Origin of the sequence: Herbaspirillum camelliae (assembly GCF_001929405.1) — a bacterium.
GTDB lineage: Bacteria > Pseudomonadota > Gammaproteobacteria > Burkholderiales > Burkholderiaceae_D > Herbaspirillum > Herbaspirillum seropedicae.
Genome location: NZ_KV880769.1, coordinates 2,209,603 through 2,267,273, shown reverse-complemented (window position 1 = coordinate 2,267,273; position 57,671 = coordinate 2,209,603). Strand labels below are relative to the sequence as shown.

The window sequence follows — 57,671 nt, the reverse complement described above, 5'->3', positions numbered from 1 at the left end:
TATCGGCCATGGCCGTCTCCTCGGGTTCAAAGTGGGTTCAACGGAGATTGAATGTGATGGGAAAGGCGACCCGCCGCTCAGACATAGGACATGGCCAGCGCGTTGAGCAGCTTGGCCCATCCGCCCACCAGCGTGAAGAGCAACAGCTTGAGCGGAATGGTGATGGTCTGCGGGCTCACCTGTTGCATGCCCAGCGCCATGAGCAGGTTCGAGATCAGCAGATCGATCACGACGAAAGGGATATAGATCAGAAAGCCGATCTCATACCCGGTCTGCAATTCGGAAACCACAAAGGCCGGGATCAGGATCAGCGCATCGGTGGGCTGGGCATCCCTGGCGGCCTCCTTGGGCCAGAGCTTCTTGGCCGAAGCCAGGAACATCTCGCGCTGCTCGGCATGACTCATCTTGAGCATGAACTTGCGCAGCGGATCGAAGGCATCCTGGGCGCGCTCCAGGATGGGCACGGTGCGCGAAGACGCCGGATGGGACACATCCACCGCCATGGCGCGCTTGCCCACCTCCTGCACAGTGGGCGCCATGATGAATACCGACAAGGCCAGGGCGATGCCGTAGATGGCCAGCGTCGGCGGCACCTGTTGCACGCCGATGGCGTTGCGCAGCACCAGCAGCACCAGCGATATCTTGAGAAAGGAAGTGGTGGTCACTACCATCAGCGGCACCAGCGCCATGAGCGCCAGCAGCACCGAAAATGAAACGACATCGAACTGCCCGCTCAGCATGCTCCGCTCCAGCGGACGATGCGCACACCCAGCCGGCCATCCACCGACACCACCTCGCCCCGACCCAGTTCCACGCCTGCGCTGGTAATGCGCAGCGCCTGGGCGGAAGCGCCGTGCAGCTCCAACACCACCTGTTCGCCCAGCGCCCGCAACTGGGATAGCGACAGGTTCAAGCGGCCAAGCTCGACGTGTAGCGTCAAAGGAAGCTCAGTCGCTCCATCCAGCCCATCGTTGCCATCGTCAGCGCTGGCACCGGTCGCGTCAGCTTCCAGGCCTTCCTCGGCGGCATCCTGGAAGGCGTCGTCATCGAGGTCGGCGTCCAGGTCTACGGGCGATTGCGCCAGGTCGGTCTCATGGTTCAAGGCATTCTCCTGTGAAATGATCTGCAAGCGCTGGTGAGCGATATGGCGCACCCGCCACTGGCGTGCGCCCAGCCTCATGCGGCCGTAGCCGTGGATGTCGAACAAGGGCCGCTCAGGCAGCAGCAGGTCGCCCACCCGCAGCGCATCCATCGCCCTGCTGGGCAGGCGATGTGTGGCCAGCAGCACCGTGCTCGACAAGGGCAGGCCTGACCAGGCCGATAGGGGCATCTGCATCGGTTCGGCGGCTTCCAGCCAGCCGCGCCATAGCGAGGGCGCTGCCCAGGCCAGGGTCTCGATGGCATGGGTCGGATCGCGCAGACGCAGACGCAGCGCGACCAGGCCGGCTTGGGTAGCCTCGCCCGCCGCGCACGGCTGGAGGGCGCGCAGGCTGGCCAGCGCCGTCTGCTGCAGACGTCCCGCCAGCGCCGCCGCCAGCCAGGGTGCGAAGCTACCATCGGCACGTCGGCTGGCGGCGGGATCGATGCCGGTCAGTCCCGCCAGCAAGCGCTCTCCCTGCGCCAGCAGCAATGCACCGTCCGCGGTCTGCAGTCGCAGGTCCGGCGCCATCGCCGCTGCTACCGATGTTGCCGTGGCCGAGGCCGGTAGCGCCAGCAACTCCATGTCATCCCGGCCCAGCGCGATACGCATGCCGCGTCCGAGCAACCGGCTCAATTGCGCCTGTTCGGCGACGATGACCGGCGCACCGCTGCGCAAATCCAGCGGCAAGGCCAGCGGCGACGAGGAGAGGGCATTGGAAGATTCGGACATGGCAGCCTGTTGGGTCGCAAAGGAAAGCACCAGGCTGCGACAGAGCGATCAGCCAGCCAGGCCGCATCACGCCGCCGCTCCTGCCCGCCCCTTACAACACCGTCAGCCTGACGGAGGTCTCCATACGTTGCGCCAGCGTGTTTTCCAGTTCCATCCTTTTCTTTTTTATTTGCGCCCGCAGGCGTTCGGTGGAAGGCATCAGCAGCAAGGAGGTGTAGCGCGGGCCGATGTCGATCGCCACGCCCAGCCGCGCACCACATGGCAGCAGCACCTCGAAGAGGCCGCTGGCCCCGACCGGCGGCAGGGCCTCGGCCAGCAGCGCGCAGTCCAGCTCGCCCGCATCGTCCGGCACGCCACGCACACCCGCTGCGCCCGTGCCGCCACTCTGCTCATCGCCCTCGCTGCCGCCTCCCTGCCCGCGCTGTCCGCCCTGCCCGTCCACCGTCAACAGCAAGGGCAGCCCGCCAGGGGAGCGCTCCTGCTCGGCGCTGGCGGTGCGCGTCTCACGTTCGCCAGGCCCACGCTGCGCGGCGCGCGGCGTGGACTGGGCGTGCGCTGCATTGCGCTGCGCCCGTTGCGGCTGGACTTGCCTGGGCGCGGCTCTGGCCTCCTCTGCGGCGGTGGAGGCCGCAACGGGCGGCCTGGGCGGCAACTTCAACCTGGCCGGCTTGGGCGCCGGCGGTGCAGGCAGGGGGCTTGCTTCGGCGACCAGTGACAAGGACAGGGGAAAGAGGGGAGCCGACATATCAGGCCTGTTCATTCTGCGCCATGGCAAGCGCCTTCATCTCGTCGCGCAGGACGGTCAGTTTTTCCTGCTGCTTGTTGGCGTCCTTGACGCGCTGGCGGGCGATGAAATAGTCATCCCCGGCCTGGCGGCAAGCGCGCGCCAGCGACACGCAGGCCAGGCGCATCTGGCCGGCCTCCATCTTCATGCGTTCATAGGCTGTCTTGGCGCGCTTGAAATCGGCGTTGGTGATCGTCATGCCGAAGAATGCCGCCCGCGCAGCCATCCATTCGGATTGCGCGCGCTCCCTGGCCTGGCGCCACTGGTCGGTCTTCTCGCCCAGGTCGGCGCGCAGCACGCGCCACGACGAGCGCGCTTCGTTGCGCTCTCGCTCCAGCCGGCCAAGGCGTTGCTTGCGCACATTGAGCAACTGGTCCAGGCGGCGGTCCGGTCTTTTCGGTTCAGCCACATCGACCACTTCGCGCTTGCCCGCAGGCTTTCCGAATGCGGCTTCCATGGACGCACCTGCCCTCATTGGGCCATCTCCATCAGGGTGTCCAGCGTTTCCTGGAAATCGGCGCTGCCGCTGGTATCCTGGCGCAGGAAGCTCAGTTGGTCCGGGCGCAGCTCCATGGCGCGGTCGGCCACCGGGTCGGCCCCGGACTTGTATTCGCCCAGCCGGATCAGCAATTCCATCTCCTGGTAGCGCGCCAGCAGCTCACGAAAGCGCGAGGCGGCGCGGCGATGCTCGCGCGAGGTGACGTTGCTCATCACGCGGCTGATGCTGGCCAGCACGTCGATGGCCGGGTAATGTCCTTGTTCGGCCAGCTTGCGGGTGAGCAGGATATGGCCGTCCAGCAGTGACTTGGCCTCATCGCCGATCGGGTCGGAGCTCGATTCGCCGTCCACCAGCACCGTATACATGGCCGTGATGGACCCTTGGGGGGTGCCGCCGGCACGTTCGATCAGACGCGGCAGCATGGTGTAGACCGAGGGCGTGAAGCCGCCGCGTGCCGGCGGTTCGCCGGCGGCCAGGCCGATCTCCCGCTGCGCGCGTGCGAAGCGGGTGAGCGAATCGACCAGCAGCAATACCTTCATTCCCCGGTCGCGGAAACCTTCGGCGATGGCCGTGGCCGTGAACGCTGCGCGGGAGCGTTCCATCGAGGTTCGGTCGGAGGTGGCGCAGACCACCACGGTCTTGCGGATCAGTTCGGCGTCCAGCTCGTGGTCGAGGAATTCGTTGAGTTCGCGCCCGCGCTCGCCGATCAGGCCGAAGACGATAGCCTCGGCCTGGCAGCCGCGCGCGATGGCTGCCATCAGCGTGGTCTTGCCGCAGCCCGGCCCGGCAAAGACGCCGATACGCTGGCCCATGCCCATGGTCAGCAGTCCATCGATGGCGCGCACGCCGGTAGGCAGCGGCGTGGCGATGCGCGGGCGGCTGGTGGCGGGCGGCGCATCGCGGATCACCGGCGACATGGCGCGCCAGGTGGCGACATTCTCCTGCGCAGCCGGCGCCCGGAACATCCAGCGGCCAAAGCCGTCGAGCACGCAGCCGAACAAGTGGTCGCCGACCTCGATCGAATGGGAACGCCGCAAGGGTTCGATCACCGTGCGGGTGGAAACGCCTTCCAGCGGACTCAGCGCCGAGAGGATAGAGGCCTTGTCGGTGAACCCGACCACCTCCGCCAGCATGGTCTTGCCGGGCTGCTCGGGATTGAACAGGTTGCACAGCTCGCCGATCTGCACTGGTGGCATATGCGCCTCGATCAAGGTGCCCAGCACCTGCGCGACCCGGCCCTGGCTGAAGAAGCCCGGACGCAGCGGCAGTGCGGCCTGCCAGGCCGGCAGACGCTCGCGCAGCGCGGCCAGCCGCCCCTCCAGCGCGGCCTGGAAGACATCGTCGCGCTTCACCATGACACGTTCAAGGCGTGCTTGCCGGTAAATCTGATCTGGTTGCCGGCCACTGCGGCCAGGCGCACGCCGCGATACTCGTCGCCGACGTAGAGGCGGCGGCCATCATCGGTGACGATGCTAGGATCGCTGCCGTTGAGCACCTGAACGATGCGGAAGGGCAACATCGATTCCGGGCTGCCGATCTTGACGTCGATGGGAAAATCAATGACGTAGGCCTTGGAGAAATCACGCAGCATGCGTTGCAGCCGCTCGGCGTCGTCATCGCCCATGGCGCCGCGCAGGGTCCATGCACCCTCGCGCAGGTCCAGCGTCACCCGGGAGAGCAGATCGACCTCGGCCAGGCGCTTGCGTAGCGCAGCTTCCAGCTCGGCTGCGGGCAGCTTGCGCGGCAGCGCCGCCAGACGCTTGAGCTCTTCGGCGCGCGCCTGGGCCTGCTTATCGGCGGGCGCCGGATGGCTGCTCAGCGCGTAGGCGGCCGCACCGGTCAGCGCGGTAGCCATGAAGAACGGCAGCAAGACCATGCGATAAGCCCGTGCGCGCCGCGCCGGGGCTGGCTCTGCGGCGGTGGCCTCGTCCGGCGTCGGGGCAGGCGCGTGCGGGTCATCCTCATCCGTGGCTGGCAGCGGCAGTGCGTCGCTGGACGCAGTCTCGTGGTCCGCTGGGGCGGCCTCCTGCCCGCCAGACGAGTGCGGCGTATCGACCGGTTCCGGCGGCGGGTCGGTCCATGGCGCATCCTGATCGACCACGGTCAACCAGATGCGGTCGGCGCGCGCCAGCTCGCCAAAGGCCAGTTGCAATGCCGACTCCGGCTGGTTGCTGTCGGCCCGGCGCAGGCAGCCGTCCATCGCGGTCAGGGTCCAGCCCGCAGGCGTCAACGCCAGCCTGGCGTGCTGCCCGACGATGCCGGGATCGGCCAGCACCACGTCGGCGTCTTCCTGTGCGCCCAGAATACGTTCGCCGCTATCGGCCAGCGGCAATGTCGCGCCACGGTGATAGCCGTTGAGAATGCGCAGTTCTTGCATGATCTTGCTCCATCGGACAGTAGGATGCCGGGCGCGGCAAGGCTTGCCGCGCACCATGCTGCGCTATCTGTGTGCGCGGCGGGACGGTGGTTCCATCGCCTACCGGAAGGCGCTCTTGAGCAAGGCGATGAAGAAATTGTCGCTGCTGCGATGGGTGGCCGGATTGCGCGGGTCCCAGTCGGGATTGTCCATGTTCAGCAGCGCACCCAGCACCATGGCCTCGGCCAGTTCGCGGCGCTTGCGGGCGGTCTCTTCGCGTTTCTGCGCGGTCGCGCGCAAGGAGATCGCCGTCACCGCCTGCTCTGGCCGGCTCTTGAGCAGGGCCGGCGTGTGCTTTTCCTTTTCGGCCAGTGCCTTGGTCACTTCATCCATCATGTCGCTGACGAATGCGTAGCATTTGTCGCGCATCAGATCGAGATCGCGCGCGAGGTACTTGTCCTTGCTGGCGCGCTCGATGATCTCCATGGCTTGGTCATGGGTCATCGGCTGCGTCGATGGGGCCGCCGCATCCGGCGAGCGCAACTGTTTGGCTGAGAGGCTCATCATTTCATGCTCCGGTTTCACCACGATTGTTTCTGCTTGCCGCCGGATGCCTGAGCTCCGGCGGACCATGCCACGCTTCTTGTCAGAGCTCAGATCTTGGGCGGACGTGCTGGCGGGCGCTCGCCTTCGCTGTCGGACTGCACCGTGGGCGGGCGATAGGTGACCGTCGGCGAGGAGGGTGGCGGGGCTGCCGGCGGCTGCGGGTACACCGGCGCGCCAGCATCGCTCTCCGGTTCCTGCGGCTGCGGTTGACCGTCAGGGGCCAGATCGGGCTCCCATGGACCACCGCTTTGCCCATGCTCGTGCCCCGGCCGCGGACGCGGCACCTGGCCCACGCCCTGCATGGTGGCCTGATTGGCGCGCTGCTGGAGCTCGCCATCGGCCTGGACGATCTCCAGCAGGTCTTCTGCGTATTGCCGCGCATCGCGCGGATCGAGCTGGGCTACCGCTGCATGCAGATGGCGTGGCAGCGATCTCGGCGGCGCCGGAGGCGGGCCGCCGTGTTCGCGGTGGTGCAGTAGCTCGGTCCGGAATTGTTCCAGTTCGCGCGTGATCTGCTGGGGCCGCTGTTCCAGGAACGCGGCCAGATTGGGAGGCATGACATCGTCGAAGAGACCGCGAAAGCGTTCTCGCAGACGGTCGCCGAAATAGTCCGCCGGCCTGGCCTGGTCCTGTGGCGCAGGCGCGGCAGCATGCTGACCCGACACCGGCGCAGACTGTCCGATATCCCAGCCGGCGCCGCGGAAGATGGCGTTCAGGGCGCGCTCGGTGTCCCTGGCAGGCGAGTGGGCCTCAAGCAGGCTGGCCAGGATGTTCTCCCCCCTCTTCAAGAAGAATTCCTCGAATCTGCTGGCGATGCGGGCAAACCCTTGCCCGCCCGGTCGAGACGCGCCCTCATGCGGGGTGCGCGACGACTGGCTGGAGCGATCCTCTGGCGGCGCTACGCCGTGCAGACTGGAAAACAGGTTGTGTATATCGAATGAAGGCATGATGCTTCCTTATCGACCATCGACGGCAGGCGCAGACGCCGGGCCGCCGGTGGCGCAATGAGACGGTGGTGGGCAATGCGCCACGCTAGAGGCGGGCGCGGGCGAAGGCGACGATGCCGTCGCGCTGCGCTTGGGTTCCTTCATGAATGTCGGCGCAGCCGGTGCGGTTCCACCGCCGCCACCGCCATCGCCATCGCCATCGCTGGGCTCACACCTCGATCATCCCCACCGGCTTGACCTTGGCGTGCTGAGTCAGCTCGGAAAATGCAAACACCGGGACCGGGAAGAATTCCTCTTCGATCAGCTTGCGCACGGAACGGCGGATATCGGCCGCCGTGACCAGCACCGGCGGCACGATGGGCGTGCTGACATTGGTCGAGAGTTCGTTGAGACGGTCCAGGATCATCTGTTCCAGTTCGGAATCGATGTCCAGGTAGCTGCCCTGGCTGGTCTGCCGCATGGCGTTGCGCAGCTGGTCTTCCAGCTCCGGCGACAGCAAGATCACCTCGATGAGTCCCTCGCGCGAGGCCTCGAAGCAGAGCTGGCGCTTGAACGCCAGCCGCACATAGTCGGCGATGACGTCCGGATCACGCTCCTTGGGCGCCCAGTCCAGCGTGGTTTCCAGCAGCAGCCGCGCATTGCGCAACGACACCCCTTCGCGGGTGAGCCGCTGCACCACCTCGGTCAGGCGCGGCAGGGTGACGGTCTTGACCACTTCCTTGCCCAGCTCGGGATAACGGCGCTCGGCCCAGCGGGTGAAGCGGATCACTTCGTTGACGCCCACGAACATCTGGCAGTTGCGCAGCATCTCCACTTCGATGTCGGAGGCGAATACCTTTTCCCAGGGCTCGGCCAGCAGGCCCGCCTCACTCAGTTTGTCCGGGTCTTCGGTCTTGACCCAGACGCGGCGGCGACGCGAACCGGGAATATTGCGTTCGAATCCCTGGAAACCCAGTTCCTGCACCCGCTCCAGCGATTCCCTGGTGGCGCTCCAGCCCAGCATGATCTCGGCGTCCACCAGCGGCACCTCGGACATCATGAAGAACACCCGCCCTTCCGGCACCGTGCTGCTGAACTCGAAATCGATGGGCTTGAGGTCGGGAATCCCGCGCCGTTCCAGCATGGCGTTGCGCATAATGCGCACCGCCGTGCGGATCACCTCGGCTTCGGCTTTGCCGCGCATGGACTCGTTCATGCGCAGGATGAAGGGCGTGGTCGCGGCAAAGCTGGTGAGATCGACGATGCCGGCGTTCTTGCGTTCGAGTTCCTCCGATTCGCGCGCCATCTCGGCGTCGGCCAGCGGCTTGAGCAGGCCCACCACGCCGGCCACGCACAAGCCCACGGCCAGCGCCACGAAGATGACCGTCGGCATGCCCGGGATCAGGCCGAACAGCAGCATGATCCCGGCTGCCGTGAGCAGCGCCTTGGGTTCGCCGAAGAGCTCGCCGACGATGTCGCGGCCGATGTTGGTTTCACCCTCTTCGTTATCATCGCTGACGCGGGTGGTGATGATGCCGGCCCCCAGCGAGATCAGCAGCGCCGGAATCTGCGCAATCAGCGCATCGCCGATGGAGAGGATGGAGTAGACCTGCATGGCCTGGCCGGCATCCATGCCGCGCTGGATGATGCCGATGGAGATGCCGCCGATCAGGTTGATGGCGACGATGCAGATGCCAGCAATGGCGTCGCCCTTGACGAACTTCATGGCGCCGTCCATGGCGCCGTGCAGCTGGCTTTCCTGGCCCAGGTGGGCGCGCTTGGCCTTGGCTTCCTCGGGCGTGAGGATGCCGGCGCGCAAGTCGCTGTCGATGGACATCTGCTTGCCCGGCATGGCGTCCAGGGAAAAGCGCGCCGACACTTCCGACACCCGTTCCGAGCCCTTGGTGATGACGATGAACTGCACCACCGTCAGGATCAGGAAGATCACCAGCCCCACCACCAGATTGCCGCCGACGACGAAGTTGCCGAAGGTCTCGACGATGTGGCCGGCGTCGGCTTCCAGCAGGATCAGCCGCGTGGTCGATACCGAGATCGCCAGGCGGAACAAGGTGGTCAGCAGCAGCACCGCCGGGAAGGTCGAGAAGGCGGTCGGCCCGGCCATGTACATGGCCACCACCACGATCAGCCCGGACGCGCACAGGCTCATCGCGATGAGGATGTCGAGCAGCCAGATCGGCATGGGCAGCACCAGCATGAAGACGATGCCGATGACCAGCGCCGCCGCCAGCAATTCGGCGCGCTTGCCGAGCTGGATGGCGAATTTGTTGAGCAGCATCACGATGCCCATGGCTTTCATGGCGATTCCCTTGTGATCGGTTGGAGGCGGTAGCGAATCGGGCCGTCTAGGCCGGCGCCCGATTGTCCTGGGCGTATTGCAGCCGGCGCAGCACCAGGTCCACCCAGGCGGCGTTGTGCGGCGTGCGCATGCTGCGCAGGCGCTGCTGATCGACCGGCTCCAGCACTTCGGCGGCGGCGAAGTCGTGCATCAACCGGAGCTTTTCATCGTCCGGCCATAGCAGCAGGCAGCCGCGGCTCAAGGCATAGGCTTCTTCGTACTGGTAGGCGTTGAGCAGTCCCCACACCAGGCCCAGCGCGGCGACCAGCTCGGCCTGCATGCCCTCATGCTGTCTCTTCTTGCGCATGCGCGGCCTCCGTGTCAGCTGCGCCAGTAAGCGCTTCGGCGTGCTTCATCTGCAACCAGCGCAGGCGCATGCGCACCGCCAGTTCGACCTGGCGCAGGGCGTCCATGAGCGGCGCCCGCGCCGTCCCTTCAGGCAGGGTCAGGGAATGCGCGACCAGCAGGCGCTGCAAGCCGCGCAGCGAGGGCACCGGATCACCGCGCCAGACCGGATTGTCGGAGGTCAGCGTCGGTCCCAGCAACTCGGTGAGCACCCGCTGCAGTGGATCGACCGGCAATTCCAGCGCGGGCAGCGAGGCGGCTTCTTCCTCGTTGGACAGCAGCGGACGCGACTTCTGCAGCGCCGTCAGCGCCTCGGCGCTGTGGATTTCGGCCAGTTCGCCCGGATCGACCGGCAACTGCCGGCCAATGCCGGGGGAGGCAATGCGGGCGTTCAATTGAGCAGCTCCAGCGCGGCCTCGAGCTGGCTGTCGAGCTCGTCGCCGCCCTCTTCCTCTTCCGAGCTCAGACGCCGCACCACATAGATGCCGCCATCATTGAACAAGGCCGGCAGCCAGCCGCCGAAGAGGTGCAGTTCAGCGCCGCGCCGGCGCAGGATATCCTCCGGCCGCATCGGCGCCTCGGCGCTCACGCCCAGGGCGATCAACATGCCCACCTCCAACGGATAGGCGAACACATGCATGCCGTTGTCCACATGGCTCATGGCCACAGCCTGCTGGATGCGGGCCTCGCCGATCAGTCTCATGATCAATTCCTTCATCGTCTACTCACCTTTTTCTCGAGGGCGTGCGGGCCGGCGTGTCGCCGGCGGCGCGATAGAGGGCGTCCAGTTCCAGCCGCCACGCGTCTTCGCGCAATTCTTCCGGGGTCGGGAAGTTCGACATGCCGGCCTGCAAGGCGGTCACCTGCCGGTTCAGTTCGTCCAGCAATTCGCGTCGCGCATTGAGCTTGTCCTGCGCCCAGATCGTCAGCGGCAACTCCACGATGGCGTCGCGCACCAGCCGATAGGCGCGCGCGCGGGCATTCTTGTCGATGCCGCCGATATCGACGATCTGCGCCATCAGCTGCGGCACCTTGCCCTTGCCCCAGCCAGCTTCGGCGGCGGTCAGCAGGATCACGGTCAGGCCGACGTCATCTACCTTGACATGCATGGTTCCCCCTCATCGATATGAGCGCGGCACATTCGCCGCGGTTCAGGGCTTGATCTCGGACAGGTTCACCAGCAGCTGCCTGGCCACACTGAGGGTCGAGCGCAGCTGCATGAAACACTTGCTATCGGAAATGGCCAGGGCGTACGCGCCCCGGTTGCGTACCGGGTTCTTGCGCAGGTTGTCCTGGTTCAGCGTGGCGCCGACCATCTGGCTGCAGATCACGTCGGCCATTTCGCTGAAGCAGTCAGGCGCGTGCCGTTGCAGGGCGCGCGCCATGACGGCCACCGACAATTCGGTTTCGACCTCGCTGTCGCGCGGCGCGCCGATGATGATGCGCAGTTCGCGACGCAGGCCGCGCTGCGGCTCCAGGCTGGGATCGCCGACCTCGGCCGCCTCTTGCACGTGGGTGAACTCACCCCGGATCTCGCCCATGCGATTGCGGATCAGTGAACCCAGGATCTGGGTCACGGAATTCTTGAGCTTGTTGGACTTGAACAGATCGGTGGACGGCAGGCCGCCCTGCTGGCGCGCCTCGACCTCGCGCCGCGCCCGCAGCATGGTGCTCACGGCGTCCAGCACGGCATGTTCCTTGAGTTTCTTTTCCACCTCTTCGCGGGCTTCGCGATCCTTTTCGCGCGATTGCCCCAGCTTGCGCTCTAGCACGTCTCTCGGATCGAAGGCGGCCTCGGCATGCGTGGCCAGATCGACGGGCGCGTCCAGCAACGAGGCCGCCGACTCGCCATTCTTCTTTTCGCCCTTCTCGGATCGTCCACGTCGCCCTGGCGTCTGGTCGCGCTGCTGCCGTGGCTGCACCGGCACGACAAAATGCTTCAGCGTTTTTCTTGAGAACGGCAGCGATCGCACGCCAGCCGGCATGTTGATCGCATCGAAGGGGACGACTTCGGTATTGCCCAGTCCACCTGGCGCCTGCCGTCCCGTGTGGGGCTTGTGGATAGGGCCGCGTGTGGGCGTGAGACCGGGAGGAAATCCCTGTCCGGCCTGGCCAGGTTGCGGCTGGCCGATGGATGGATTGAATGGTTTGAAGGAAGCCATGATGCCATTGGGTGGCGGCGGCATGGCGGCAGGTTCCATCGCCGCGCCTGGCGCGGTGGAGCACAGAAGAAGGGAAAAGGACACTGCCACGGTTCCCTGTCGCACGCGGCAAATCCTCAACATTCTTCAAAGTCTCACGAATGTTCAACGAACGCATGCGGGCCGTCGGGCCGCTGATATCTTGCGCCCATGCCAGACGAGCAGCGGCTGAAAAAAACGCACAAGCAGGCCGCGCTCGATCATCCCACACACCTGATTTGCCAAGGAGAACACGATGCACACCGCATTTCACATGCAAGCCAGCGAGTCCGACGCCCACCATGCTTTCGAGCTGGAAGCCGCCGCATCTGAAGACGAAGGCGAAGATTCCAGCACCATCAGCAGCCCCATAGCCAGCGCCCCCCTCCACATCGCCGCCCCTGCAGTGCCGGCGGAGGCCGCTACCGAACAGGCCGCCGCGCCCATCGATATCGTGGCGCTCTACACCAAGCATCGCACCCATCTGCTGCGTTTCGTGCTGCGCTACGTGGGCAACCACGAAGACGCCGAAGACGTCGTGCAGAACACCTTCATCGAAGCGGTCAAGTGCGCCCACCGCTTCTCGGGCTTGTCCAAGCCCTCCACATGGCTATTCGGCATCGGGCTGAACCTGGCACGCAATCAGGTGCGTCGCAATAGCGCCGATCGCTATGAGATGGTCGAGGAAAACTTCATGGAGCAGCTGGTTGACGCCAGCGCTGACCCAGCGATGGTCTATGAGCTGCGCCAGATCGCCCAGAAGGTCGATGACATGCTGAGCGAACTGCCACCGCAGATCCGCCATACCTTCGAGGCAGTGCTGGACGGCGACGCCACCTATGAAGAAGCGGCGCAACATCTGAATATCCCGATCGGCACCGTGCGCTCCCGCGTCTCACGCGTGCGTGCCGCCGTGCGCCAGGAATACGGCGATGACAAGGCAGCGACTCGCCGCGTTGCGGGGCGTGGCAAGGGACGTTGAGCGAGCAGGCCCGGCGGCATGCCGGGTCATCCTGATCAAACGCAGGGGCGATGCAGGCGGCGCAGCGAGAGTCCGGTCAGGACTTGGCGTCGGCGGCGATCTCCTGCGCACAGCTGGCGGCCAGATCGGCCGTGGCGAGGATCTCATCCATCACGCTGCGTTCATCGGTGAGCATGCGCAACGGCACCTTGCGCACCAGCACATAGCGCCCTTCATCGGCGTGCCAGAGGAAGTCGAGGGAATTGATCGGCGCCGCCTCCAGTGCCGCAGGCGGCGTCAGCAAGGCGGTCGCCGGCGCGCCCACGGGAGGCAAGGTGGCGGTGACGCACAGATAGAGGTCCACCCCGGCCGGTTCTACCGAGGTGCGGGTGAAGATCTCGCCGATCTGCAATTCCAGCGCGGGGCGCGCTGCGGTCTGCTGGTCGCAATACTGCATCAGGTCGAGCAGCAATTGCTTGACCTCCTGGCCGGAAATATCGTCGTGCTGTTGGTCCACGGTAGTGATCCTGGTTGGATGGGCGGCGCCCCTGTGCGGCGTGCGGCGCCGGTAGATGTGGGCCATTCTAGCAATGAAAACGGCCCTTTCGGGCCGTTTCCCCTGTGAACCCGGTAACCCGGTACCCCCTGTAAGTCCCTGAAGCAGGCTAATGCTGAGCCTTCATTCTGGCGATGTCGCCTGGTGCGGCGCCATGTTCAGATTGGCCCAGACCGGCAGGCGCTGCGCACAGATGGCCTGCGCCAGCGCCAATAGTTCGGCGTGGATTTCCTCGCGCGTGGACAGCGGCGCACCGCCGCGCTGGAGATGGGTGCCCTGACGATGGATGGCTTGCGCCATGGGCAGCACCCATTGCTCCGGCTGCGACTGCGCCTGCGACAACTGGTCGAACGCCACCCGCTGCAACAGTCCCGAGGGCAGGCCATTGCCCAACAGCGGCGAGGCCAGCGCCTGGAAGCAGTCCGACTGGGCCGACCAGCCAGCGATGAGGCGGTTCAGGCGCTGGGCCGGCTGGCGCGGCTGAGCGGCAGCGGACAGGAAGAAGGGGGCGGCCTGGCGTGAGGCCGACAGCAAGATCGCCATCGAGGCGATCTCGCGCAATCCCCGTCCCTGCTTGCGCAGCGCCGGCAATGCCGCCAGCTCGGCGAACGAATGCGGACGCTGGCACAGCGCCTCCATCACCGGCTGGTAGGTATGTGCATCGGCACGCACATTGCCGATGGCCAGCGGCAGCTCCAGCGTGAGGCGCGAGGGTGCTTCGGTCAGCGCCAGCCCGCAGCGCTCCAGCCAGGCGTCGCGCTGATGCGGGCTCATGCGGCGCGCCCCACGCACGTAGATGTCTTCGCGGAAGCTGCTGTTGCAGATCTGGTCCCACACCAGCTCCCGCATCCCGGCATTGGGCTGCTGCGCCAGCAGCGATTGCTGCGCATGGCTCAGGTACAGCTCCGGAAAACCGTAGGCCAGTTCGGCCGAACCGACATAGTCCAGCTTGGCCTGCGCCAGGTCCTGGATCACGTCGATGGAGAACAGCGCATCCCAGCCCTGGTTGAGATATTCGTGCGCCAGGTAGCCTGGCTCATCGCTCTCCAGCGCGCGCAGACGCCGACGCAGGCCGTTGGCCTCGGCAGCGCCGAAGGCAGCGGCGCCGGCCTGCGACAGCGCTCGCACCAGCGCACCGCCCTGATGCAGCTGGGCCTGGCGATCACACATGTCGTTGCGGCCGAATTCGCGCAGCATGCGCTGCAACGACAAGGCCGAGCTCCAGCCGGGCAAGGCGTTGTAGTTCAGGTAGACGATGCCGCCCGGTTTGAGGTAGCGGCGCAGGAAGTCGAGGATGTGGCCCCGGTTCGTGCGATCGACCCAGCTGTAGACGCCATACATGGTCACGAAATCGAAGGCCGGCAGATCGATCTCGCCACGCGCCATCTGTTCGAAGCTGCATTCCAGCACCGTCAGGTTATCGATCCCGGCGGCGCTGGCCATATCCTGTGCAGTGCGCACCTGGGTCGGCAAGAAATCGACCGCATAGAAACGCCCCTGAGGATTGGCCGCGGCCAGCACGGTGGAGGTAAGGCCCTGGCCGCAGCCCAGTTCCATATAGGTGAATTCCCTGTCCAGAGGGACCGGCTCCACACCCTGCGCGAGGCAGGCGAAACTGAGATGGACCGGGCTCTGCTCCGGGAAAAATCCTACCGGGTAATCAATCCCGTGCACGTAACCGCTGCTCCATTGCATGTCGTTCTCCGCTTGTTGAGAGGGCTCGCTGCATTCACTTGCGCGGCAAGCGCCGGATGCGATGCCAGGGAAAATCTTCGTCCAGCAGCGGCATGGCGCCGTCCGCCGGACTGCAACCGGCTTGCCGGGAAACCTCGTCTGGAGGGAATGAATCGGCTTTCATAGCCTGCATCCTTTCGTCAAAAGTAGCGCTGTGCCGCAGCGTTGACCGCCGCCGCGTGGATCGCGTCAGGCGGCGTAAGCGCCGAGGTAGGCGCGATAGATATCGCCGCCCGGCCTGATGAAGAGGTTGATGATGGCGCGGTCGCGCCCTGCCCGAGCCCGCGCAGCGCCGTCACCGTTGACGACAGCGGCCGGCTGCGCCGCCACGTTGGCCGCGCGGCTGGCCGGTGCACTGGCCGGGTCGGCCATGGCGGGCGTACGGGTGCGCCGGGTCGGGTCCGACGCCAACGGGTTGTCGTTGCGGCTGTCCTCGTGAATGGCGTCCACGCGCGCCTCGCCTGGTCCCATGCCCGGCATCGGCGGCGGCTCGGCGGCAGCCTGGGCCGGACCGCGCACGGTATCGCCGCGCCTCTTGTCGGCCGCCGCTGCGCCTGCCTTGCGCGGGGTGCGCAGGCGATGGAACACGCCCGCCGATGTCGGGCTGAACAAGGCGCGCGTCATCGGCGCGGCGGGCACGGAGGATGGCTGGGTGACAGCCTCTGTGGAAGGGTTGGCGTAATAGTTGTCGGCGAACTGCCCGTACTGGCGGAAGAAGCCGGCGTTGGCCCGTGCGGCGGAGGCATGCGTGGCCGTCGCCATGATGGGTCGGATGGATGTGATCATGATGCTGTTCTTTCATGCCGCGCAAGCGGCCAAGGCAGCTTGCGCGGCGTTATGCGAGCGGACTCAGGCAGAGACCGTACCGTCCTCACGGGCTTGTCCCGGATCGTTCTGGCCGAGCAATCCGTCATGCTTGCCGGTGACGGCCGCTTCGATCTTCTTGAACAGCTCGCCGCCATTGGCCATGTAGGCCTGTGCGGCGGCCTGCACCTCGGGCGGCACCTGTTTGGTATTGCCGTCCTTGTCGGTGAAGTAGCCGGTCTGCGCCATCTGCAGCATCTGGTCGGCCGAGATCAGGCCGATGCCGTTGTCCTTCTGGTACTTCTCGATGGTGTTGACGGCGGTGGAGTCGGAGGGCAGAGTACGTCCCCCGAACTGCGTCGGATCGTAGCCATTGTTGTTGCCGTTGCCGACACCGTAGTTGCCGTTGCCATTGCCGTTGCCATTGCCGTAGCCCGGCGCGATGGTGCCATCCTTGATCGCTTCGGTGAAATCGACCTGGCTCAGCTTGCCGTCATGCTTGCCATTGAGGGCCGACTCCAGCTGCTTGAACAGCTCGCCGCCATTGGCCATCATGGCCTGCGCAGCGGCCTGCACCTCCGGCGGCACCTGCTTGGTATTGCCGTCCTTGTCGGTGAAGTAACCGGTCTGCGCCATCTGCTGTACCTGCTCCGAGGACAGCAGATCGATGTTGTTGTCCTTCTGGAACTGGTTGATGGTCTTGGCCGCGTCGTAGCCGCCCGGCAGGTTGCTGCCGCCGCCGAATTGCGAGGGATCGAGACTGAAGCCGAAGCCGTTGCCGTTGCCGTTGCCGTTGCCGTTGCCGAAGCCGAAGCCGTTGCCGTTGCCGAAACCGAAGTTGCCGTTGCCGTTGCCATTACCGTTGCCATAGCCCGGTGCAATGGTGCCGTCCTTGACCGCCTCGGTGAAGTCCACCTGGCTCAGCTTGCCGTCATGCTTGCCGTTGAGGGCCGATTCGAGCTTCTTGAACAGCTCGCCACCGTTGTCCATGAACGCTTGCGCGGCAGCCTGCACCTCCGGCGGCACCTGTTTGGTGTTGCCGTCCTTGTCGGTGAAGTAGCCGGTCTGCGCCATCTGCTGCATCTGCTCCGAGGACAGCAGATCGATGTTGTTGTCCTTCTGGAACTGGTTGATGGTCTTGGCCGCGTCGTAGTCGTCCGGCTGGTCCTTGGAGACATGACCGTTCATCAGCGCCTGCAGGATGAAGTCCAACGGCAGGCCAGGCTGGTAGGGCGCATTGCGCTGACCGGGCGTGTTGGACAGGCTGCCGTCCTGCAGCGCATCGCTGTAATCGACCTGGCTGAGCAGACCATCATGCTTGCCGTTATGCGCGGACTCGAGCTTCTTGAACAGTTCACCGCCGTTGTCCATCATCTTCATGGCGGCCAGTTGCACCTCGGGCGGCACCTGCTTGGTATTGCCGTCCTTGTCGGTGAAGTAACCGGTCTGCGCCATCTGCTGCACCTGTTGCGAGGACAGCAGATCGATGTTGTTGTCCTTCTGGAACTGGTTGATGGTCTTGGCCGCGCCCGATTCGGAAGGCAAGCCATTGCCACTGCCACCACCGGCGCTGGCCTGCCCCATCATTTCGCGCAGGAGGTTCTTGAGCACATCAGGAATATCCAGGCTGTCCAGGAAACTGTCTCCCTGCTGCCCCGGCGAATTGCCGAACAGATGGATATCGCCATATTCCTGCGGCTGCTGATTGCCGAAATTGAACAGTCCCGGCGGGGCGCCTGGCCCATCGGTGACATAGGTCTGGGTAGTGGTGATGGTAAAGGTTGTCGACATGCGGATCTCCATAGATTGGGCTCGAACTACAACGGCGCCGCGCTACCGCGCGTTACCTGCGGAACTCGACGTTGCCTGCCGACGACGTGCGAAAAGACAGGGATAGCGGACTCGATGGATGAGTGACAGGGCGGGTTCATTAGTTCCGGCGTTGGCCTCGCCGCTGCCGCTGCGCCGCCAGCGCAAGCGCCCGGCCGTTCCTCGCGAAACGCCGGGCGCTGTGGGCGATGGCGCTAGCCGCTCTTCAGATGGAAGCCTGGGCTGTGTCTTCGGCCTTCTTCATGAACTTGGCGAAGATGGCGACGTTGTCCACATTGGCCGCCGCCGCGTTGGTCGCCTCGACCGTGCGCACAGCCTGGCTGGCGGCGCGCCGCACTGACAGGCGTTGGCTGATCGATGCATCGGATGTGTTGGGCAGGTTCTGCATGCTGGTCCTCGCGACAGGAAATTCCCCGTTTTGCCGCGCAACCTGCGCAGCCACGGTTCGGCTATTGCTGATCGTTGATGTTCTTTGCCATGGTGCTGAACACTTTGAGCTTGGCCAGCGAAGTCGCCTGCTGGGCCACCCAGAGCTGGAATTCCATGGCCTGTTCCGATCCGAGCTGGGCGCTCTGCACCGAGGCATTGGACGCATCCTGGCGCATCGATGGATTGCCGGCGGCGGGCGTCGCATTCATCTGCTGTTGAAAAGTGGTCATAGAGGATCATCTCCCGTAAGTAACAAAAACAGAAACCGCCGAAGGTGGCGTCATGCGCTGCCAGGTCGGCGGAACCGGATAGCCTGCAATCCGGTTCCGCCACCCTCCTGCACGAACTGTTTCTTAAATGTTCTGCATCGCGTAGTCGCGGCCCTTCTTGTCAAACTTCACGTAGGTGTTAGCCGCGTCGACCATGGAGCTCATTTGATTGCCAAACATAATGTCGCCGGTTGCCTTCAATGCGCCTGCGCCGGCGGCTGCGTTGTTCATGCTCATAGAAACCTCCAATCAGATAGAAAATTAAGAAATACCGCACCGCACCTTCAGCAGTCCGGTCCCCCTTATGTGGGGACGACGGCAACGACAGTTCCACGGCTGCGCGGCGATCAGTGCGGCTTTCGCCTTGCGCGCATGGAACTGCCGCGCCACGCGCCGTTACCCACGTTGGCAATACCCCCGCGCTCTCTGACGCTGAGCACGCCTCTCCCATCTATATTTCTGTAAGGATCGAGCATGAACATGAATGTCACTTTCACCGGCGGATCGACCGGTCCGCTGGGCGGCGCCGACACCCCCTCGCAAAGCCAGATCGACGGCTTCAAACAAGGCTTGCAGGGCAAGTCCAACGAAGACCTGATGAAGGGCCTGATGGACCCGAACACGGCGCAATGGCAGAAGGACGCCATCATGCAGGAGCTGCAGAACCGCGCCGAGAAGAGCGGCGGCTCGCAAGGTGCTGGCGGCGCTGGGGGCGGCGGTGACGACGACATCCAGAAGCTGCTCAAGAAACTGATGGACGGCAGTATCTCGGACGAAGAGCTCAAGAAGCTGGCCGGCCTGATGGGCATGAAGCCGGAAGACCTGCAAGCCATCAAGGGCGCGGTCCAGGGCGAGGGTGTGGGCGAACAGCAGGGTGATATCAGCGGCGGCTGACCCGCACTGCTGATGCATCCTCTGCATCATCTTCATCCTCTTCATCATCACTGATCCATGCCCCGCCTAGTGCGGGGCATGTCCGTTTCAGGGCGAGATGAGCGAACGGTATCAAGGGGAAAGCAGGGAGCAGGGAGCAGGGAGCAGGGAGCAGGGAGCAGGGAGCAGGGAGCAGGGAGCAGGGAGGATGAACGACGGAGAACAGGAAAGGAAATGCGCCAGGGATAGAGGTGGAGCGGTCTGGAATGGATTACCGATCCAGGCCAGTGCCGTGCCCAAGACCGTGCTGGCAAGACCGGCTAGTCCAGGAAATGATCCTTGCGCCAGCGCATGGCCATGCCGGCGAAGAGATGCAGCAACTCCAGAGTGGATTCGGTGGGTTGCTCATCCCGCAGGGGAAAGCGACACATGAGCGTAATGCGCTCCTGCGCCGCATCGCAGGAAAAGACCGGCGCGCATACGCCGAAGAGATGGGATTGGGTTTCCAGCAGGCGCAACAGGATGCGCTCCCGGGACGCCGTGGGCAGTGTGCCGAAGGTGCAATGCATGACGACACTGTCGGGCGCCAGCAGGCCACCGTAGAACAGGATGAAATCGACATCGTCGATGCAGAGCTGAACCGCCTGGCGCATGCCAGGTGCAGCATCGATGCCAAGCTGGCGGTACAGATCGGTCACCAGCGCCCAGTAGCGTTGTATCGACATCCCCTTCTTTCTTCTTGTTGCGCTTGGCTGCAAGCGGACGCCGGAACGGCGTGTCTTCGCCCCGGCGCGCACCGGGGCGAAGACCCACACGGCATCAGTTGATATCCGTGTTTTCCTTCTTCTTATCACCACCTAACAGACCTTCGACACCTTTGGACAGGATGTCCAGACCAAGCGGTTTCGCCAGAGCACCAAGAATAGGCAACATGATGTTTTCTCCAAAAGAGTGGTTGGGACTAATCTGTGGTCGCCAGAGCGGGCTTGGTTCCCAGCATCAGGCGCGCGGCGGCGACAGCAATGCGCAGATCAGATTGTCGCCCTCTTCCGCATAGGAGCTGGCGACGGTGGGATCCCACCCAGGCTGGCCAAGATTGGAAATGCCGGCCACCACCAGATACTGGGACATCAGCCTGCGCTCGTCATGACTGCTGCCAGAGCCCGACAGATTACGCCGCGAGGCCGACATCAGGTCACGCACTTCCATGGTCGTGCCCATGGCCACATTACCGGCGATGGCGCTGCTCACGCCCACCGGCGCCAGTTGGTAAGCCTCGTTGAGCAATGCGGCAAAGGCTTGCTCGGCCCGCGCTCGCAGTTCCTGGACGTCGCCGGCGAAACGCGGGTCTTGCGCCAGCTTGTCCAGCATGTCGCGATTGATCGCATTGCCTTGGCTGACCGATGACGGTTCGAACGGTACGAGAGGCGCGTCGACCACGTCCTCATCACGGGTGGCCGCCGCCTCCAGCGAGGCTTGCTTCATCGAGGCGAACAGGCTCTCCATGAACGCCCCGATATCCTCCGGCTCAGGGCCGGACCGGGCCTTGTCTTGCATAGTGCCCCCTTTCATGTAGACGATACAGTCCGACGGCCGGACTGGCCGGCGGGTCGGACTGCATCGGAAATCAATCGAAATTCAGTCGGATCAGGAATCAGGTGCGCGCCGTTCTGCGCACCAGTGCCTGACGATCGCTGGCTGCGCGCACGACCTCATCGTCCATCACTTCGATGACGAAACCTGGCTGGTCCTGCGCTGCGGCCCTGGACTCTGTCGGAGCGTGCGCCTTGGCTTGGCCTGGACGCCGCACACCGCTCGCGCCGCCCGGATCGACCAGACTGAAGCGGCCATCGGCCTGCTGGTGCAGCAGCTTGAACGAGACCGGCCCGCCATCTGCGGGATAGTGAAACACCGAGCGCATATTGCCGCCGTCCTGGGCCGGTTTGGGATCGCCCATGGCGATCTGGTCGCCCACCTTGTTCTGCATCCAGTTCCAGTTACGCTGCGTAGCAGGCTCCCAGGTCTTGCAGGTGTGGATGCCGTTCGCACCGGTTTGCCAATCCGTCCGGCTCACCGATGCACCCGCTGCACCCGCTGCACCCAACGCCGGGACCAGCACATGCCAGCGCTCCTTTCCCACCATGGCGCTGACCATGCTGAGCTTGCCGCTGAACGACTGGGACGACAGCGTGTGCGCGCCGGGCGGGAACAGTTGTTGGTAGGCGTTGAGGTCATGCTGCTTGACCGGCTTGTCCACGCTTGCCGTGGCCGCGTTGTGGACTGCATCCTGCAGGTACTCCCCGGCATGTTCGCGCAGGCCCTGCATCAGGCGCTGGAATGCGCTGCTGTTTGTCAGCGAGCTCGTCATCTTCTGGATATGCGGCCCCATCTTTTCCATGGCCCCGGCCAGCCTGGGATTGGCGGAGAATGCCTGCGCCATCTTCTCGGGCGTGCATTTGCGCAGCAGCGCGCCGAACTGCGAAACCGCAGAGCTAACGCTCCGGGCGACGGGCGCGAGCGCCTTGGTGACGGCGGCCGCAGTGGCCGGATTGAAAGCGATGACTGGAAAGGCCACGTCCATTTCTCCTGGAAGAACGCAACGCAGGGCCGCGCCGCAATGTCTTTCTGTCGTCTCTGTCGGCCCTGTGGTTCCATCCCGTCCTGGATGCGGATCGCGGAACCGCGCCCTGTTCCCTCCCCACCCATCCTTGTCCGCGTGACGGTCTGGACCGGTTGCGCCTTTTCCAACGTATCGATAGAACCCTCATGAACCATTTCATCGGCCACGCACTGGCCCGTCCCGGGGAAGATCGGCACACCCTGCCGGCGGCCTTCTTCCGCATCCTGTCGCAGGCCACCGGATGCGCTATCGTGCGCGGGGCCGGCATGCAGGTATGGGACGAGCATGGAGCCTGCCTGCTCGACGGCGTCTGTGGCTTGTACGGCAATACCCTGGGCCACGACCATGCGGCGTTGGCGGCGGCAAGACAGATGAGCGCTGCGACTGCCGACCCGCTGGCCGCGCAGCTAACGCTGAACGCGGCCTTGTCTTCACATCTGACCACCGACGGTGCTCGGGTGCTCAGCGCCAGCTCGCATGAGCTCGCCTGGCAGGCCATGCTGCGCACTGTGCGTCAATACTGGACGGCTGTCGGCCAGCCCGACCGGCGCCTCATCATCACTTGCCATGATGGCGAAGCCGGACCGCAAGGACCGGGCCGGGATCACCGCCGCGCGCCGGATAGCAGCCTGCGGATCGCAGCGCCCGACTGGTTTGGCCATGACGGCTATCTGAACCAATATGAATTCGGGCTGGCGGCGGCCCGCACACTGGAACAACGCATCCTCGAACTGGGCCCGGAGCATATCGCCGCCTTCGTTGCCGAACCCTTCACCGGAGCCAGCGGCCTGCTGCATCCGCCCTACAGCTATTGGCCGGAGATCCAGCGTATCTGCACCCGCCATCACGTGCTGTTGTGCATTGACGAAGGCATCGGTGGCTGCGGTCGCACCGGTCAATGGTTTGCCCATACGCAGTTACGCTTCAGCCCGGATATCGTCCTGCTGGCGCAGGGGCTGACGTCGGCCCTGGCCCCGCTGGCCGCGCTGGTGCTGTCCCCGCAGATCATGGACGCGCTGGCTGCCATCGAGGGCGCCCTACCCGTTGATGGCCGCATCGACCAGGCCGACCCGACCGCAACGGCCATCGCCCTGGCCAACCTGCGCGCGCTGGACGAAGGCGGCCTGACGCGCCAGGTCGAGCACGGTACCGGTCTGTATCTCCAGCACTGCCTGCGGGAGCGTTTCGACAACCATCCCCTGGTCGGCGACATCCAGGGCAACGGCATGCTGGCGGCCCTGCAACTGTCGCCCGACCCCGCACGCCGGGCGCGCTTCGCCGATGAAGCGGCGGCGGGCATCGATTGCGCCCGGCAGGCGCTGGCGCAGGGTGTGCTGGTGCAAGCGGCGGCGGCGCGCATCCTGCTGGCGCCGCCGATGATCGCCACCCACGCCGACATCGACGGCCTGGTCGAACGCCTGGGCGCTGCGGTCGATGCCAGCGCCCGCAGGATGCTGTAGCGCGGAACCAGCCTGCTGCGGCGTGCCACGCATGCTTATCCGGCAGCCGCACGGCTGCGTAACCTGGGAGGCCGCCATGAGAACGCCCAACATCGTCTATCAAGATCAGACCCTGCCCCTGTGGGGACTGGTGAGACTCACAGGCAGCGAACTGCCTGGCGACGACAGCCACGTCACCTTCTACCTGCGCACCGCAGAGGACAGCGGCGTGCTGGCCTTCGCCTCCGCCCTGGATGCCGAAATCTATCGCCAGCACCTGTTGAGCTGCGGCCTGTCCGGCTGGCAGCGCGCACCGCTGGAACAGATCGATCTGGAACGGGTCCTGTCCGGCCGCCCCGAGCACCAACGGCGGCTGATGCTGGCGCTGGGCTTTTCAGCCTCGGACACCCAGGCGCTGCTGCAGGACGACCAGCAATTGCTGATCACGCCCCTGTTGCCGGTGCCCGTCAACATGCACCATAGCTTGCACGGCATGTCCCGCTTGCATATCGAGCAAGAGGTCTTCGATTTTGTCGAGCAATGGTGGAGCCGGGTCGGCGGCGACCACTACGGCCATCTCATGCGGATCACCGCTGGCTGGAGCGACAACCGACTGGCGCAAAGTGCGCATCATGCGCTGGATCGCGCCGCCTTCGCCAACCTGCGGCGCTTGCGCGAGCAATGGGGCAGCACCGGCTGCGGGGACGAATGCGCGGTGTTTTCCCCGGACACCAATGCCTGGCGGTTTTCGAATCTGTCCGGGGCGCGGGTGCGAGCGTTGCACTGAATCGCTGTTCTCAACGTGTCCACCGCCATGCCTGCAGCAGAGATGGCCAAAGAAAGATCAGAGGACATGGAACCGACAGGCCGCCAGCGACATTCATGAACATGGCAGGCGCGACAATCTCCGGTTTGTTGTCGAACGGCGTGCCGGAGAAGGAATTCCCCCGTTTCGTCTCCGGCACATGACCGCGCTTCCCGCCGAACAGCCCCGTTCAACAGGCGCTCCGTTCGGCGGCAAGAAGGAGAGCGACGTTCTGCCTGGTCAGGCGCCTGACCGAAATAGCGCAAGCGGCCGCGGCGGAACATCGTCGCGGCCGGTTCCCCGGCCACGCGCCGACATACGAGAGACCGGCCCCTTGCTTACGAGGCTCGTGGGGACGTAACGGCCGGACCAATACCGTTGGTCTGTCTCACCCTCCTGCAATCAACACCTTCAATCAGAATCAAAAAAACGCTGCGACGGATGTCTTCGTCGCAGCGTTTCCCTGATCCTGAAAGGGCGTCAGGCCCATGCAGTGGCCCGCGTATGCGCCTGCTCAATGGATGTGCTGATGCCAGAACGCTTCCATCTGCTGGTATTTGCGGATCACCTGCTTCTGGGCGGCGTCGTAGATGCGCTGGGCTTCGTCGGCTTCGCGTTTGATCCCAAGCGCTTATCTGATCACAGGTTTGAGCTCGGCCTCCCTGCCCTTGAGAGGATAGTCCGGGTGCCAGAGCGCATAGCGGGTGACGAAGATCTTCACCTCGCCATCGCGCAGGAAATGGACAGAGACGTGCCCAGCCTGTTCGGGTGTGTATTGGGGAATGAGGACTTCCTTGGCGATGTCGTACTTTTCGCCGGATTGGCGGTAGACCTCAGCGCTGACCTTCGCTGTGAGGTCTGGCTGCCACTTCTGAGGAACGGAAACGCAGCAGATCATGCTGCCGCCGCCGCTGCCCTCACGGAGGAATCCGCCACCGCTCTTGCTCCCCCCTTTGACCTCGACATCGAAGTTGGCAATGCCGTCGGTCATGTGATTGTAGGGAACCAGGTTGAGCGACATCCTGGCCGGGGGCGCTTCGGCATCGCTGCAACCAGCGACGATGGCGACCGTCAAGACCGCCATCAGGCTCCGGAAGCATCCAAGATTGGACCGGGGAATTCTTGCCATCTCACCCATCCCTGCAATCAACACCTTCAATCAAAATTGGAAACGCCGCAACGGATATCTTCGTCGCAGCGCCTCTCGTGCCTCTGGCGCGGCATCGAGCCAATGCTGAGGCATGAGCTATCCGTCGATCAAGGGAAGTGTTGATGCCACAGCGTTTCCATCTGCTGGTATTTGCGGATCACCTGCTTCTGGGCAGCATCATAGATACGATGGGCTTCGTCAGCCTCGCGTCTGATTTCGGCCATCGTCTTTCTCTTGAATTCCGATGCCTGGCGCTTGGCCGCTTCAGCTGCCGCCTCCAGTTCGCGCTTGGTGCGTTCAGCGGCGTCGCTGACTGCTTTCTCCGCGCGATGGGCCGCATCGACCGTCGCCTTCTCGACCCGATGATATCCCCGCACAATCCGGTCGCGCGCCGCGACATAGGTATGCACGGTGTAGTCCCGGATGGCCTGCGCATCCTCGACCATCTCGGCGGCCTGGTCCGCACCCTTTTGCGCCACCACGCTGGCCAGCCTGCTCAAGGGAGCATCGGCTTCGCCTTGCAGGAAGACGTGCCGGAAACGGGCGTAGCCGCCGGTCAGGAAGACGGGTTCATGCTGGCCCACCACGCGGAAACCCGCCCGCGAGTCGTGGACATAGTCTTCGAACAACCTGATGCACGCCGCATGCGGCATCGGACCTTCCGTCATGATCGCGAGGAATTTCTTTTGCTCGGCGCTCAACTGGTTTTCAAATGGATTGTCCACCACCGCGCCGACGCCCTTCGACAAGGGTGAATAGCGCCAGGCATACTTCGGCCCCACCAGGGCGGCGCGTTCTCCTTCAGTGAGGGAAGCAAGCCCGCGCCACGCCTTGATCATCTTCCCCAGCTCGACATCGGCCTCCAGCAAATCCTTTTTGTCGGAGACGGACGACTCCTTGTAGAAACGCTCCTGCAACAGCAGCCCGCCCTTGCCGGCATGCAGGGAGCCACGCCAGCGCAGGTACTGACGCGTATGCGCCTCGGTATATTCGCGCACAGACGCAGCCTTGATCCCGTTATGGGCCAGCCAGTCGTTGTAGGCTTGCAGCAAACGTGGATCACTGGCGAAGTCACGTTTGAGCTTGGGCTCTGCAGCGATCTCGTCCATGGTCCGCAGCGGCACGCCCGCCTTCAACGCGGCGTAATGCATGTCGATCAGAGGGACCTGGGACAGCTGGGGCGATTGCCCCCATGCCGGCATCGACTTGCCCTGCTCGCCCGGCTTGTAGCCACCGCCGACATCGGAGTGCATGCCCGGATAACCGATGTTCTTCCAGCCGGTGGAGGACTCCAGCGGAAAACTGGCCCGCTGTTCGTGCAGGGCCACGAAGTGAGCGCACTCCTCCACCGCCGGCAAGATGGTCTGTGTCTTGTGCGCCCATGCCATGTGCCCGAACGTCACCGGGGTGACATCGCCCACGCCGACAGCGGCCACCGTATCGAACACGCCGAGGAAACCGATACGGATGGGAATGTCCGCGATCTGGAAAGCGCCGTTGACCGGCGTCAGCAGTTCATGCAGCCAGTGCGTGAAAGCACGCGACTCTGCCGCGCCGCGCGAGAAACCGAACACCGAGACATTGACCTGGATGACCTTGCGCTGGCTGCCCTTGACGGCCGCCTTCAGTTTCTCTTCGAAGTTCTTGTAGAGCGCCTGGCGACGCAGGTTCTCGGGGGCAGACGTCAGATAGCCGGGTACATCCCATTTGCCGATCTTCCAGTCAGACGGCGCGGCGTAGGCGCTGCCGTTCTGCAGCATGAACATGCTCATCAGATTGACCAGATCGCGCCGCTCGTTGCCGGCGAACAAGCGAGTGCCGGTCGCATAGAGATGCAGGACGTCGAATATGTAGGTGATTCCCCAGTTGATACGATCCGCGCCCATGTACCCGAAGCCGCCGCCGCCCTTGTCGGTGACAATGGCAACGGTATCGCCGATCTCGGGAAAGGGCGTGCCCACGCCGGGAATATATTGCTTGAAGAAGCCGTTGTTCTCGTCGAAGAGGTAGGAGTCGAACAGGCGAGCAACGTTGCTATGCCGGTTCAGTGTCTGCTGATCCTGGGTCTCGCCCTTTTCCACCCATTTGGAATTGTTGCCGGTGCCATCGAAGAAGATGCCAACGAAGACCTGCCCCTTGCATTCGGTCATGCCGCGCGACCGCAGGCAAGCCATGGCCTTGGCGCGTTGTGACGCCTCCTGTGCAGAGAACTTTCTCTTCCCATCGATGGGAACGGGGCGGCCGGTGTAGAGCATGCTCATCTTTGCCTGCTCCCTGCTCAATGGAGAACCGATTTCAATTCGACATCCTTGCCCTGCAAGGGATAATCCGGATGCCAGGTCGCCAGTGAGGTGACAAAGACCTTGACCTCACCGTTGCGCAGGAAATGGATATCGAAATGTCCCGTGTCCTTGCGGGCGTATTGAGGCACCGGCACTTCCCGGGAAATGTTCTGCGCGGCGCCGGCGCTGTCCTTCCAGCTCGCGCGGACTTGCACGGTCATGCCTGGCGTCCATTGCGCGGGGACCGATGCGCAGCAGATGTCACCGCCACCCTCGCCCTTGCCGACAAAGCCTCCGGCGCCGCGCTTGCCTCCTTTGAACTGGAATTCGAAGTCATCGATACTGTGATCGGTGTGGTTATATGCCGTGAAATCCATCGTATAGCCCTCCCCGCGCGATTCTGCATCCTTGCAGCCGATGAGCATGGCCAGCAACAGCAAGGCGGATATCGAGGCACGCGCTCTCAATGAAAAAGCCTTCATTCCATTCTTCTCCAAATTTTCCTAGCCTTCTGAGGGAAAGCATTCTTCTCCACCTGCGCGATCTCGCGCTGCCGCCGATCAGGCTGCTGTCCGCTTTCGCTCAATGCACCGCTTCCTGCTCCCACAGCGGCGTCCCGGCTTCCCACACCTCTTCCGGCATGGCCTGGATGGCCTCATAGTAAGCGTCCAGGGAAGCAGGTGGATCGGCCATCAACGCCTGCATCAGCGGATGCGCCGTGCCACGGCCGGAAGTATAGAGCGCCAGCAGCACATATTGGGCCTGGCGATCGATATCATCCAGACCCGCCGCCACGGCCTCTTGCTGATACTTCGCAACAAAGTCCAGCAGCGTACGCGGCGCAAGCTTGCGGGTCTCGTCCGGGATGACGAATTTCAGATGATTGACCAGGGTATCCAGATCGCCTGCATCGACCAGCAAGCCAAACTGCTGATCATCCAGTGTCACCAGCGGCTGATCCAGCGGCGGCGGCGCGCTCGGTGGTCCGGCTTCGCTGGCCTGATGAATGGTCTTGGCCTCGCCGAAGCGATCGACATAGGCAATGCTGAACATGCCGCCGGTGAACAGACTATGTTGCTGCGGTGTCAGCGCCTGCAACCAGATGGGCAGGATGCGTGTATCGTACCAGCGCATCATCATGGCCTGGCCGTCGCTGAGGCCCACCTGGTGGAAATTGCGCAGATGCGCTGCGAAGGCCTGCAAGGGCAACGGGCTCTCATACCAGCTCAGGCATGGCGCGCTGAAGGCCAGTGGCGATATCCATGAGGCCAGCCGTTCACGCCGCGGCGCATCCAGTCCGGACAGGGCAATGAGCAGCGGAGCGATCTCGGGCAGCGCCTCTTCACGCTTGCCGTCGAACAGCGAGGCATAGGGCAGCCGCATCGCCTGCAGCTTCAGATGGCTGCCTTCGGCCTGGGCGCTGTCCAGCAGCAGATAGGCGCCATGGCCTCTTTCAGCGCATTCCAGCGCCCAGGCCTGCAGGCCCAGTGGATCGCCCTGGTTGGTGCTCATACCAGCACTCCCGGCGCACCCTGCTTCATGGCATTGAGGATGCAGTCCTTGCAGACGCTATTGGGCATCTGGGGCAAGGGCAGCGTCTTGGACACGGGGCCCGCGAACAGCTTCTGGGCGGCATGAATGGTCAGCTTGCCCGGACATTGCACGGTGATGTTGCCACCCTCGATGGTGATGTTGGCCCCGCCGGCGGTGGAGAGCGTGATCTTCTTGGCGGCGGCCCAGTCCACGCCGGCGTTGGCGCTGATCACGCGGACCTGGTCGCGCGCCTGGGCGGTGAGTCCGTCCGCCTGGGCCTGTACGTCGATGTTCTTCTGCGCGGCGATCATCTGCAAGCCATTGCCGCCCTCGCCTGCCGCCATCGCCCCGGCCAGCACGCCCAGCGCCTGGCCGCTGCGCAAGCGATACTGGTTGCCGGCGACCTGCTGGCTGTCGGCGCCGGAGAGGAGATTGACCGTCTCGCCATTGGCCAGCTGCATGTGCTGCCCGGCCACCGCGCCAAATCCTTCCTTGGCCGCGATGCCGATCAGCGCCGCGGTGCTGTGCGGGAGCTTGCTGTCGCCGGTTTGCGTATTGGCCGCTGCCACGTCTGCGCCACTGTTCTCGGGCGAACCATCGACCATCCCGGAGGCCGCCACGCGAATGGCTTCCAGCGGTGCGGCACTGTCGTTGATGGTGCTGGCGCTGGCCTGGGTCGGTCCCAGATGGCTGGCCAGGCCGACCGTCTTGTGGGTGACGGCGGCGTCGTTGAAGGTCTTGCCCAGCAAGGCGGCCTGCTTGAGCAAGGCCATGCCGCCGGCATTGTCGCCGGCCGGGTCCCGGGAGGCGGCGTTCTGCTCGATCTTGTAGCTGGAGAACAGGATGCCGCCGCCGGCGCGCAACGCGCCATAGGCATCGGTGCGCAACTCCGCGCCCGTGCCTCGGAAGCTGCCGCGATAATTGTCTGCAGTATGGATCAGGTGACCGAGATTGAGCTCGCTGCCCGACTGGGTGGTCTTGAGCTGGATGCGCCCTTGCGCATCGGTGTCGTCGAAGACCATCTGGTTGTAGCCCGAACCACCGAATTCCTTGGAGCGGATACCCCATTGCGCGGCAGGGTTGCCGTGGCCATCGCTGTCCTGGCTGCCGCCGTGCCAGGTCGGTGCATTGCCGCCGGCCAGGTTGCCCTGGCCGCTGGCCTGCAGGTCGGTGGCGCTGGTGAAGGCGCGGGCGGGATCGTCGCTGCCGGCCTGCGCAGTATCGCCGCCGGGCGTGGGCGCGGCGGCGCCCTCGCCGCGGCCGTTGTAGAGCGCGCCGACGATGACGGGCCGATCGATATCGTCCTCGATGAATTGCACCAGCACCTCCTGGCCGATGCGGGGAAGGAACTGCATGCCCGCGCCACCGCTGGCAGCGCGTTGCGCCACGCGCACCCAGCAGGTGGCGGCGGCGTCATTGTTGCGGCCCTGCCAGTGGAAGCGGATGCGCACGCGACCCAGGCGGTCGCAATGGATCTCGCCGGCGCTGCTGGCGCTGGTCTCGCCCTGCGGCCCTACCACGATGGCGCTCTGGCTGCCGCGCGCAGTGGCGCGTGCGTGCAGGCGCAAGCCGGTGCCATCGGCCAGTACCGGTCGCCAGATCACATCGGCACGAATCGCCTCGAAGGCATTGGCATACCCCAGTTGGCGGGCTTGCGCGATCACCCCGGCAATGTCGGTCTGGGCAAGCAGTTGCAGAGAGTCCGGCCCGGACTGGCCATGCAGCAGCGACTGGCCTTCTTCGCAGGCGGCCACGCAGTCTTCCAGCAAGGGCGGAATCGGACCGAACAGTTCGGCCAGGCCTTCGGCCGCATCCTTGGGCAGATTGTTGACGCCCACGCTCAGCACCGACAGCACGGCGTACTGCCTGGGCGCGCCATCCTGCGCAGCGGACAGGCCCAGCGGACCGTCGGCCAGCGTAAAGCGCGTGCCGGGACGCAAGGTGCGCACGGTGCTGCGCGCCTGCCAGAGCTTGTTGCGGGCTTCACTGGCCTCCAGGTGCAGGCGGGCATAGTGATCGGCCTCGGCCGCGTCGGTATAGGCATACAGGCCTGGACTGTCATAGCTTTCCAGGCGCGGCGCATCCTTGCCGCCGAATTCGTGACGGGTGGGCAGGCTGGCTGCCACCGCCTGCTTGCTCTTGTAGTCGTAGGACAGCAAGGTGAACGCAGCCGGCTGCAAAGACCGGCGGGCGGCCAGCGCCTGGATGGTGTCCTGTTCCTCGCGGGCGGTGCCGGCGTGGAAGCGGATGCCGCTGCCGCCGAGCGGACTGGTGCTGGTGAGGTCTTCGGGGAAGGCGCGCTGCGAGGTCGAATCGGCGAACAGCACCAGCCGGTGGCCGGAGGCTGCCTCGGCAGATTCCTCCACGCGCCATGACAGACCCTCGGCGGCCAGCAGGCGGCTGACGAAGGCCAGATTGCTCTCGCGGTACTGGATCGTATAGCTGCGCGCCTGCACCTGCTGCATGAAGGGCGCCACCTCATCCGTCCAGGTCCAGGCGGCGTGGGGCGCATAGTCGGCAAAGACATCTTCGACGATGTCGATGACGGTCTTGTCCTGCCATACCCGGCTGTTATGCGACTGCGAGAGCAGCCAGACCCAGGGCACGATGCGCAAGCGGTAACGGGCCAGGCCACCCTCACTGCCGAGCTTGGCGGCCTCGTTGATCAGTCCCGAGAACTGGGTTCGGCTGCCATCGGACAGGGTCGTCACCAGGGTGGCGCGCTGTCCGATCAGGGACTTCAGGCGCAGTCCGGCGTCCAGGCTCAGGACAATGACTTCGCGCAGCCCGACCGCATGCAGCCCTTCCGAGGCGGCAAATGCCTCCACCAGCAACTCGCCAGCCGGCGCGGCGTCGCCCAGCGAGAGGCTGTAAAGGCGACTCGCACCGGTGAATTGCATCAGTTGCGTCAGCAGGTCAGACATGGGTCACAAGCTCTAAGTAATACGCCCGGCGGCCAACAGGCTAGCGGGCGCGGCACGGCAGTTCCGCAAGGGCCGGAGTTCAGTTGGGATTGGCATTGGCCACCTTGCAGGCGGCATCGGTATCCCAGCGGCCCGAGCAGATACGCCAGCGGCACAATTCGCCTTCGATGAAACCAAGGGCGTGGCAGCGTTGCAGCAAGGATTCCGTGCTCTCCTTGCCGGAGCGCTCGACTACATCCACATTGCGCGCACCGGCGTGCTTGGGCGGTGTGCCCGCATCACCCTGGGCCAGCTTGCGGCCAGATGCGCCTGCTGCGCCATCGCGCGCCTGGCTCTTCTTGTCCGCTTCCGGGGTGCGCGCCACCAGCGCCTTGATCAGATCGACATCGCTGTCATTCTTGGCCTCGGCGGCCTTCTTCCTTTTCTCTTCGCGGGCAGCCTGCTTGGCCGACTTCTCTGGCTTTTCCGGCTTGGCTTCCAGGGCGTTCTTCAGCGTGGAGGGAGGCGGCTTGACGCCTTCTTCCAGCGCATTGGTCAATTGGGCCTGGCTGGAGGGCGGCTCAGGCTGGGCGCTGCCGGGCGCGGTGTCGTTGATGACCGCGGTGTCGGCGCTGGCCGTCGGCGGCGTCGATGCAGAGGGCGCGGCCGGGACCGGGTTGGGTTCGGCCGCCGCCAGCGGGGCGACCGGCTTGGCGTCTGGCGCGGCCGCCACCGGAGCGCCAGATTCGGAGCGGCCATTCAACACCAGCGCACCGGCGCCGATGAGCAACAGCAGCAGCACGGCCACGGCGGCGATGCGACCGCCCTTGCCACGCGCGGCGGGGGCGCTGGCGCGGCTGGCGGACTTCGTATCCGAGATGGAATTGAGGATGCGAACTTCGTCCGCCCCGGGCGTATCCGAACCGGACAGCAGGCTCGGTCTGGTGGATGCAGGTTTCTCTTGTTTCGGGGGCTGCAAGGCCGTACTCCTGTGTTATGCAACTCGCAAGAGTTGTTGGATTTTTTATTGATTTCCTGTTACTGCTTGTTCATGCGATTGCGCCACCCTCCGTCCACTGCCGCAGGAGCGCGACCAGTACGGAAAAAGAGATGCCGCATTTTCCCTTGAGATCGTTTTCTGCCTATTGCCCAACCCTTCTGCAGCGCTTTACAGCAACTTGCAGGATGGCTGATGCTTTTTCACGTCCCGTGATGCAAGCACATTGCACTTCCTCGCCAGCCACATGGCTGGCCTCATCGCCATCGCAAGCGATGAATGCAAAACACGATGAAGTGTTTGCAGGGACAGCGCCGATACTCAAGAGTTCCCTCGCACCTCATCCGCAGCAACGTACATCACGGTTACGTAATTGCCGCATGGACGGATTTTATTGCTTTCCAGTCAAGTAAAAGTCACCCCCTCAGATGACGCCAAGCCGATTGCAGGGCGACCGTTGGCCACGCCCGCCGTACCGGCGTTGTCAGGCAGACATGCCAGCCAGCAGATTTGACGCAAAATCGGAGGGCGCATGCGAACTTCATCAGTGGCCAAGCTGTCGGAGCCATGAAATGAATGGGATCTTGCCGATACTGACTGTATGGCTTCCGGGGTGATTCAAAATACTTAGCGGTATGACGGGGTACGCAGAGGGCGAACCCTTGAACCCATTTCATAAATAGGCGTGAGATGCGTTCTGCCCAGAAAGGGCGCTGGCAAGGCGCGCGACGCGTCGTGTGGCGGTGCCACACGCAAGGAGCGCAACGCGGCCAGCGCCCTTTCTGGGCAGAACCCGGAGGGAGCGGCCCGTTTGGGCGAATTGCTGCGTTACGAATTTGGGTCAAGACGCCCAGTCTTGACCCAAATTCGCGCCTTGCACTTCATCCCAAACGGGACTCGCTCGCACTCACGCCTATTTATGAAATGGGTTCTAGATAGTTATTAATTGATAGTTAATCCGCCGTTGCCGATCAATCGGCGTTCGCCCAGAATGCGCTGCCCTACGCAACGTTTTCTTCCGGCGATACGGTGGACAGAATAAAGACAGAATAAAAAAGGGGATGTCGTGCTGTTCCTGGTAATCATCTTCTACCTGCTCATTACCGGCTTTGCCATGTGGCTGCTGCTGTTCCCGTCGGGCAGAGCGCTCACGCTGGCCTTCCTCAACAGCCGCAGGGCCAGCCTGAGGCAGCGCTGGGACCGCTGGAACAGGAGGGGCGACGCCGTCCTTGCCGGGACCGCTTCGGGCATCAGGCATACGTTTTCCGCCAGCATCGGCTACGTACGCGGTAATTACGTGATCGTCGCCCTTGTCCTCCTGTTACTGATAGGTCCGGCAATACTTGCTTTTATGTTAAGCGGCAAATCCATGCTCGGCGGCTTCGAGCCTACCGATCGCGTGGCCAATGCGCAGATCGCGGAACTTTTGAAGGGCGAGTTACTCGTACCACCGCCTCCTCTGCCGCCGGACATGTTCACCACTGCAGAGGTTGTTCAAGTAAGGCCGATGCTGGTCGATGCCAGCCGTAACTGGCAGCTGCTCAATCCTGAATATGCGCAGCGCCTGCTTCTGGTCTTCAAGATCATGAAAGAAAAATACGGTATCGAGATGGCGCTCATCGAGGGTTACCGCAGTCCCGAACGGCAGAACATGCTGGCCGGCATGGGCGGCAACGTCACCAATGCGGCGGCCTTCCAGAGCTATCACCAGTATGGCCTGGCCGGTGACTGCGCCTTCGTGCGCAATGGCAAGCTGGTCATCAGCGAGAAGGACCCATGGGCGATGGAAGCCTACCGTCGCTACGGAGAGGTGGCCGAATCGGTGGGACTGACCTGGGGCGGGCGCTGGAAACTGATGGACTTCGGCCACACCGAATATCGCCTCCCGGGCGTCATGAAAAAATAACTTTTTCTGCACGGCCCCGCCGTCAACGGCGGGGCTGGCAAGAGAATCAGGTTGTCATTACATGCAACAACGACAAGGGGAACAGCAATGAGCCAGCCGGTCATCGTGCTCGGAGACAAGACCTCCCACGGCGGCACCGTCATCCAAGCCAGCGGCGTGACCATGGTCGGCGGCAAGCAGGTGGCGCGGGTTGGCGACAAGGTCAGCTGCCCCAGACACGGCTCCACCACCATCACCAGCGGCGATCCGACCATGATCATCGATGGTGCGCCGGTGGCGCGCGATGGCGACAAGACCGCCTGCGGCGCAGTGCTCATTGCAAGCCAGGCGACTACCTCCGTTTGAACGTTTGAACGACTGTGGGGCAAGGGCTCAAAGAACAATAAAAGGTGGATGCTGATGGGAACATGGATCAAACGCAGCCTGTTCGTCTGCGCAATTTTTGCAGTGACCTGGGTGATGTTCATCGCCTACTGGTCCGGCTCCAACCACATGCCGGACACCAGCGATGTCGTCCTCTTCCTGCTGGTGCTGCCGGTCTGCTTCCTGCTGCTCGTGTGGGGCGTGCGCAAGCTGCGCCTGAGCCTGGCGGCAGCGGCCGCCGCCCGCCAGGCCGCCGCTGCCCAGACACCCGCCCCTGAAGTGCCGGCCACCCCGGCCCACCATGTCGAACGACACTGGACGCTGGTCATCGCCGCCAGCGCCCTGCGCTCCCCGCAAGGCGACGACGCCGCCACCCTGCTCTCTCAACTGCAAAAACAGGACGCCCGCCTGGATCTGGACCCTGAACTGACCGACCGCCAGGGCTTCCCCATCCTGGCCGGCCGGATCGGCGCGCTGGATGTGGAAGGCACCCAATCCGACTACCTCGCCTGGCATGAAGCCCAGACCCCCGAAGCCGCCGAAGCGCCCGTCCTGGCGACCGGTCACCTGCGCACCCTGGCGCTGGCGGCCGATATCACCCGCGAACTGGGTCAGCGCCTGCTGGCCCATCCTTTCCTGACCCAATATCTCGAGGCCCCTGCGCATCAGCGCGAGGCCGTCGGCCTGCCGCAGGTCCATCTGCTGGCCTTGCTGCCGGCGCGCTGGGAAGGTGCGCAGCGCCTGCAGGCGGCGCAATGGCTGGGCGACCTGCTGGCCCAGGAAGGCTGGCCGCGCGAAAAGATCACGGTGCTGCCGGTGATTGCGGGAGAGTCGGTGCATCCCATGCTGCATCTGGATCGTCTCATCGCCACCAGCCGCGACGTCAACGCCAAGCAACCGACCTCGCAGCTGACCTCGCCTTACCTGGCCGTAGCCGTGGCCGCCGAATCCTCCCTCGATGAAGCCATCATCGAAGAATGGGAAGCGCAGCAACAGCTGCTGTGCAGCAGCGCCAACAACGGCAAGTCGCCCGGCGAGGGCGCTGCCGGGCTGATCCTGGCCGACGCCACCCAGGCCATTGCGCTGGGCGCCGATACGCTGGTGCTGCTGCATCGCGCCGCAGTCGGGCGCAAGGACAAGTCAGCCGATGCGCCCGGCCGCATCGAGGGCGAATTCCTCTCCCGGCTAGTGCAGGGCGCGCTGCAGGACGCTGGCGTCGCCCCCGCCGCCATCGGCCTGTTGGCCACCGACAGCGATTTTCGTGGCAGCCGCACCGAAGAAATCATGAAGATGGGCTACGACAGCCTGCCCGAGATCGATCTCGGCAGCCAGTGCGTGAAGCTGGGCGCCGGCTGCGGCGCGGCAGGCGCGGCCACCGTGATGAGCGCCCTGGTGCTGGCCCACAGCGCCAGCGAAGCCTCGGGACAGGCGGCGCTGTGCGTGAGCAATGACCACGCCCATGAACGCGCGGCCATGGTCGTGCGGCCCCAGGATTCCCCCAGCACCGTATCAACGCCCACCCCGCAAGCGACGGCGGCCCCAGCTGCGACCGCATAAAAATAACTCTTACCAAGAATCGCCACCATCATGCAACGACTCTGGCACTTCCTCAGCGATACCCGCACCCTGGTCATCATCGGCTTCGCCGCACTGGCCGCATTCCTCTTCATCGGCGCCAGCACCCTGGAGCTGGCCCTGACCTGGGCCGCCGTGATCCTGGCCATCGCCCTGCTGTGCTGGCTGGGATACTGGCTGTACCGGCGCTGGAAGGTGCGGCGCGCCGCCGGCAAGCTGGGCGAAGTACTGGAGCAGCAAGCCACCCAGTCGGTGGCTGCCAGCAGCGATGGCGCCCAGCGCGAAGAAGTCGCCGCGCTGCGCACCCGCATGCTGGAGGCGATCAACACCATCAAGACCTCCAAGCTGGGCCAGAAGTCCGGCTCGGCCGCCCTCTACGAGCTGCCCTGGTACATGGTGATCGGCAACCCCGCGGCCGGCAAGAGCACCGCCATCGCCAATTCCGGATTGCAGTTCCCCTTCGCCGACAAGGGCGGCAAGATCGTCCACGGCGTGGGCGGCACCCGCAACTGCGACTGGTTCTTCACCACCGATGGCATCCTGCTCGATACTGCTGGCCGCTATTCGGTCTATGAAGAAGACCGCAACGAGTGGTTCAGCTTCCTGGGCCTGCTCAAGCGCTATCGCAAGCAAGCGCCGATCAACGGCATCATCATCGCGGTCAGCATCGCCGAACTGACCGGCAACCGTCCCGAATTCGCCATCAACCTGGCCAAGAACCTGCGCCAGCGCGTGCAGGAGCTGACCGAAAAGCTGGAAGTGTTCGCCCCGGTCTATGTGGTCTTCACCAAGGCCGACCTGATCACCGGCTTCAATGAATTCTTCCTCGACACCGAAGGCAGCGAGCGTGACCGCGTCTGGGGCGCTACCCTCGCCTATGACCGCAAGCGCAGCGGCCAGGAAGTGGTCAGCTTCTTCGATGAACGCTTCGACGAGCTCTATGCCGGCCTCAAGGAGATGAGCCTGGCCAGCATGTCGGTCAAGCGCGGTGAAAACATGGCGCCGGGCGTGCTGACCTTCCCGCTGGAGTTTTCCTCGATCAAGGGCGTGCTGCGCTCCTTCGTGGCCACGCTGTTCGAAGAGAATCCCTTCCAGTTCAAGCCGGTCTTCCGCGGTTTCTATTTCACCAGCGCCGTGCAGGAAGGCGCCACCGTGAGCGCCTCTTCGCAACGCATCGCCGACCGCTTCGGCCTGGGGCTGGAACACAAGCCGCAACGCGAAATCTTTTCCCAGCACGGCTTCTTCCTGCACAACCTGTTCAAGCAGGTCATCTTCGCCGACAAGCAGCTGGTGGCGCAGTACACCAGCCGCACCAAGATCCGCATGCGCTATGCCACCTTCTTCGCCGCCATCGCCATCCTGGGCGTGCTGCTGGGCGGCTGGAGCTGGTCCTACATGGGCAATCGCCAGCTGCTGGCCAATGTGCAGGCCGACATGGACAAGGCCGTCAAGCTGCAGGAAAAACGCCTGGACCTGCAATCGCGCTTCGAAGCACTGGAAATCCTGCAGGACCGCATCGAACAGCTGGACCGCTACCGCGCCAGCCGTCCCATCTCGGTGGGCATGGGCCTCTACCAGGGTGATCTGCTGGAACGCAAGCTGCGCGAGGAATACTTCTCCGGCATCAAGGAAATCATGTTGAAGCCGGTGGCCAGCAACATCGAGAGCTACCTGATGGAAGTCAACGCCAATGCCGCGCGCCTGGAGCCGATGTCGCGTCCGCCGCAATCGGGCGGCATCACGCCAGTGGCCGACAATGGCGCGCAAGCCGCCAACGCGCTGCGCACCTACAAGGACAGCTCGGCCACCAGCGTCGAGGATGCCTATAACGCCCTGAAGACCTATCTGATGCTGGCCGACAAGTCGCGCGCCGAATCGAGCCACCTGAACGACCAGATCACCCGCTTCTGGCGCGGCTGGCTGGAAACCAACCGTGGCACCATGCCGCGCGAACAGATGATCCGCAGCGCCGAGCGCCTCATCAGCTTCTCGCTGGAACAGATCAACGATCCTTCCTGGCCGACCATCGACAACAAGCTGACCCTGGTGGACCAGGCCCGCGAAAACCTGCGCCGCGTGGTGCGCGGCATGCCCGCGCGCGAACGCGTGTACGCCGACGTCAAGGCCCGCGCCGCCACCCGCTTTGCTTCCATGACGGTAGCGCGCATCGTCGGCGACAAGGACCGCGAACTGGTCATGGGCAGCTATGCCATCCCCGGCACCTTCACCCGCGACGCCTGGGAGAAATTCGTCCAGGAAGCCTTCAAGGAAGCCGCCAACAAGGAACTGCAGAGCGCCGACTGGGTGCTCAAGACCTCGGCCAAGGATGACCTGACGCTGGAAGGCAGCCCCGAACAGATCCAGAAGGCCCTGGTGACGCAGTACAAGACCGAATATGCGCGTGAGTGGCAGAAATTCCTGCAGGGCGTGAGCATCGTCGAACTGCGCAACCTGGATGACGCCACCAATGCCATGAACCGCCTGGGCGATCCCATCACCTCGCCGATGAAGAAGGTCATCAACACCGTCTATGACGAGACCTCCTGGGACAATCCCTCGCTGGTGGACGCCGGCCTGGCCAACGCCAAGAGCGGCTTCATGGGCTGGTTCAAGGAAACCATCCTGCGCCGCTCCCCTGCCCCCGCGCCGACCCAGTTCAACGCCGATGGCACGACCGCTATCCCGATGGGTCCGGTCGGCCGCGAATTCAGCGGCGTAGCGCGCCTGGTGGTAAGCAAGGACAAGAACGGATCGCTGCTGCAGACTTATCTGGACAACCTCTCCAAGCTGCGCACGCGCCTCAACACCATCAAGAACCAGGGCGATACCGGCCCCGGCGCCAAGCAGCTGATGCAGCAGACGCTGGAAGGCAACGGTTCCGAACTGTCTGATTCGCTCAAGTTCGTCGATGAAGAAATGCTGCCCGGCCTGAACGACCAGCAGAAGACCGTGCTGCGTCCGCTGCTGGTGCGTCCGCTGGTGCAGGGCTTCAACGCCCTGGTGCGTCCGACCGAAGGCGAGGTCAACAAGATCTGGCGCGCCCAGGTGTACGAACCCTTCCAGAGCAATCTGGCGGCCAAGTACCCGTTCTCGCCCAACTCCAAGATCGAAGCCAACAGCGGCGAGATCGGCACCGTCTTCGGCGAGAATGGCGCCATCTCCAAGTTCGTCACCACGGCCATGGGGCCGCTGGTGGTGCGCCGTGGCGATACGCTGTCGCCGCGCAAGTGGGCGGACATGGGCATTAACCTGTCACCGGCCATTACGAGCAACTTCGCCAGCTGGATCAGCGCCCCGGGCGGCGGCGGCGATGCCAATGGCGGCGCCAACAGCGCCCAGACCGTGTTCCAGATCCAGCCGCAGCCCGCCCCCGGCGCCCTGGAGTACACCATCGAGATCGACGGCCAGCAACTGCGTTACCGCAATACCCAGGCGCAGTGGACCAACTTCATCTGGCCCAATCCGCAAGGCACGCCAGGCGCCCGCGTGACGGCCCAGACCTACGACGGCCGCACCATCGAAGTGGCCAGCCAGCCCGGCCGCTTCGGCCTGGAGCGCCTGATCAACTCGGCCCAGCGCAAGCGCAAGGACAACGGCGTCTTCGAGCTGTCCTGGACCAATGACGGCGTGACCGTGGTGGTCAACCTGAAGATCATCAGCAGCGCCGAAGTCTCGGGCACCGCCAACGGCCCTGCCCGCGGCACCGCCAGCCTGCGCGGCCTGAAGCTGCCGGAGACCATCGCCGGGGGTGCGCCTGCGCCCGTCCCCGCCCCTGCTCCTGCCGGCGCCGCTGGCACTGCGCCGATGCAGCCGGGGCAGCCGATGGCGACCGACGCCGCAGCCCCCCAGTCCAACAATCAACCAACCATTACAGGGGTCAAGCAATGAGTGCAACCGGCACCCCCATCAAGGTCGGCTACTTCGGCAAGATCCCCACGCGCGGCGATTTCATCAAAGCCACCGACAACGCCTCACTGATCACGCTGCTGGACAACTGGCTGGCGCAGACCATGGAAATGCTGGCGCGCGATCCGCGCTGGAAGATCATCTATGACGGCGTCAAGCCGCTGCATTTCGTGGTCATGGGCCCGCGCAGCCGCCGCGCCGTCGCCGGCCACCTGCGCGCCAGCAGCGACCAGTCGCAACGGCGCTTCCCTTTCATCTCGATGAGCGCCATCGACGTCGAGGACCCCGGCGCCTTCGTGCGCAACAGCCCGCTGATCCTCTCGCGCCTGTGGACCCGCCTGGAGACGCTGACCAACGGCGTGCTCAGCGCCCCTGACCCCGCCGCCCCCTTGCAGACCCTGGCCACGACCACGCTGGAGCTGGACATCAACAGCGCCGGCTACAACGCCGCCTTCGCCGACTTCCTGGACATGCAGACGCTGGGCGGCCTGCAGCAGATGCTGGAGCAGGCCGGCTTCACCGGCACCCCGCGCCAGCTGCTGCTGGCCCTGGGGCTGCTGCTGCAACCGGTGATGGCCAGCACCTCCAGCCGACTGGACAAGAACCTGATCCTGCCGCTGCCGCGCGACCCGATGTACCGCGCCCTGGTGGCCAGTTTCTGGATGAACCTGATCACGCCTTTCCTGAGCCGTGCCGATTTCGAACTGGCGCTGTTCCTCACCATTCTGGATGAGCAGCCCTGCATGATCCTGGGCTTTTCCGGGGCCTCGCCGCGCACCCTGCATTCGGTGCTCGACAGCCAGGCCGGAGCCGAGCACAACATCGCCTTCGACCAGGCCGACTGGATCGAAGAACATGTCAGCGGCGACTACGGCATCCAGAAGCTGTCGAGCTATCTCTCGCACCCCGGCCTGTCGCTCAAATCGGCACTCGACTCATTCCGCGAAGCCTTCATCGGAGCCTGAACCTTGGATACGTCCTTCTTCCCTTCCCTGCGCCGGCCCGCCTGCGTATTCGCCGCGGCCCTGCTCTGCAACCTCGCCAACGTCGCGCTGGCACAGAACGCCGCGCCCCCTGTGGCCACGCCCGCCCCCGGCCAGGTGCTGGTCACCGGCACCGTCCCTGACGAAGCCAGCAAGGCCGCCGCCCTGGCCCGCCTGCGCGAAGTCTATGGCGCCGACCGCGTGGTCGACCAGATCGCGGTGGGCCAGGTGGTGCTGCCGGCCAACTGGAACAACCATGTGCAAAGCCTGATCTCGCCCAATCTGAAAGCGGTCAGCCGTGGCCAGCTCAAGATCGACGGCACCACCGTCTCCATCACCGGCGAAGTCGCCAACGAAGCCCAGCGTCAACAGATCGCCAGCGACATGGCCAGCAGCCTCAACTCGTCCTATACGGTCAACAACGGGCTGCGCGTGTCCACCTCCGAGCAGGGTCTGCTGGATAACGTCCTGGCCAATCGCGTTGTGTCCTTCGAAAGCGGACAGGCCACCCTCACCCCCGAGGGCAAGCGCATCCTCGACGAGATCGCCGCCACCATGCTCAAGCTCAAAGGCCGTCACGTGGAAATCATCGGCAACACCGACAACGAAGGCCTGCGCGCCAGCAATATCTCGCTGTCGCTGGCCCGTGCCGATGCGGTCAAGGCCTACCTGGGCGCCAAGGGTGTCGATGAGAGCCTGCTGAGCACCTCCGGCCAAGGTCCGGATCGCCCGGTGGCCTCCAACGCCACGGCGGAGGGGCGCGCAAAGAACCGCCGCATTGAATTCCGTATCGCCAAGTAAGGACGGCGCTGCTTACGTAATCATTAGTTAGTAATTAATATTTAGTAATTAATAGCTGGTAATTACTAGTTAGTAATTGGCAGTGATTAATTAATGCTCAGTAGTCAGCAAATGCGGGCATAAAAAAACGGAACCATCGGTTCCGTTTTTTTTGGGGGCAGCGCCGATCACTCCCTGCGCGGTGGCAGCAAGCCCAGCAATTCTTCCACATGCGAGAGCGTGGAATCATCCTTGATGACACTCTTGAGCCAGGCATGCAGCGGCATTTCGCCCCACTGCGCCGCCTTGTCGGCCAGGTGCGCGACCGGGCTATGGGGCTCGGTGCGACGGAAGAATTCCGCCACTGCGCGCAACTGCGCAATGGCTTCGGCACGGGTGCGGATCGGACCTTGCTGCATCATTGCACCTCCTTGCGGCGCTTCTTGCACCGACGTTGGCGGGGCTGACACATCGGCCGCAGCACCACTGGCCGCGCTGTCCTGCAGTTGCGGGCTGCGCAGCCCGGTATCGGCCGCAAAACGCGCCACGGTCTCACGCACCGCAGTGAGCGCCTCGCGCGCGGCCGAGAAGCCCGGACCATTCACGCCCAGGCGCGCATCGACGGATTTTTCCAGTTGCTCCAGGGCTTGCACGCAGTATTGCGAATCGGCCAGCATGGCCTCGTAGAAGGCATGGGAGCTACGCTTGCGCGCCGCCTCCATGACCGCCAGCTTGACACCCTCTTCCGGCTGCCCGCCCTCGTTGGCGATCCGCTCGGCATTGGCAGCGCGGGTGCGGGCGGCCTCGAAATCGATCAGCGAATAGGCGCTGCCGCGCCCTTCGGTCAGCGCAATCTCGCGCGACATCGCCACGCTGCGGGCCAGCAGCCAGGTCAGGTTACCGACCCGCTGGTCGTGGTCGCCCTCTTCCGACTGCGGGTACATGTTGTCCCAGAAGCGATCGAACAGCCCCGCCACCAGCAGGAAACCGTCACCCAGGCCGCGCAGGCCACGCGTCTTGCAGGCCGCCTCGGAGTACCACACCGCCAGCCGCAGGTCCTTGCTGCGTCCCTCCAGCAGGCGCGCGCAGTGTTGTTCGACGAAGGGCCAGTCGGCCTCCTTGATGTCGATCACCCACTCGCCCTGGTCCAGGGTGGGATCGTCGAAGCGACGCGCCTCGGCGATGGCGTCGAGGTCGGCCGTGAAGGACAGATCCTCGCCGGCAGGCGCATTGTCGTTGATGGGATTGAGCAGAGGTTCAATGGCGGACATGGCTGGTTTGCCCCCCAAGAGGGATTTGAGCGTTGGTAGCTTCATGTTGTTGTCGTTCCGGTCTGTTTTATTGTCTTATGTTTAAGATCCGGGACCTGGCGCCGTATGGGCCAGCCCCTTTCCGGTTTTTTGGACAAGCGGGGGCGTGCTGCGTTCAGGGGCTAGGGGTTTATTTTCCGGCGGGCAGTAAGGCTTGCCGTGGTGATAACGTGTCGGGCCAGTGTGGCTGGGGAGCCGGTCGCCGCCATTGCGGACTGACACGCGACGTCCTCATGAACGACTTGCTTCTTTGCCCTGACGGCTTTCTTCGCCCACCTCTGCCGGCCAACGCGGCTCAGGTGCGCATTTCATTGCAATGTAATAACAAAGCCCAAGAGGTAACCATATCCAGAAAAACCAGATCGTCAGGAAAATGATCGGATAATCCAACCAGCGCATCTTGCTGCGGAAGCGTCTTCCTTCCTCGGTCGGTGAAATGTAGGGCATGAAGTGGAACAAGCTGCTGACGAAACTCACACCTTGCACTCTTGCTTTCAGATCAGGAATGCGGGCCGGTCCGTATGCCATGAACCGGCGGATGTAGGACCATAATTGGTACAAGGTCTCGACGGTGACGTCATTGCCCTTGAGTGAAATACGGTCAATGACCTCGTTGCTTCCTGCCTTGCAGATCACCAGCACCAGTTCATGCCGCACGACGTAGGTCTTTCCTGTGGATGCCGACACCTTGGCAATCTCGGCTTCGACCTGGTCCCAATCATAGATCTTGATTTCCGTGCGCCAGCGCTGCAGACGCCGTAATGAGGCTTTGTATTCGTAGACGTATATTTTTCTGGTGTTTCGATTGAACCGGACTGGCGTATCCCTGGGGAGCAGACAGTCATGCAGAGCGAACAGACTCGCCGCCAAGGTCGCTCCCAAGAGCATGGTGCAGTAATAGAGCCCGAACCAAGGAGCCGTGACGAAATAGTCGTACCACTGCTCGATGAGCATAGGGAAAAGGAACGAGACAGCAAACAGGAAATACATTATCCCGATCAGGACGCCAAGCCCTCTGATCACAGATGACGTACGGGAAATCTCCAGGTAGTTCTCATCGACGTGATTCAGGTCCTCATCGAGAGCGGGGCTATCCAGACGCTCGTTGAGATCGATTTCTGACTCGCGTGCTGCGAGGTCCTCATACCAGGAAGGGTTTTTCGGGGTAAATCGGGTTCTACTGCTCGCTGTCACCTATCCTCCGTGATCAATTTCCCGGCCAGGCGATTTCCGCTGTTGGCTTCCACACTGCCATGTCACGGCAAACCTTGGGCGGAATCGCATGCGGAATTGCTCTGGCAGTGGCCGATATTGTCCCCTGACCTGATCGCGCGAAGGTCGTTAACTTCGGTCCGATGACCGACATGCATTTGATACTGTCGTTCTGATCGCTGGCGGAGGTGGTTCGTCAGACCATTGTGTTCTGACTGAGTGCCACAATCCCCGCTTCAGGCCGACCGAAGAGATCGGCTTTCTGCATCAATCTCAGCCGGCCATTTAGGCTCGGGCGCACACTTCATTGCGATGTAGTTACAGATCCCAAGAGGCAACCATATCCAGAAAAACCAGATCGTCAAGAAAATGATCGGGTAATCCAGCCAGCGCATCTTGCTGCGAAAGCGCCGTCCTTCCTCGGTTGGTGAAATGTAGGGCATGAAGTGGAACAAGCTGCTAACGAAACTCACACCTTGCACTCTTGCTTTCAGATCAGGAATGCGGGTCGGTCCGTATGCCATGAACCGGCGGACGTAGGACCACAATTGATACAAGGTCTCGACGGTGACGTCATTGCCCTTGAGGGAAATACGGTCGATGACCTCGTTGGTTCCTGCCTTGCAGATCACCAGTACCAGTTCATGCCGCACGACGTAAGCCTTCCCCGTAAATCCCGACACCTTGGCAATCTCCGCCTCGATGTTATCCCAGTCATAGATCTTGATCTCCTTGCGCCAGCGCTGCAAACGCCGTAATGAGGCAGTGTATTCGTAGACGTATATTTTTCTGGTGTTTCGATTAAACCGGACTGGCGTATCTCTAGGAAGTAGACAGTCATGCAGAGCAAACAGGCCCGCCGCCAAGGCCGCTCCCACGAGCATGGTGCAGTAATAGAGCCCAAGAAAAGGAGCCCTTGTGACAAACACGTTCCACTGCCGGATCAGATCAGGAATAAGAAACGCAATAGCGCTTGCGAGAAACATTATTCCGACCAGGACGCCTAGCCCCCTAATTACCGATGACGTACGAGAAATCTCCAGGTAGTTCTCATCGACGTGGTTCAGATCTTCATCAAGAAGCGGGCTATCCAAACGCTGGTTGAAGTCGATTCCCGAATCGCGCTCTGGAAGATCCTCGTCCCAGAGCGGATTTTTGGGAGTAAATCGGCTTGTCTTACTTGCTGTCACACATCCTCCGTTACCACTGTCCCTGCCAAGCAATCTTCGCTATTAGTCGCGTCCGGCCAGAAGTTGATTACCACCGTGGTTTCTTTATATTTTCCTGAGTGGACCCCGGCGTACATTTCTACGACCTTGAGTGAGTTATCCGGGCCTGGATACACCGTCGGCAAATCGACGCCAGAAAGACCCGCATGAGATTTTAAGGTCGATGTCGCCAGCGGACGGGGAACCTTGCCAAACTGTCCTCGCTTCAACTCGATATTTCCTTTGGACTTGTGGCGAGCGAACCATACCCATTCGTAGGCTGAATTCTCTGCGCTGAAAATGCCGAATGTTATTCTCAGCTTAACATTGTAATCTTCAAGCTTATCATCGCCAAACCAACGGGTTGAAAAGCTTCGGCTACCCAGTTCGACTCTCAATCCCGACACGATGCTATTGAGCTCTTGCATTTCCTCATCCATCTGTGCGTCGGACCAGAGGCCCTTTCCATTGATGTTCCGTCCAAAATAGCATCGATCGGCCCACAGCTCAGCGGGAGAGGACTCTGCGTTCATCGCCATCCACGTGAAGAATATACCCACGCCGACTAATAGGATGACCCAACCCATTGGGCCCAGTCCCAGCAACCCGCCTAATAGCGCCGGGTTACCTATGGCGAAACCAGAGGCGATGACACCGAACGTAAACGTAACTGTAGCGACACTATAATAGCTTGAAGCATCTGCATCACCTTTTTTACCTGCTCTCACCGAAGCGGCGTGCGATTGCAGGACATCAGTGGCACCGGAGAACATGCCGATGATCCCTGCCCAGCGCATCAGAAATTTTCCCGCTGCCTCGGCGCTAAAGAGCTTGAACAAACCGCCCAAGGCTTCAGTGCTAGCGGCCAGCACGCCGATCCCCGCAGACACCAAAGATAATTGGGCTTCGGTCCCTTCTGCGCCGACTTTCTCCTTGACCGACTTCATCGAATCCTTCCACGCCCACAACTGAAAATAAAGAGAGCCTGCGGCCAGCGCAGGTTCGCCTACAGCACCAAGCTTAAGGTTTCTCGCCATCAGGTCACGCGCCAGCACACGGGCCTGCTGCGCGTTGAGCTCTATTTTCCCGACCAAGGAGCGAAGTTCCTTCCTGACTTCGTCGCTGACCATCGCCGCGGAGACAGAGAGCTTACTTAACACTGCCTTGCCAGTATCAGCCGCAGACTTAGCAGCATTAGAAATGGCCGCCTTGATGACTGAAACCTTTTCAATGCTCCAGATAGTGACGTCGATGATGCGATCACGAATCCTCGCATCGGAGATACTAAGAAAGCCCGCAAACAGCAACGAATTGACTCGCTTGCGCATGCCATCCCGTACTTTCGTCCCTAATTCATTAAGCAACTTGAGGTAGTCGCCAACCGTCATCCTTACTTTGATGAAAGTCGTGCTGATCCCGCTATACAAATATTGGCCCGCCTGGATGGCGCGGTTGACGGCCAATGACGCCACTTGACTCAGTTTGGCGTCCACTCTCGTGGAAACCGCGCTGATGGTGGTCATGAGGCTCGCAGCCCATGTCTTGACACGACCATCGATGAAGTGCTCTAACTTCTTCGGTCCGTCTACTTCTTCTGAGGCAGTGATTCCTTTAGCGGTCTCGTACAGTTTATCGGTCTTGTTCAGCTCGTTATCTTCGCTCCACAGAGAAGGTTTTTCTGGGAGGAGGAAGGCTAGCAGTTCCTTGCGACCGCCGAACAAGCCCTGAAACACTGGATTAGTCACATCATCGGGCTTGGCGGAAAACCATTTCATCCATAGCGCCTGCGAATACTCGTCCTCGCCGGTTCCGCCAGACAAGCATACGGCTGACATCTCGACAAAATCCTTGTAGTCAGATCCGTAGTTCGTCACATAGTCTTTGAAATGCAAGCGCCAGGCATCGTGCCCGGCCCATAAGGCCCAGTCGTGACCTTGGTTCTTGATGCCCTCCTGGAAACCCTTCATCGCCTCGGTATAGCGCTGATCGAAGGCCGCGCGGGCGCCTTCGTCGTAACGCCTGGCGATCCGGATCCACGCATCGTCGGCGTCCCGCTGAGCGCGCTCTGCGCGGGTCGTCGTCTTCATGTTGTAGACGGAGATGCCTGCTGTCCCCGACATTGGTATGGATTCGGTATCCAGCTCGTATTGCTTGTCCGGCTTCTTGTCCTTCTTCTCTTGAGCCTCACGATTGGCGGAAGCGGCCTGTTCAAAGAATTTCTTGAGGCCGAGTATCGACTGAGAGACTATCAGCGGCCGCATCACGGCTGCCCCAAAGTCCTGACGCGCTTTCACCACGCGGGAAACTGCGCCGTTCAGCTCCTGCACCATACCAACCGGATCATGCAGAACGAATGCTGCCATCTTCCGCTTCGTCTTCTTCTGGTAGGCGGTAGCATGTTCGCCAACGGCGGCCAGTTGACCGCTGCGGGGATAGTTGCCGTGCAGACTCTCCCACTGGAAATCGCCTTTGGTTACCTTCTCGGCAGACACCACTGGCGCCGGATACCGTAGACGCTTGGCATAGTCACCGGCATCCCTGGCATATTCCTCGACATAGGCATGCAGGCTCGTCCCGTCGGGGGTGATCTCCAGCGCATTGGGAACCTGTGCAGGCGCGTTGGCCATCTGGGTCAAGTCAACCTGCTGCATCCGGGCATCCGGCTTCGCCTCAAAGGCAGAACGCACTTCCTTGCGCCAGGGAAGTTCAGAGAAGCCGATCCATACCTTCTTGTACTTCTCGGGAATGTTGATAAAACTGGCCGGTATGTTATGACCATCCCGCTTGCATGCCTCGGTCAATGGACGGTTACCCTTGGCATCTGGATCGTCGGGATTCTTCAGCAAGCGCAGGTAGCCATCATCGGTTACCGCGTAGGTCTGCCAATGACCTTTGACCCCCATGTAGACATGGACATAGCCTTTGCGCAGCACGCGCAACGTGTAGCGATTTCCTTTGAGCGGCTGCGCCGCGAACTTGTCCATCTGCGGTAGCGACTGCGGGCCAGCGCCTATTGCAGTGACATAGGAGGGCTTGACGGCATAGCGCAGTGGCAGGATAGGATAGCCCGTGCGCTGGCAGAAACTGCATTGACCATTGCTGCCGAGCGCGCATTTCTGTGCACTATTGACATTGGCGCGCATCGTCGCCGCGCCAGTGGTCGATTTAACTTGAGTGACTTCAGTGCCCATCAGAACCTCTCCAAATACAGTTTAATCAGCCCCGCGTGACGCGGCGATTTCTTCCAGCGTGTTGTCGGACAGTTCGCACATCAGTTCACTCAAGGTCTGTTCGCCCTGCTGCGCCTGTCTGATCGCCTTCGCCGCGGCGGGATGCGCGGTCCAATTGCGTGAAATCGAAAAGTCGTTGAGCGCGAAGAAGACCAGATCTTCAGTACGTTGCAGTCCTAGGTCCCCGGCCCGCTGCAGGGACGCATCGATGGCGGTTTCCGGGTGGGTGGGCAGGATGATCCCGGCGTCTGCCATTGCCATGGCAACCAGCCGCGCATTGGCTACCCGCTGCTGCGCCTGCCAGTGCCGCTGGTTGAGGTGTTCCTTGCTGGAGATTCCTTCGGCCAATTCATTGACCGCGAGACTATGGAGTTCACCCTGCATGTCCAGCCACAGCCAGTGGCTGATCGGTCCCAGCCAGCGGCGCAGGAAACTCTCCAGTCCCGCATCGGCCACCAGCGACAGGCGATGGGGCTCAAACAACGGCAGTACACGGCGACATCCGCGCAGCACGTCGAACAACTCACATGCACGCGCCAGATGGGTGGCGACGTCATGGGCCGGACTTTCCGACACCAGCCATCCACAAACGTAACTGCCATTAATGCTGTCACGCCGACGCCATGCGTGGTCGATGCTCAAATCCAGCAGCAACTCGTCGGGATATCCGCGATCGCCAGGTGAATACAGCGTTACCAAGGAAGGGCAAATCGCGGGATCGTGTACAAAATCGGCGCGCGGCACCGGGACTGCCTTGGCCGGAATATCGCGCTTGGCCAGACGGGCAATGTGCAACGCATCATCATCGGCGCAGGGGTGATTGCCATCCAATAGCAGATGCACATGGCTGCGGGGATGGACTTCGCGCAACTGAAACAAGACGGCACGCAGTTGTTCATTGACTTGGGATTGGCTCATGATGCGATCCTTCTTACGCCGTTCACAGAATTCGGGCACCCTCAGGCGCCACTCTTGTACTCACAATCAGCCAACGGCCCAGGCGCCGGCACGCTAGCACTGGCGCCAGAACTGGCCGGCCCAGTCAATTCCTTGGCACTCGCCCTGAACTCCATCGCCCCCGGCCCATGCACCTCGATATTGCCGCCTTCCAGCCGCAACCACGCGCCTTGCGCCGCCAGCTGCACATGCTGTTTGCCCGCAACGCTGACATCCTTGCCCACGCTGGCCACCGTCAACTGCTTGGCCGAGGTCAGCAAGGTCTGCCCGGCCTGGCTCTGCACGCTGACCTTGCCCGCCGCTGCATGCAGGGCCATGCCGATTTCCTGGTTCGGCTTGCTGCCATTGCTGGCCTTGCCATAGGTGAAGAGGCTGATGCCGGATTTGCTCAGGTAATGCAGATTGCCCTGGGCGATCTGGTTGATATCCTTGCCCGCCGTGACGCTGCTGGTCACACCCGCGGCGATGATAGCGCTGGCCGGGGTGACGGCGGCGATGCCGGCCGGGCTGGAGAGCTGCAGCTGCGGGGCGCTGAAGGCGGTGGTGGCGCTGCTGCCCTGGCCATCACTAGCACTGCTGCCGGTGCTGGCGCTCTGGGTGGCCTTGAGCACCTCGATGCTCTCTCCCATGGCTTCAACCGCCGGTAGTTTGGCGGCGTCGCTCTCGCCTTCCAGGCGGGCGTTGTGCTTTTGCGCGGTCTCGGCCAGCTGCTGCTGCTTTTGTGCGCTCTCGCTCAATTGCGACAGTCCCTGCGTCATGTCCAGCTGGGCGCTGATGCTCTTTTCGGTCGAGACCAGCAGGCCTTGCCCTGCGCGCAGCGCAGCGCTGTACAGGGTCTTCAGTTCGAAGCCCTGGCCGGTCGTGGCCAGGCGCTGGTTGTCGGTCTGCTGGCGCAGCAGGCCGAGGTTGAGTTCGCTGGCGCCGTCGTGGGCGTCGGCGTGCTGTTGCAGCGCTGCGCGCGCCTGTCCGGGGCTGTCGTCGAACACCAGCTGGTTATAGCCTCCGCCGCCGCTCTGGCTGGCGGAGAGGGCCTGGGTCTTGATGCCGGAGAGCACGGCGGCATGATTGTGCGCGCCACTGCTGCCCGGGAACCAGGCCGGGGCATTGCCGGTGGCGCTGCCTGCGCCCTGCCCGGCCTGGTTGCCCTGGGCATTGTCGACGCCGCGGCCGTTGTAGAGGGTGCCGATCACCACCGGTCGGTCGATATCGCCTTCGATGAAATCGATCAGCACTTCCTGCCCCACGCGAGGCACGGCCTGGCCGCCCCAGTTGGCGCCGGCCGTGGGCGCAAGGCCGGCCAGCACGCGCACCCAGGTGCCGGCCTGTTCGTTGGCGGGGGCGCCCACATGATCGTCGGGCGTCGGTGAGGACAGGCCGCTGTGGCTGCGCTCGCCGCGTTGCCAGTGGAATTGCACGCGGATGCGGTTGTCGCGGTCGGTGTGCACGGCCTGGCCCTGCGCGCCTACGACCACGGCGCTCTGCTGGCCATGGGCCTGGGGCTTGGGATAGAGGCGTTCGCCCTGGGCATCGACCAGCAGGGGGCGATAGGGAATCTTGTGGCGGATGGCTTCGAAGCGGTTGCGATAGACCGGGCGCGCCTGCGTATCGGCGGAGCGCAAGGCGGTGTCGAGCAGGCTGCCTTTGTGGTCGTGATCGTCCAGTTGGGCTTGGCCCAGCAGCGCCGTCACGCCGGCCTTGAGGTCGGCGCTCAGGTTGTTGTGCGCCTGGTGGACCACGCGCAGCAGGACGAACTGGTCGTCGTCGCCGCCGTCGTGGTCGTAGTGGCCGGTGAGCGTGAAGGTGGTGCCGGGCAGGAAGCTGCGTACGGTGCCCGCGCCGGTGAAGACCTTGTTGCGCACTTCGATGGCCTGCATCTGGTTGAGCGCCTGGCGCTGCGCCTGTTCGGGGCTCTCGTTGATGTATTGGCCGGGGGCGTCGCGACTGGTGAGGACCAGCTTGTCATGGGCGTTCTCGCCGCTGCTGGCGGTGCTGGCCGCACGCACGGCGGCCTGGCGGTAATCCCAGGTGAGGATCTCGACCGCATTGGTCTGCCAGCGGCGCACGCTGCGCCAGCGGTCGATGTTGTCCTGGGCCGTCACGGCGCTGGTTTGCGCAAAGGCGACGGTGGAACGCGCATTGGGCTTGAAGCTGCCGTTATGGTCGGCGATCACCACCGTATGGCTGCCCAGGCTGGCGCTGTTGCTGTCGCCCTGGTGTTCGATGTAGTAGAACAGGCCTTCCTCGACCAGCAGGCGGGTGATGAAGGCCAGGTCGGTTTCTTGGTACTGCGTGGCCAGGCTGCGCTTGGCATAGGCCGAGGCATCCTGCAGATCCAATCGCCAGGCGGGTTGCAGACGGCCCTGGCCGCGATAGTCGGCGAAGACGGCTTCGATGATGGCCGGTGCACTCATGTCCTGGAACACGGCGCTGTCGCGGCGGTGGCGCAGGAAGGAGAGCCAGGGTTCTATCGTCAGCAGGTAGCGGGCCATGCCGCCATTGGCGCCTTCCATGCGGCAGGCGGTCACATGGCCGTGGAAGGCGCGCGCGCCGCCATCGGTATCCAGTTCCAGCAGCACCGGCTGGCCCAGCAGCTTGCGCAGCGAGATGTCGGCGTTCAGGCTCAGGCACGACAGCTGCAGGCGATAGCCGGCGATGGCTTGGTCGATGGCGCTGCTGTCCTCCCCCGGGCCGACCTGCTCCACCGCCTGCAGGCGCTCGGCCATCAGGGCATGGGGGCCGTAGTGCTGGTCCAGCGTGGTATGCAGGCGCATCACGCGGGCCGACTGGCTCCACGCGCCGAACAGGGCGGCCAGGTCCGGCATGTTCATGGCCGGCCCCTGGCGGCGCCGGGTGGTGGCGAGGTCGAAGGATGGGGAGCTGCTGTGCGCGTCATGATCTCACTCAAGCATGGTTACTTATCATTGATTACTGGTTACTGGATGGTGTATTTGAAGTCGCCCTTCTTGCCGGCCGACACCTTGATGCGGCTGATGCCCTGGCCTTCGGCCATGCGCGCCAGCACGCTCTCGGCGATCTCGGGCAGCAGGCTGCCGTTGAGGATGTTGTCGACATTGCGCGCGCCCGAATCCACTTCGGTGCAGCGCGCCAGCACGGCTTCGACCAGTGCCTTGTCGTAGCTGAACTCGGCCTTGTGGTTCTCGGCGATGCGATTGGCGATGCGTCCGAGCTTGAGCTTGATGATCTGCTCGAGCACCTCGTCGCTGATCGGATAGTAGGGAATGACCTTGAGGCGCCCGAGGAAGGCCGGTTTGAAGGCCTTGACCAGTTGCGGACGGATCAGTACGTCGAGCTCGTCCGGCGTTGGCAGCTCGGCGGCGCTCTTGTTCAGGCAGGCCTGCATCAGCTGCGAGGAGGCGACGTTGCTGGTGAGGATGATGATGGTGTTCTTGAAGTCGATCTCGCGCCCTTCGCCGTCATCCATCACGCCCTTGTCGAAGACCTGGAAGAACAGCTCCAGCACGTCCGGGTGGGCTTTCTCGACCTCGTCGAGCAGCACCACGCTGTAGGGATTGCGTCGCACCGCTTCGGTGAGCACGCCGCCTTCGCCGTAGCCGACGTAGCCGGGGGGCGAGCCTTTGAGGCCCGAGACGGTATGGGCTTCCTGGTACTCGCTCATGTTGATGGTGATGAGCTTGCGTTCGCCGCCGTAGAGCACGTCGGCCAGGGCCAGGGCGGTCTCGGTCTTGCCCACGCCGGAGGGGCCGACGAACAGGAACACGCCCTTGGGCTTGCCCGGATCATCCAGGTTGGCGCGCGAGGTGCGCACGCGCTGCGCGACGGCGGCGGTGGCCTGGGGCTGGCCGAGCACGCGCTCCTTGAGCAGCGCATCCAGTCCCAGCACGGTCTTGATCTCATCCTTGACCATCTTGCCAAGCGGGATGCCAGTCCAGCCGGCGACGATCTCGGCCACCACATGGCCATCGACCTGCACCGGCACCATCGGCGTTTCGCCCTGATGTTGCTTCAACTGGGCCAGCAGTTGCTGCAACTCGGTGCGGGCGGCCTCGCTGTCAGGGCTGCTGGCGCTTTCCTGGTTGGCCTCTTCCAGCGCGGCGCGGGCGGTCTGGATGCGGCCATTGAGTTCGCGCTCCTGCTCCCAGCGTTGCTGCAGATCGGTCTGCTCGGCGATGGCCTGCGCGTGCTGGGCCTGCAGTTCACCCAGACGGGTGGCGTGGGAAGCGCCGCTACGGGTTTCGCGCTCCAGTGCGGCGATCTCGGCGGCGAGCCGTTCCAGGCGGCGGGTCACGCCTTCCAGGCGCGCGGGGGTGGCGTTCTGGCCCAGGGCTACCTTGGCGCAGGCGGTATCGAGCACGCTGATAGCCTTGTCGGGCAGCTGGCGGCCGCTGATATAGCGATGCGACAGGCGCACGGCTTCGGTGATGGCTTCGTCGTAGACGCGCACGCCGAAGTGCTTTTCCATCAGCGGGGCCATGGCGCGCAGCATGGCGCAGGCGACTTCTTCGGTCGGCTCCTCGACCTTGATGACCTGGAAGCGGCGGGCCAGGGCGGCGTCCTTCTCGAAGTACTTCTTGTACTCGCTCCAGGTGGTGGCGGCGATGGTGCGCAACTCGCCCCGCGCCAATGCTGGCTTGAGCAGGTTGGCGGCGTCGTTCTGGCCGGCCTGGCCGCCGGCGCCGATCATGGTGTGGGCTTCGTCGATGAAGAGGATGATGGGATGCGGGCTCTTCTTGACCTCGTCGATGACGCCCTTGAGGCGGTTCTCGAACTCGCCCTTGACGCTGGCGCCGGCCTGCAGCAGGCCCATGTCCAGCGTGTGGATCTCCACGCCCTGCAGGGCCTGCGGCACATCATCCTGGGCGATGCGCAGCGCCAGCCCTTCGACCACGGCGGTCTTGCCCACGCCGGCTTCACCGGTGAGGATGGGGTTGTTCTGGCGGCGCCGCAGCAGGATATCGACGGCCTGGCGGATCTCGCCATCGCGGCCGACGACCGGGTCGATCTTGCCGTCGCGGGCGCGTTGGGTGAGGTTGGTGGTGTACTGGTCCAGCGCGGGCGTCCTGCCGCCGGCGCGCATCTCGCCGACCGGGTCGCCGCCCTGCTGCTCGTCTGCCTGCCCATCAGCGGCTGCCGATGCGGAGGATGGGGCTTCCACCGAACCTTCGGTCAGCTTGGCCAGGTCGTGCTTGAGTTCATCCACCTTGAAGCGGGCAAACAGTTTGGAGCCGCGATAGGCCAGCTGCGCCAGCTCGGTCTGGGTCAGCAGCGCCAGCAGCAGATGGCCGCTGCGGATGCTGGGGCGCTCGCCATCGAGCGAGGCGATCAGCCAGCCATGTTCGAACAGCGTCTGCAGATGGGACGAGAGCACCGGGGTGCGGGTGTTGCCGTTCTTGAACTGGCTGATCTCATGTTCCAGATCGGCCTGCAGGCTGTCAGGGCTGATGCCGCTGCGGCGCACGATCAGGCTGAAGTCGGTCTGCGGGTTTTCCAGCAGCGCCAGGAACAGGTGCTCCAGGTCCACTTCATACTGGCCGCGCGCCATGCACAGGCTGGCAGCACGTTCGGTGGCGAGGCGGCTGCTGTCGTTGAGCTTGCTGATCAGCGATTTGAGGTTGATGCCCATGGTGTTGGTTTTCCCGTTTTGTCGTTGTTGGCGGTGTCGTCAGTGCACGGCGAGCTGATAGCAGATATCGGCCCGGTCCTGCTGTTGCGGTGCGGTGGCCACGAAGCTGTCCCAGCCCAGGCGGCCGCCGGTACGGTCCGGTGACAGTCCCAGTCCGCGTACGTCTTCGGCGCGCAAGATCAGCTGGATCTCGTACTCCAGCGTGGGGCCGGTGAATATGCCCAGCATGCGCGAGAGCGCCTGCGATGCGCGTGCGCCCGGCAGGAACTGCTCGAAGTCCGGCAAGGCCAGCGGCCCCAGGCGCAGGCGCATGCGCAGGTCGCGCTGCCAGACGCGCTGGCCGGCCATGGCGGTGCCCAGCGCCGAGTTGGTCGATCCCAGCATGGTCTGGTGCTCGCGCGGTACGTCGTACCATTGGCCGACGAATTGCTCGATGGTCAGCGGTATCGAGAAATACTCGCTCAATACCTGCTGCATGTAAGGTGCGGAGGCGGGCCGGTGGCTCAGTGCGGCGGCGAAATGGGCGATGGATTCATCGCGCACACCGCGGCCATCGACTTCCAGCAGGCGTTCCCGCAGCGAGCGAAAACCGATGCCCGACAGCGACAGCAGCAGCGGCAGGAATTTGTCGCGGCGTCCCATCTCGTACTGGAAGGCCAGGCGGTACTTGCTCCAGGCCTGGTAGAACAAGGCCAGCGAACGCGTGGAGAACACATCCAGGAAGGCGCGCGGACCTTCGTCGCGGTGCTCGATCTGGTGGCGGGCGATGCGCTCGGTGTAGTGCGCGGGCAGCGCGCCGTTGCCGCCCAGGAATCCCATGAAGGTGGGCGTCAGGCGCACGTATTTCATCTTGCCTTCGCGCAGCGACTGCGCCATGCCGGCCACCGAGGTATCGTCGCTGCTGGCGACGGCGTCGATGGCCTCGATCTCGCTGGCAGGAAAACCCAGCGCGGTGCGATTGGCGAAACGCAGGAAGTCGCACACCGCGCGCTCGGGCGCCACGCCATTGCGCTTGAACCAGAGTTCGATCATGCGCACGGCCTGGAAAAACTGGAAGCGATGAGGAGCGGCGAAGAGCCGCTCGATCACGCTAGGTTCAAATCGCCGCTGCGTGGCTTGCATATCAGCAGTTCCTCTGCGGTGCGTTTGGATAACACGCGTAATTGCGTAAAGCTGTTGGCGTGCACGTACAGACCCAGGAAGCGGTCGATCACGCCGGCAAAGGCGTGCAGTCCGCTACCGACGAAACCCTCTTCATCGACAGTGAGCTTGACCTCGATGCCCCGCACCAGGCTGGCAAAGGGATTGCCAGGGAGCCAGGCGGTGCTGGCCTTGTGGTCGATGGACACGATGGCGCCGATCTGGCGCTGCGAGATGGGTGAATTGGACAGGTCGTAGAGGGTGAGCATCTCCTGGAAGGCTTCCAGCCCGCCGCGCATGAGCGAGAGATGGTTCAGCGACAGATGCGAGATCAGCCGCCAGTGCGCACCGCGCCCGCGCTCAAAGCGCGCCGGCAGCGTGGGCTTGCGCAG

At 63.6% G+C, this 57,671-nt stretch carries 51 protein-coding genes (2 of these 51 only partly in view); 10 read left to right on the top strand and 41 right to left on the bottom strand.

Annotation, left to right across the window (positions count from 1 at the left end; translation table 11 throughout):
• The 15 genes from sctS to BGK68_RS10055 form a co-directional block, all read right to left on the bottom strand.
• On the bottom strand, positions 1-10 hold the start of the coding sequence (gene sctS, locus BGK68_RS10125; RefSeq protein ID WP_013232831.1) for a type III secretion system export apparatus subunit SctS. Its footprint begins 254 nt before the window's first position; only the first 10 of its 264 coding nucleotides appear in the window; it begins with the start codon at positions 8-10; its stop codon lies beyond the left edge, outside the window.
• A 67-nt stretch (positions 11-77) separates the two neighbouring features.
• A complete protein-coding gene (gene sctR / locus BGK68_RS10120) occupies positions 78-740 on the bottom strand; it encodes a type III secretion system export apparatus subunit SctR (protein WP_075256995.1) in 663 nt (220 codons plus the stop codon).
• The gene (gene sctQ / locus BGK68_RS10115) at positions 734-1,870 is read right to left on the bottom strand and encodes a type III secretion system cytoplasmic ring protein SctQ (RefSeq protein WP_075256994.1); all 1,137 of its coding nucleotides are present in this window, start codon (positions 1,868-1,870) and stop codon (positions 734-736) included. The genes sctR and sctQ overlap by 7 nt, the downstream gene beginning before the upstream one ends.
• 91 nt (positions 1,871-1,961) lie before the next feature.
• Positions 1,962-2,615, bottom strand: coding sequence for a hypothetical protein (locus BGK68_RS10110; RefSeq protein WP_075256993.1), 654 nt, complete (start codon positions 2,613-2,615; stop codon positions 1,962-1,964).
• Between the two features lies 1 nt (position 2,616).
• Positions 2,617-3,111, bottom strand: coding sequence for a hypothetical protein (locus tag BGK68_RS10105; protein ID WP_233149283.1), 495 nt, complete (start codon positions 3,109-3,111; stop codon positions 2,617-2,619).
• 14 nt (positions 3,112-3,125) lie between these two features.
• Entirely contained in the window at positions 3,126-4,508 is a 1,383-nt protein-coding gene (locus tag BGK68_RS10100) for a FliI/YscN family ATPase (protein ID WP_075256991.1), read from the bottom strand.
• The gene (locus BGK68_RS10095) at positions 4,502-5,530 is read right to left on the bottom strand and encodes an FHA domain-containing protein (protein ID WP_075256990.1); all 1,029 of its coding nucleotides are present in this window, start codon (positions 5,528-5,530) and stop codon (positions 4,502-4,504) included. The genes BGK68_RS10100 and BGK68_RS10095 overlap by 7 nt, the downstream gene beginning before the upstream one ends.
• A gap of 99 nt (positions 5,531-5,629) precedes the next feature.
• On the bottom strand, positions 5,630-6,076 hold the full coding sequence (locus BGK68_RS10090; protein WP_232284899.1) for a hypothetical protein: 447 nt from the start codon (positions 6,074-6,076) through the stop codon (positions 5,630-5,632).
• An 86-nt stretch (positions 6,077-6,162) separates the two neighbouring features.
• Positions 6,163-7,062 carry a hypothetical protein gene (locus tag BGK68_RS10085; protein WP_143433011.1) on the bottom strand — a complete coding sequence of 300 codons (900 nt, stop codon included), beginning with the start codon at positions 7,060-7,062 and terminating at the stop codon, positions 6,163-6,165.
• A gap of 208 nt (positions 7,063-7,270) precedes the next feature.
• Positions 7,271-9,358, bottom strand: a complete 2,088-nt coding sequence (gene sctV, locus BGK68_RS10080) for a type III secretion system export apparatus subunit SctV (protein ID WP_075256988.1) — start codon at positions 9,356-9,358, stop codon at positions 7,271-7,273.
• Between the two features lie 46 nt (positions 9,359-9,404).
• Entirely contained in the window at positions 9,405-9,704 is a 300-nt protein-coding gene (locus BGK68_RS10075; protein WP_075256987.1) for a hypothetical protein, read from the bottom strand.
• Entirely contained in the window at positions 9,682-10,137 is a 456-nt protein-coding gene (locus tag BGK68_RS10070) for a hypothetical protein (protein WP_075256986.1), read from the bottom strand. The genes BGK68_RS10075 and BGK68_RS10070 overlap by 23 nt, the downstream gene beginning before the upstream one ends.
• The gene (locus tag BGK68_RS10065) at positions 10,134-10,445 is read right to left on the bottom strand and encodes a hypothetical protein (protein WP_233149282.1); all 312 of its coding nucleotides are present in this window, start codon (positions 10,443-10,445) and stop codon (positions 10,134-10,136) included. Before BGK68_RS10065 ends, BGK68_RS10070 begins: the two co-directional genes overlap by 4 nt.
• A 22-nt stretch (positions 10,446-10,467) precedes the next feature.
• Complete coding sequence (locus BGK68_RS10060) at positions 10,468-10,851, bottom strand: hypothetical protein (RefSeq protein ID WP_075256984.1); 384 nt, start codon at positions 10,849-10,851, stop codon at positions 10,468-10,470.
• 42 nt (positions 10,852-10,893) lie between these two features.
• On the bottom strand, positions 10,894-12,009 hold the full coding sequence (locus BGK68_RS10055; protein ID WP_143433010.1) for a hypothetical protein: 1,116 nt from the start codon (positions 12,007-12,009) through the stop codon (positions 10,894-10,896).
• A gap of 169 nt (positions 12,010-12,178) precedes the next feature.
• Between BGK68_RS10055 and BGK68_RS10050 the strand changes: the two genes are divergently transcribed.
• A complete protein-coding gene (locus BGK68_RS10050; protein ID WP_143433009.1) occupies positions 12,179-12,904 on the top strand; it encodes an RNA polymerase sigma factor in 726 nt (241 codons plus the stop codon).
• Positions 12,905-12,980: 76 nt separating this feature from the next.
• On the opposite strand, the gene BGK68_RS10045 is transcribed toward BGK68_RS10050, so the two are convergent.
• The 8 genes from BGK68_RS10045 to BGK68_RS27805 all read right to left on the bottom strand — a co-directional run bounded on the left by BGK68_RS10045 (position 12,981) and on the right by BGK68_RS27805 (position 18,742).
• Positions 12,981-13,400 carry a hypothetical protein gene (locus tag BGK68_RS10045; RefSeq protein WP_233149281.1) on the bottom strand — a complete coding sequence of 140 codons (420 nt, stop codon included), beginning with the start codon at positions 13,398-13,400 and terminating at the stop codon, positions 12,981-12,983.
• 162 nt (positions 13,401-13,562) lie between these two features.
• Positions 13,563-15,134: a class I SAM-dependent methyltransferase gene (locus BGK68_RS10040; protein ID WP_075256982.1), complete on the bottom strand. Its 1,572-nt coding sequence runs from the start codon at positions 15,132-15,134 to the stop codon at positions 13,563-13,565.
• A 34-nt stretch (positions 15,135-15,168) separates the two neighbouring features.
• Positions 15,169-15,297 carry a hypothetical protein gene (locus tag BGK68_RS28520; RefSeq protein WP_267889706.1) on the bottom strand — a complete coding sequence of 43 codons (129 nt, stop codon included), beginning with the start codon at positions 15,295-15,297 and terminating at the stop codon, positions 15,169-15,171.
• A 65-nt stretch (positions 15,298-15,362) separates the two neighbouring features.
• The gene (locus BGK68_RS10035) at positions 15,363-15,959 is read right to left on the bottom strand and encodes a hypothetical protein (RefSeq protein WP_075256981.1); all 597 of its coding nucleotides are present in this window, start codon (positions 15,957-15,959) and stop codon (positions 15,363-15,365) included.
• 63 nt (positions 15,960-16,022) lie between these two features.
• Positions 16,023-17,768: a hypothetical protein gene (locus tag BGK68_RS10030; protein ID WP_075256980.1), complete on the bottom strand. Its 1,746-nt coding sequence runs from the start codon at positions 17,766-17,768 to the stop codon at positions 16,023-16,025.
• 244 nt (positions 17,769-18,012) lie between these two features.
• On the bottom strand, positions 18,013-18,195 hold the full coding sequence (locus BGK68_RS10025; RefSeq protein ID WP_041310155.1) for a hypothetical protein: 183 nt from the start codon (positions 18,193-18,195) through the stop codon (positions 18,013-18,015).
• A gap of 61 nt (positions 18,196-18,256) precedes the next feature.
• The gene (locus BGK68_RS10020; RefSeq protein ID WP_075256979.1) at positions 18,257-18,466 is read right to left on the bottom strand and encodes a hypothetical protein; all 210 of its coding nucleotides are present in this window, start codon (positions 18,464-18,466) and stop codon (positions 18,257-18,259) included.
• Positions 18,467-18,589: 123 nt separating this feature from the next.
• The gene (locus tag BGK68_RS27805) at positions 18,590-18,742 is read right to left on the bottom strand and encodes a hypothetical protein (RefSeq protein WP_156181706.1); all 153 of its coding nucleotides are present in this window, start codon (positions 18,740-18,742) and stop codon (positions 18,590-18,592) included.
• Positions 18,743-18,979: 237 nt separating this feature from the next.
• Between BGK68_RS27805 and BGK68_RS10015 the strand changes: the two genes are divergently transcribed.
• Positions 18,980-19,399, top strand: a complete 420-nt coding sequence (locus BGK68_RS10015) for a hypothetical protein (protein ID WP_233149280.1) — start codon at positions 18,980-18,982, stop codon at positions 19,397-19,399.
• Between the two features lie 299 nt (positions 19,400-19,698).
• On the opposite strand, the gene BGK68_RS10010 is transcribed toward BGK68_RS10015, so the two are convergent.
• The 3 genes from BGK68_RS10010 to BGK68_RS10000 all read right to left on the bottom strand — a co-directional run bounded on the left by BGK68_RS10010 (position 19,699) and on the right by BGK68_RS10000 (position 21,959).
• On the bottom strand, positions 19,699-20,103 hold the full coding sequence (locus tag BGK68_RS10010; protein WP_075256978.1) for a CesT family type III secretion system chaperone: 405 nt from the start codon (positions 20,101-20,103) through the stop codon (positions 19,699-19,701).
• A 274-nt stretch (positions 20,104-20,377) separates the two neighbouring features.
• The gene (locus tag BGK68_RS10005; RefSeq protein WP_143433007.1) at positions 20,378-20,884 is read right to left on the bottom strand and encodes a hypothetical protein; all 507 of its coding nucleotides are present in this window, start codon (positions 20,882-20,884) and stop codon (positions 20,378-20,380) included.
• 148 nt (positions 20,885-21,032) lie between these two features.
• On the bottom strand, positions 21,033-21,959 hold the full coding sequence (locus BGK68_RS10000; RefSeq protein ID WP_075256976.1) for a hypothetical protein: 927 nt from the start codon (positions 21,957-21,959) through the stop codon (positions 21,033-21,035).
• Between the two features lie 185 nt (positions 21,960-22,144).
• On the opposite strand from BGK68_RS10000, the gene BGK68_RS09995 reads away from it, so the two are divergent.
• Both BGK68_RS09995 and BGK68_RS09990 read left to right on the top strand, forming a co-directional pair.
• Positions 22,145-23,458: an aminotransferase class III-fold pyridoxal phosphate-dependent enzyme gene (locus BGK68_RS09995; protein WP_075256975.1), complete on the top strand. Its 1,314-nt coding sequence runs from the start codon at positions 22,145-22,147 to the stop codon at positions 23,456-23,458.
• Positions 23,459-23,534: 76 nt separating this feature from the next.
• A complete protein-coding gene (locus BGK68_RS09990) occupies positions 23,535-24,224 on the top strand; it encodes a hypothetical protein (RefSeq protein WP_083657774.1) in 690 nt (229 codons plus the stop codon).
• A 649-nt stretch (positions 24,225-24,873) separates the two neighbouring features.
• Here BGK68_RS09990 and BGK68_RS09985 read toward each other — a convergent pair.
• From BGK68_RS09985 to BGK68_RS09960, 6 genes are all read right to left on the bottom strand, one after another.
• Positions 24,874-25,326: a DUF3304 domain-containing protein gene (locus tag BGK68_RS09985; protein WP_075256974.1), complete on the bottom strand. Its 453-nt coding sequence runs from the start codon at positions 25,324-25,326 to the stop codon at positions 24,874-24,876.
• Positions 25,327-25,499: 173 nt separating this feature from the next.
• On the bottom strand, positions 25,500-27,653 hold the full coding sequence (locus tag BGK68_RS09980) for a T6SS phospholipase effector Tle1-like catalytic domain-containing protein (RefSeq protein ID WP_075256973.1): 2,154 nt from the start codon (positions 27,651-27,653) through the stop codon (positions 25,500-25,502).
• A 17-nt stretch (positions 27,654-27,670) separates the two neighbouring features.
• Positions 27,671-28,114: a DUF3304 domain-containing protein gene (locus BGK68_RS09975; RefSeq protein ID WP_075256972.1), complete on the bottom strand. Its 444-nt coding sequence runs from the start codon at positions 28,112-28,114 to the stop codon at positions 27,671-27,673.
• A gap of 142 nt (positions 28,115-28,256) precedes the next feature.
• On the bottom strand, positions 28,257-29,186 hold the full coding sequence (locus BGK68_RS09970; RefSeq protein ID WP_083657771.1) for a DUF4123 domain-containing protein: 930 nt from the start codon (positions 29,184-29,186) through the stop codon (positions 28,257-28,259).
• Positions 29,183-32,131 (bottom strand): type VI secretion system Vgr family protein, encoded by a 2,949-nt coding sequence (locus tag BGK68_RS09965; protein WP_075256971.1) that lies wholly within the window; start codon positions 32,129-32,131, stop codon positions 29,183-29,185. The genes BGK68_RS09970 and BGK68_RS09965 overlap by 4 nt, the downstream gene beginning before the upstream one ends.
• Before the next feature lie 79 nt (positions 32,132-32,210).
• A complete protein-coding gene (locus BGK68_RS09960) occupies positions 32,211-33,089 on the bottom strand; it encodes a hypothetical protein (RefSeq protein ID WP_233149279.1) in 879 nt (292 codons plus the stop codon).
• 1,084 nt (positions 33,090-34,173) lie between these two features.
• Between BGK68_RS09960 and BGK68_RS09955 the strand changes: the two genes are divergently transcribed.
• The 6 genes from BGK68_RS09955 to BGK68_RS09930 all read left to right on the top strand — a co-directional run bounded on the left by BGK68_RS09955 (position 34,174) and on the right by BGK68_RS09930 (position 42,641).
• Positions 34,174-35,013 carry a M15 family metallopeptidase gene (locus BGK68_RS09955; RefSeq protein ID WP_075256970.1) on the top strand — a complete coding sequence of 280 codons (840 nt, stop codon included), beginning with the start codon at positions 34,174-34,176 and terminating at the stop codon, positions 35,011-35,013.
• A gap of 87 nt (positions 35,014-35,100) precedes the next feature.
• Entirely contained in the window at positions 35,101-35,358 is a 258-nt protein-coding gene (locus tag BGK68_RS09950; protein WP_075256969.1) for a PAAR domain-containing protein, read from the top strand.
• A gap of 54 nt (positions 35,359-35,412) precedes the next feature.
• Entirely contained in the window at positions 35,413-36,933 is a 1,521-nt protein-coding gene (locus BGK68_RS09945) for a hypothetical protein (protein WP_233149278.1), read from the top strand.
• A 30-nt stretch (positions 36,934-36,963) separates the two neighbouring features.
• Positions 36,964-40,839, top strand: a complete 3,876-nt coding sequence (gene tssM, locus BGK68_RS09940) for a type VI secretion system membrane subunit TssM (protein WP_075256967.1) — start codon at positions 36,964-36,966, stop codon at positions 40,837-40,839.
• Entirely contained in the window at positions 40,836-41,822 is a 987-nt protein-coding gene (tagF, locus tag BGK68_RS09935; protein WP_075256966.1) for a type VI secretion system-associated protein TagF, read from the top strand. The genes tssM and tagF overlap by 4 nt, the downstream gene beginning before the upstream one ends.
• 3 nt (positions 41,823-41,825) lie before the next feature.
• Entirely contained in the window at positions 41,826-42,641 is an 816-nt protein-coding gene (locus BGK68_RS09930; protein WP_075256965.1) for an OmpA family protein, read from the top strand.
• 167 nt (positions 42,642-42,808) lie between these two features.
• Here BGK68_RS09930 and tssA read toward each other — a convergent pair whose 3' ends face one another.
• The 9 genes from tssA to tssF form a co-directional block, all read right to left on the bottom strand.
• On the bottom strand, positions 42,809-43,936 hold the full coding sequence (gene tssA, locus BGK68_RS09925) for a type VI secretion system protein TssA (RefSeq protein WP_075256964.1): 1,128 nt from the start codon (positions 43,934-43,936) through the stop codon (positions 42,809-42,811).
• Between the two features lie 225 nt (positions 43,937-44,161).
• Positions 44,162-45,124, bottom strand: a complete 963-nt coding sequence (locus BGK68_RS09920; protein ID WP_075256963.1) for a DUF6708 domain-containing protein — start codon at positions 45,122-45,124, stop codon at positions 44,162-44,164.
• Positions 45,125-45,378: 254 nt separating this feature from the next.
• Positions 45,379-46,332, bottom strand: coding sequence for a DUF6708 domain-containing protein (locus BGK68_RS09915; RefSeq protein WP_075256962.1), 954 nt, complete (start codon positions 46,330-46,332; stop codon positions 45,379-45,381).
• A complete protein-coding gene (locus tag BGK68_RS09910; protein ID WP_075256961.1) occupies positions 46,329-49,541 on the bottom strand; it encodes a T6SS effector BTH_I2691 family protein in 3,213 nt (1,070 codons plus the stop codon). Before BGK68_RS09910 ends, BGK68_RS09915 begins: the two co-directional genes overlap by 4 nt.
• A 21-nt stretch (positions 49,542-49,562) precedes the next feature.
• Positions 49,563-50,498: a hypothetical protein gene (locus BGK68_RS09905; RefSeq protein WP_075259761.1), complete on the bottom strand. Its 936-nt coding sequence runs from the start codon at positions 50,496-50,498 to the stop codon at positions 49,563-49,565.
• Between the two features lie 41 nt (positions 50,499-50,539).
• Positions 50,540-53,365: a type VI secretion system Vgr family protein gene (locus BGK68_RS09900; protein WP_075256960.1), complete on the bottom strand. Its 2,826-nt coding sequence runs from the start codon at positions 53,363-53,365 to the stop codon at positions 50,540-50,542.
• Between the two features lie 104 nt (positions 53,366-53,469).
• A complete protein-coding gene (gene tssH / locus BGK68_RS09895; RefSeq protein WP_075256959.1) occupies positions 53,470-56,139 on the bottom strand; it encodes a type VI secretion system ATPase TssH in 2,670 nt (889 codons plus the stop codon).
• A 39-nt stretch (positions 56,140-56,178) separates the two neighbouring features.
• Complete coding sequence (gene tssG, locus BGK68_RS09890; protein ID WP_075256958.1) at positions 56,179-57,261, bottom strand: type VI secretion system baseplate subunit TssG; 1,083 nt, start codon at positions 57,259-57,261, stop codon at positions 56,179-56,181.
• Positions 57,225-57,671, bottom strand: partial view of a type VI secretion system baseplate subunit TssF gene (gene tssF, locus BGK68_RS09885; RefSeq protein WP_075256957.1) — the 3' end only. Its footprint extends 1,398 nt past the window's final position; 447 of the gene's 1,845 nt are visible here — the last part of the coding sequence; the start codon falls outside the window, past its right edge — the gene reads right to left on this strand; its stop codon occupies positions 57,225-57,227. Before tssF ends, tssG begins: the two co-directional genes overlap by 37 nt.

Bases quoted from the DNA above. Each gene is read 5' to 3' on its own strand.
- BGK68_RS10015 (WP_233149280.1), top strand. From the start codon at position 18,980: ATGAACATGAATGTCACTTTCACCGGCGGATCGACCGGTCCGCTGGGC.
- BGK68_RS10075 (WP_075256987.1), bottom strand. From the start codon at position 9,704: ATGCGCAAGAAGAGACAGCATGAGGGCATGCAGGCCGAGCTGGTCGCC.
- BGK68_RS09985 (WP_075256974.1), bottom strand. From the start codon at position 25,326: ATGGCGGTCTTGACGGTCGCCATCGTCGCTGGTTGCAGCGATGCCGAA.
- tssH (WP_075256959.1), bottom strand. From the start codon at position 56,139: ATGGGCATCAACCTCAAATCGCTGATCAGCAAGCTCAACGACAGCAGC.
- BGK68_RS10035 (WP_075256981.1), bottom strand. From the start codon at position 15,959: ATGATCACATCCATCCGACCCATCATGGCGACGGCCACGCATGCCTCC.
- BGK68_RS10100 (WP_075256991.1), bottom strand. From the start codon at position 4,508: ATGGTGAAGCGCGACGATGTCTTCCAGGCCGCGCTGGAGGGGCGGCTG.
- BGK68_RS27805 (WP_156181706.1), bottom strand. From the start codon at position 18,742: ATGAGCATGAACAACGCAGCCGCCGGCGCAGGCGCATTGAAGGCAACC.
- BGK68_RS09910 (WP_075256961.1), bottom strand. From the start codon at position 49,541: ATGGGCACTGAAGTCACTCAAGTTAAATCGACCACTGGCGCGGCGACG.
- BGK68_RS10105 (WP_233149283.1), bottom strand. From the start codon at position 3,111: ATGGAAGCCGCATTCGGAAAGCCTGCGGGCAAGCGCGAAGTGGTCGAT.
- BGK68_RS09990 (WP_083657774.1), top strand. From the start codon at position 23,535: ATGAGAACGCCCAACATCGTCTATCAAGATCAGACCCTGCCCCTGTGG.
- sctV (WP_075256988.1), bottom strand. From the start codon at position 9,358: ATGAAAGCCATGGGCATCGTGATGCTGCTCAACAAATTCGCCATCCAG.
- BGK68_RS10090 (WP_232284899.1), bottom strand. From the start codon at position 6,076: ATGATGAGCCTCTCAGCCAAACAGTTGCGCTCGCCGGATGCGGCGGCC.
- BGK68_RS10065 (WP_233149282.1), bottom strand. From the start codon at position 10,445: ATGAGACTGATCGGCGAGGCCCGCATCCAGCAGGCTGTGGCCATGAGC.
- BGK68_RS10000 (WP_075256976.1), bottom strand. From the start codon at position 21,959: ATGGACGTGGCCTTTCCAGTCATCGCTTTCAATCCGGCCACTGCGGCC.
- BGK68_RS09905 (WP_075259761.1), bottom strand. From the start codon at position 50,498: ATGAGCCAATCCCAAGTCAATGAACAACTGCGTGCCGTCTTGTTTCAG.
- BGK68_RS10060 (WP_075256984.1), bottom strand. From the start codon at position 10,851: ATGCATGTCAAGGTAGATGACGTCGGCCTGACCGTGATCCTGCTGACC.
- BGK68_RS09980 (WP_075256973.1), bottom strand. From the start codon at position 27,653: ATGAGCATGCTCTACACCGGCCGCCCCGTTCCCATCGATGGGAAGAGA.
- BGK68_RS10010 (WP_075256978.1), bottom strand. From the start codon at position 20,103: ATGTCGATACAACGCTACTGGGCGCTGGTGACCGATCTGTACCGCCAG.
- BGK68_RS10095 (WP_075256990.1), bottom strand. From the start codon at position 5,530: ATGCAAGAACTGCGCATTCTCAACGGCTATCACCGTGGCGCGACATTG.
- sctR (WP_075256995.1), bottom strand. From the start codon at position 740: ATGCTGAGCGGGCAGTTCGATGTCGTTTCATTTTCGGTGCTGCTGGCG.
- BGK68_RS09950 (WP_075256969.1), top strand. From the start codon at position 35,101: ATGAGCCAGCCGGTCATCGTGCTCGGAGACAAGACCTCCCACGGCGGC.
- BGK68_RS09995 (WP_075256975.1), top strand. From the start codon at position 22,145: ATGAACCATTTCATCGGCCACGCACTGGCCCGTCCCGGGGAAGATCGG.
- BGK68_RS10030 (WP_075256980.1), bottom strand. From the start codon at position 17,768: ATGTCGACAACCTTTACCATCACCACTACCCAGACCTATGTCACCGAT.
- BGK68_RS10085 (WP_143433011.1), bottom strand. From the start codon at position 7,062: ATGCCTTCATTCGATATACACAACCTGTTTTCCAGTCTGCACGGCGTA.
- BGK68_RS10005 (WP_143433007.1), bottom strand. From the start codon at position 20,884: ATGGAGAGCCTGTTCGCCTCGATGAAGCAAGCCTCGCTGGAGGCGGCG.
- BGK68_RS10110 (WP_075256993.1), bottom strand. From the start codon at position 2,615: ATGTCGGCTCCCCTCTTTCCCCTGTCCTTGTCACTGGTCGCCGAAGCA.
- BGK68_RS09965 (WP_075256971.1), bottom strand. From the start codon at position 32,131: ATGTCTGACCTGCTGACGCAACTGATGCAATTCACCGGTGCGAGTCGC.
- tssG (WP_075256958.1), bottom strand. From the start codon at position 57,261: ATGCAAGCCACGCAGCGGCGATTTGAACCTAGCGTGATCGAGCGGCTC.
- tssA (WP_075256964.1), bottom strand. From the start codon at position 43,936: ATGAAGCTACCAACGCTCAAATCCCTCTTGGGGGGCAAACCAGCCATG.
- BGK68_RS09970 (WP_083657771.1), bottom strand. From the start codon at position 29,186: ATGAGCACCAACCAGGGCGATCCACTGGGCCTGCAGGCCTGGGCGCTG.
- BGK68_RS10050 (WP_143433009.1), top strand. From the start codon at position 12,179: ATGCACACCGCATTTCACATGCAAGCCAGCGAGTCCGACGCCCACCAT.
- BGK68_RS28520 (WP_267889706.1), bottom strand. From the start codon at position 15,297: ATGAAAGCCGATTCATTCCCTCCAGACGAGGTTTCCCGGCAAGCCGGT.
- BGK68_RS10025 (WP_041310155.1), bottom strand. From the start codon at position 18,195: ATGCAGAACCTGCCCAACACATCCGATGCATCGATCAGCCAACGCCTG.
- BGK68_RS09900 (WP_075256960.1), bottom strand. From the start codon at position 53,365: ATGAACATGCCGGACCTGGCCGCCCTGTTCGGCGCGTGGAGCCAGTCG.
- sctQ (WP_075256994.1), bottom strand. From the start codon at position 1,870: ATGTCCGAATCTTCCAATGCCCTCTCCTCGTCGCCGCTGGCCTTGCCG.
- BGK68_RS10020 (WP_075256979.1), bottom strand. From the start codon at position 18,466: ATGACCACTTTTCAACAGCAGATGAATGCGACGCCCGCCGCCGGCAAT.
- BGK68_RS09945 (WP_233149278.1), top strand. From the start codon at position 35,413: ATGGGAACATGGATCAAACGCAGCCTGTTCGTCTGCGCAATTTTTGCA.
- tssM (WP_075256967.1), top strand. From the start codon at position 36,964: ATGCAACGACTCTGGCACTTCCTCAGCGATACCCGCACCCTGGTCATC.
- BGK68_RS10040 (WP_075256982.1), bottom strand. From the start codon at position 15,134: ATGCAATGGAGCAGCGGTTACGTGCACGGGATTGATTACCCGGTAGGA.
- tagF (WP_075256966.1), top strand. From the start codon at position 40,836: ATGAGTGCAACCGGCACCCCCATCAAGGTCGGCTACTTCGGCAAGATC.